We start from the raw sequence: 57,671 nt of genomic DNA on the forward strand, positions 1-57,671 counted from the left end.
CTACAAGCTACAAGCTACAAGCTACAAGCTACAAGCTACAAGCTACAAGCTACAAGCTACAAGCTACAAGCCTGCAATTGGTTTGAGTCTTATAGCTTGCCGCTTTCTTACCTGACTTTAGACGATTTTGTAATCGGGGGACTCTTTAAGCACCCAGATATCACCGTAGACCCTGAGGAAAACCCGGATCTTTGCTGTCTCTCCGGGCTTGAATCTTCCGACGATCTGTTCTTCTGTCACAGTATCAATCGAGGCTTGTCCCGATATGAATGGGATCAGGCTTGCGTTGGTTATGGAGCTATAGTCCAGGGTGGAGAACGTGATGAAAAGTTCATCGAAAGTCTCATCCTTGAAGGCAGGAAGTACCAGAGTGAACCCTCTGTTGGCAATACCTGCATCCAGCTCCAAGGTCTCGCCTGCTTCGCGTATATGAGGCATAGGTACAGCCTCGGATGGCTTGGCGTTACTCAGATTTATTTGCAGAGATATGGTTTCTGTTTTGCTTGCGGTAGTATTCATTTTAATATCATTTTTAATTGATTTTATAAAAAGTTTATGGTGTGTTTGTTTTTAATTGATATCTATGTGGCGGGTTTCCTTATATTTCTAAATCTTCGAGCAAGGTTAAGAGTCTCTGGGTAGGTATGTCTATTTTTGTTTGTGACAGAAAACGACAGTTGAGCTTATATGTGATTAATAGTTTCAGGGTGTTGGTGTTTGTTTTGCGAGAAGTTACAGGTTGCAAGCTGCAAACTGCTGAGGCTTATAGTTTTAAGCTTGTAACTGCCGCCACCTATCCGAGTCTTTGCACCGGCCAGCAGGTGTTGAGCTAGCCTTCAAGCAGGTGCTCGCAGAGGTTCATGCCATGGATTGGCAGTTCGCCAACTTACATCGATACACGCCGACACTCGCGATTGTTGATCCGCGTCGCTTGGTCGTGCGCTCTGTCGCCTGGTACCGCAAGCAAGCCAATGATGCGCCTGTCGTGCGTATCCATCGCTCGATCTTTGATCCTGCCGGTCGGCCGATTGGCAGTCACGATCCCAGGCTCTGGGAAGGTGACGCGCCGGCCAACCTTGTCAATATTCACTCCCTCAGCGCTCAGGTCCTGTTCTGCGAAAGCGTCGATGCCGGTTGGCGGGTTTCATTGCCGGGCGAACATCGTGAATCGGTGCAAACCTGGGACGGGCGAGGCACTGTTCGGCGCCTGGCGCATGATGGTCTGCTCAGACCAACAGGTGTTTTTGAAAATGACCAATGTATCGAGCGCCTGACCTATGGCGAGGTTGATTCGGCTCCCCGCAACCAGTGCGGCCAGTTGATTCGCCACGACGACCCGGCAGGCACGTGTTTGAATAACGAGTTTGCTCTGACCGGCGGAGTGATCGAGCAGACGCAGCACTTCCTCAAGGACCTCACTCAACTCGACTGGCCCGAATCAGAGGTCGAGCGCGACGCCTTGCTGGAGACCGGCAGCGGCTCGACCACGAGCTGGGCCTATAACCCGCTCGGCGAGGTCATCGGACAAACCGATTCGCAGGGTAATGTTCAGCGCTTTGCCCAAACGGTGGCAGGTGAGTTGCAATCCTGCCATTTGCAACTCAATGGGCAGCCGGAGCAGATGCTGGTCAGCGATATTCGCTACGACGCCCAAGGCCGCGTCGAGTCGGAAACGGCAGGGAATGGCGTCATCACCACTGCGCGGTATGGCGGTGAAGATGGTCGGTTGCGTGAGCTGAAAGCGGCCCGCAACGCTGGCGAATCATTGCAGGATTTGATTTACGACTACGATCCGGTGGGCAATGTCATCCGCATCGAAGACCGCGCCCAACCTATCCGGTATTTCGCCAATCAGCGCATCGAGCCGGTATCGGTGTATCAATACGATACGTTATATCAACTGACAGAAGCCACGGGACGAGAGTTGTCGACGGCCAATCACGGGCCAGTCTTCGCAGATTTTCAGAGCCCGCCAGATCCCGCACAACTGGCCAATTACACGCAAACCTACGATTACGACGCGGGTGGCAATCTTCAGCAGTTAACCCATGTCGGGTCGCAAAACCATTCCCGTACGCTGGTGACCGCCAGGCATAGCAATCGAAGCTTGCCAGTAATCAACAACCAACCGCCCAGCGAAGAAGAGATTGCCGCAGCGTTTGACGCCAACGGTAATCTGCTGGCACTGCAAGCCGGGCAAGCCCTGAGTTGGGATTTGCGTAATCAGTTGCAGGAAGTAAGGCCGGTGGTGCGAGAGTCCGGCCTCGACGACAGCGAGCGCTACATCTACGACGCCAGTGGTCATCGCCTGCGCAAAGTGCGCACGACCCATGCCAAAGCCGTCACCCATCTGGCTGAAGTGCGTTACTTGCCTGGGCTGGAGATTCGCACCGATACGGCGACCGACGAAACCTTGCAGGTCATCACGGCACAGGCCGGGCGCAACAATGTCCGGGTGCTGCACTGGCAGGCCGGAAAGCCGCCCGAACTGACCAACGATCAATACCGCTACAGCCTGAACGATCATCTGGGTTCAAGCACCCTGGAACTGGACAAGGATGCTCAGATCATCAGCCAGGAAAGTTATTACCCCTTTGGCGGCACCTCATGGTGGGCAGGCCGCACTGCGATTGAAGCCAACTACAAGGCTGTGCGTTATTCCGGCAAAGAGTGGGATGCAACCGGGCTGTATTACTACGGTTTGCGTTATTACGCCCCCTGGTTGCAGCGCTGGATCAATCCTGACCCGGCAGGAGCTGTGGATGGGTTGAATCTGTTTTGTTTTGTGAGAAATAACCCATGCAGCGGTTTTGATGATGGAGGTCTGGTTTATCAAGGGATTAACGATGCCGTTGAGAAACAGGTAGAGAAAGATAAAAAGATTAGATACCGAGGCGTGGAGGATATGCAAAAGGCAGGTGAGTACCCATTGATATTTACGCTTGATGTTGCAATAGAAGAAAGCCTGTCCGGGATGAAGGGTGAGGTTGAGCGGTTGAAGAAAAATGATGTAGCCGCCCTCTATAAATTTCTGGGCGTTTCTCCCCCAATAAACTCTGAAGTTTCAAATGCTTTTGCGGCTTATGTCGCTGCCGGTTACGAAAAACTGATCAACGCAATGTCTCGTTATCAGGACGGGGGGGATTTACGTGACCAACTCGTTTTTGTTGAAAGTGCGCAGTACGGGACGCAATTGAAAGAGGATGCATTTGTGATCGGCGGAGACCCACAAAAGCGCTTGTTTTTTACCGGTCAGCTCAGGGCGTCTAATATCGTGTCGAGGGTCAGCACGTTGATTCACGAGTTATCGCATCTCGAATTGGAAACCAATGACGATTTTTACTATGAAGGATTTGATATAAAGACGGATCTTTCTCCCGAGATGGCGACCGGGTATTTGAACTTCAGTGTGAAAGAGGCAATTCAGAAGAATATCAATTTGCGGGCAGGTTATAAATCATGGATGCATGGGTTCAAGTCGTTTGAGACGTGGCTGACCAAAGTAGCAGATTTCTGGGGCACCTATATCGTGACGCAGATATCGTCCGAAAAAAGCATGAGCTTGCATGAAATGTCTATTGAACGTTTCAACCCGACAACGGGTACTAGTAGCGGCTTTTCATTCAACCTGCACCGTAGGGGCGGATTGAACCACTAAAACCCCCGGCAACACCCTGCGGATGGGGATACGCAGGATGTTGCCGAGGGCCTGTTGCTCTGTCAGCGACAAGTTGCAAGCTACAAGCCTCAAGTTACTTGAAGCTTGCCGCTATCTTTTACCGTGCAATCGTCTGGGTTTTCACGCCTGCTTCCAGCTGATTGAGCGTCGAAGCAAAAACGTTTCAACTAATCGGTGTCAACAAATGCCAAGCAACGTTACCTGAACCTCGAGTGGGGATAAACAAACGGATTACTCTATGGGTAGTTCGGTCATCGATCCGCGTCGTCTGGTTGTGGGCAGTGGCTTGTTATCGCCTGCACGTCAATGAGGGGCTTGCCAGACCCACCGCTAAGTTCGTCAAGCAGTGAAAATACCCTAAATAGAGAACTGTAACGATCAGGGACGAGTTGTCAGGCATAGCCCATGCCTTTGATATTGCCAGTATGCTTTGACTGGCCATGAAAATACTGGCAAGTATGGAAGTAGAACTACTGAGGCTTGTAGTTCCTGGCTTGCTGCTATCTCCCTCCTGCTGCTAAGCCATATCGAAGTGGATGAAGGCGATTCGGCAGTACCGGTGCCAGGGCATTTTCACTTGGAACACAATAATTATTACCCTATAAAGTTGCTGTGGAATACTTCTGCTCATGGCGTGAGATACAGAGTCTACAGGTGGTTCACTCTGATGGCAGAAGTCACCGGTACTGAATATCAGCCAAATGTCCAAGGCTTTCATCGTTTTCATTTAAAAGCGGTTGATGCTGTGGGTAGGGAATCCAAAAGAACCGGACATGTGTTCTTTTATCCACCCGGTTAGGGAAGAGGTTGAAAGTTAGGAGCTATCAGTGATTTGACGTTTGCAGCTCACAGCTACTCAAACCGGTTATCCGAGGCTTTTGGCTGCCTACAGGTGCTGAGCTAAGCTTCAAACAGTGACTCGTAGAGGCCTATGCCATGGACGGACAGCCCGACAACTTGCATCGATACACGCCGACACTCGCGATTGTTGATCCGCGTCGCTTGGTCGTGCGCTCTGTCGCCTGGTACTGCAAGCAAGCCAGTGACGCGCCTGTCGTGCGTATCAATCGTTCGCTCTTTGATCCGGCTGGTCGGCCGATTGGCAGCTACGATCCCAGGCTATGGGAAGGCGGCGCGCCGGCCAACCTTGTCAATATTCACTCCCTCAGCGCTCAGGTGCTGGCCTGCGAAAGCGTCGATGCCGGTTGGCGGGTTTTGTTGCCGGGCGAGCATCGAGAGTCGCTACAAACCTGGGATGGTCGAGGCACTGCCCGACGTATGGAATACGATGCGTTGCTCAGGCCAACGGGCGTTTTTGAAAATGACCAATGTGTCGAGCGTCTGACCTATGGCGATGTGGATTCGGCTTCCCACAACCAGTGTGGCCAGTTGATTCGTCACGATGATCCGGCGGGCACCCGGTTGAATGCCGAGTTTGGTTTGGCTGGTGCAGTGTTCAAGCAGACGCAGCATTTTCTCAAGGACCTCACCAGCCCCGACTGGCCCGAATCAGAGGCCGAACGCGACGCCCTTCTGGAGACCGGCAGCGGCTCGACCACAAGCTGGGCCTATAACCCGCTCGGTGAAGTCATCGGGCAAACCGATGCGCAGGGTAATGTTCAGACATCGGCGTATTCCGTTGCCGGCCAGTTGCAAGCGTGTCATTTACAACTCCAGGGGCAAGCGGAACAGACGTTGGTCAGCGATATCCGTTACGACGCCCAAGGGCGTGTTGAGTCTGAGACGGCTGGCAATGGAGTTATCACCAGCACCCTGTATGGTGCTGAAGACGGTCGCCTGCTGGAGTTGAAAGCGGCCCGCAACGCTGGCGAATCATTGCAGGATTTGATTTACGACTACGATCCGGTGGGCAATGTCATCCGCATCGAAGACCGCGCACAACCTATCCGGTATTTCGCCAATCAGCGCATCGAGCCGGTATCGGTGTATCAATACGACACGCTGTATCAACTGACAGAAGCCACGGGACGAGAGCTGGCGACGGCCAATCACGGGCCAGTCTTCGCAGATTTCCAGAGCCCGCCAGACCCCACACAACTGGCCAATTACACACAGACCTATGACTACGATGCAGGCGGCAACCTGCAGCAATTAACTCATGTCGGGTCGCAAAATCATTCCAGAACACTGGTGACCGCCTCACATAGCAACCGCAGCCTGCCCGTGGTCAACAACCAGCCGCCTAGTGAAGAAGAGATTGCCGCAGCGTTTGACGCCAACGGTAATCTGCTGGCACTGCAAGCCGGGCAAACCCTGAACTGGGATCTGCGTAATCAGTTACAGGAAGTAAAGCCGGTGGTGCGAGAGTCCGGCCTCGACGACAGCGAGCGTTACATCTACGACGCCAGTGGTCAGCGCCTGCGCAAAGTGCGTACGACCCAGGCCAAAGCCGTCACCCATCTGGCTGAAGTGCGCTACTTGCCTGGGCTGGAAATCCGCACCGATACCGCGACCGGAGAAACCTTGCAGGTCATCACGGCACAGGCCGGGCGCAACGGCGTGCGTGTTCTGCACTGGCAGGCCGGAAAGCCAGCCGAACTGAACAACGATCAATACCGCTACAGCCTGAACGATCATCTGGGTTCAAGCACCCTGGAACTGGATGCTCAAGCGCAAATCATCAGCCAGGAAAGTTATTACCCGTTTGGTGGAACGTCATGGTGGGCAGGTCGCACTGCGATTGAAGCCAACTACAAGACTGTGCGTTATTCAGGCAAGGAGCGGGATGCAACCGGGCTGTATTACTACGGTCAACGGTATTACGCGCCATGGCTGCAACGCTGGATCAATCCTGACCCGGCGGGAGCCGTGGATGGTTTGAATCTGTTTGGTTTTGTCCGGAATAACCCGTGTAGCGGGTTTGATAGTGATGGACGAGGTTATAAGGGTTTTAATGATTTGCATGAAATGGCTCTTAAATATTATTGGGGTCTGAATGTAAAATACCGGGGGATTGAGGATATGCAGAAGGCGGGTGAACACCCTTTGGTATTTACCCTTGATGTTTCCATCAATGAAAGCCTGAGAATGATGACGCGTGAAGTAGAGCGTTTGAAAGCAAATGATGTAGCCAGTCTCTATGAGTTTGTGGGGGCTCCGGTCCCAGATAACACCCATAATGATGACACGTTTGTGAACTATGTGGTCGCCGGTTATGAAGAGCTTATCAAGGGTGTCTCTCGCTATCAGGAGGGGGGAGATTTGCGTGAGCAACTCGTTTTCCTTGAGTATAAACAAGGAGATAAAACATTTTCGGATACCAAAGCGCTGGTTTTTCCATATGATTCAAAGAAACGCATATTTTTCACTCAGAATTTTAGAGAGCAAAATGTCATGGGGCGCATGACTGATTTGATACATGAAGCCTCGCACGCTGTATTGAATACTTATGATGAGTTCTATTACAGCGGGTTCTCTACTCGTGCTGATTATCCTGCCGAATATACGCGCGATGAATTAAGCCGCTATAAGGAAAGGACGATTGAAGAGAATGTCGCTATGCGCGAGGGCTACAGATCCTGGGCTCATGGATTCAAGTCATTTGAAACATGGCTGGCTAATAATGCTGATTTCTGGAGTTTTTATGTCGGTCTTCAGGCGTCATCCGATGAGTACGAGAATTTGCATAGAGTGTCCGTGGACCGTTTTGATACAAGAGCGGGGATACCGAACGACTATTCATTCAATGATCATTTAAGGAGAATGGAAAAAATTTATGGAAGACGGTTTGGCCAGTAATAAAAACCCCCGGCAGCCTCCTGCGGATGGGGATACGCAGGAGGTTGCCGAGGGCTTGTTGCTCTGTCAGCGACAAGTTGCAAGCTACAAGCCTCAAGCTACTTGAAGCTTCCAGCTTGAAGCTTGCCGCTATCTTTTACCGTGCAATCGTCTGTGTCTTCACGCCCGCTTCCAGCGCACCGGAACGGCCATACACATCTTCGTAACGTTCGATATCGTCTTCACCCAGGTAGCTGCCGGATTGGACTTCGATGATTTCCAACGGGATCTTGCCCGGGTTTTTCAGGCGATGGACCGAAGCGATCGGGATGTAGGTGGACTGGTTTTCAGTCAGCAGGAACACGTTCTCGTCGCAGGTAACCTGAGCCGTACCGGATACCACGATCCAGTGTTCAGCGCGGTGGTGGTGCATCTGCAGCGAGAGGCTGGCGCCCGGTTTGACCGAGATGCGCTTGACCTGGAAGCGGCCGCCCATGTCCACCGAGTCGTAGGAGCCCCACGGACGATAGACTTCCAGATGGTTCTGGGTTTCGCTGCGGCCCTGCTCGTTGAGGGTGTTGACCATCTGCTTGACGCCCTGAACCTTGTCCTTGTGGGCAATCATCATGGCGTCCTTGGTTTCGACAACTACGATGTTGTCCAGACCGATCACCGAAACCAGTTTGCCGTTGCCATGGATCATGCAGTTGCGGCTGTCCTGGATGACGACGTCGCCTTTGGTGACGTTGCCGTTGGTGTCTTTTTCATGCACTTCCCACAGCGACGACCAGCAGCCGACATCGCTCCAGCCAGCCGACAATGGCACGACGCAAGCGCGTTGGGTTTTTTCCATGACGGCGTAGTCGATGGAGTTGTCCGGGCAGCAGGCGAAGGTCGCGGCATCGATTTCTACTGCACCGGCGTCTTCCTGGCTGCGCTCGAGGGTCAGCAGGCAGGTGTCGTAGATGTCCGGATCGTGTTTTTTCAGCTCTTCCAGGAAACGGCTGGCGCGGAACAGGAACATGCCGCTGTTCCAGTAGTAACCGCCTGCTTCGACGAATTCGGCAGCGCGTTTTTCGTCTGGCTTCTCAACGAAGTGCGATACGCGGCTCACGCCTTCAGGCAGCAGGGCATCGGCGGTGGACTTGATATAGCCGTAGCCGGTTTCAGGCTTGTTGGCCGGTACGCCGAACAGAACCATTTCGCCACGCTCGGCTGCGACAGTGGCCAGGGCCAGTGCGCGCTGAAGGGCTTTCTGGTCTTCGATCACGTGATCGGCCGGCATGACCAGCATCAGCTCGTCGTTGCCTTCATTGACCAGCATCATCGCAGTCAGTGCCACGGCGGGTGCGGTATTGCGCCCGAACGGCTCCATCAGGATGGCCTGGGTGTTGAGGTCCAGTGCTGCCAACTGCTCGTTTACGATGAAACGATGCTCCTTGTTGCAGACCACGATGGGCTCTTGCATACCCTCGAACACCAGACGCTCCAGCGTTTGCTGGAACAGTGTGTGTTCGCCTGTCAGTGCCAGGAATTGTTTAGGGAATTGTTTACGCGAAAGCGGCCAGAGTCGTGAACCGCTACCGCCTGACAAGATCACTGGAATCATTTTGTTTCTCCAATAGCATTCAATAAGTCAATAAGGGCTGTACGTGGTTTCTGTCGTTTCTGTCTTGTTCTTGTACTGCGCTAGCGGGTCCGTGGCTGACAGAGGCCATGAACCCGCCAACTTGATCTTTAGCGAGTTGCTACTGGTGGCTTGACCCACACTGGCGAGAGGTTGCTGCCGCTGCCGGTGATGTACAGCACGGCGGCTTCGCCACGCTCCAGGGCCACAGGCTTCACGTCAGTGACTTTCTTGTCGCCGTCGTACAGCGCCAGGCTGACTTTGACCGGGTTGATTTCACGCTCGCCGGTGCCTTTGGCTCCTACGGTCTTGACCACTTCGGTCTTGCCGTCGGCAGTCTTCAGAGTCAGCGACTTGTCGCTGAGGTTCTGTACGCGAACCAGAGACTTCTGCTTGTTCTTGAACGGAGCTTCTTCAACCAGTTGCGGCTTGCCGCTGGCGTTGTTGACGATGGTGTAATAGTGATCACCCGCCAGTTTCACCGGCAGGGTCTGGCTGCCCAGCTTGGCGGTGTAGTCGCCCTGTGGCATGAAGCTGAACGCGGTGCTGCCCAGTGGCGCGACTTCGTTCAGGTTGGTGTTGCCGACGCTGGCGCTGATCTCGGCGTTGCTGGCGTTGTAGACGCGCACGAAGGTCGAGCCTTTCGGTGCGGTCGGGCCGTAGAGGGCGGAGTCACCGGCAAAGGCTTGCAGGGACATCAGGCCCAGGGTTGCAGCCAGCGCGCAGGTTTTGAACAGGCTTTTCTTGGCCGAACGATTTGGAGTGTGCTGTAGGGTCATAATTGAGTCCTCTCAGTTTTGCGCCTGGTCAGGCGACTCGGATTGTTTGGTGTTAAGGGCCAGGTTCTCTTGGCTATCACGTGACTTTTTCAACTCGGCGATCCACTTTTGATCGAACTCGCCAAGGTCGTTATGAGCAGGCAGATAACGCTCCGGGAACTCCCAGATAACCACTTGTGGTGGAGTGGTCTTGAACGCATCGGTTTGCAGATACTTGAGCATCGGCAGAATTGGTCCGTGACCGTCTTCTGCATAGTTGACGACGTCGCTGCGTAGTGCCTGCTTCAGTGCGCCGACGAAGTTCCAGTTGGGGTTGGCGCTGTAACTGGTGCCAACCAGGCCAACGGGAATTTCGGTGTCTGCAAACAAGGCATCATCACCGGCAGCAGTTCCTTCGACAGGATTTGTGCTGCGTTGTTGCAAATCATCTGGCTTTGGAAGCAAATTACTGAACAGCGGATCCAGTGGCAGGAAGTTGGTCAGGTCGCCTTTGTAAGGTGTTGCTTCTTTGGCCTGAGTAACGAATTGCTCGGGTTCACCTTCCAACGGAGTCTTGCTGGAAATCGCGACACCCAGTTGCTGCGCGGCCACTTCTGCACCCAGCGGAGTCCAGTGAGTGTCGGTGCGCAGGAACACCTGGCCTTTCTGCTTGGCGGCCTGCAACGGCGCCAGCAGGTCAGGGGCGAAGATGCCGGCTTGCGCGACCTGCGCATGGAATTGCTGGTACAGGTCGGTGTGCAAGGTGGCCGGTTTTTTATCGCCCATGTGCTCGGGATACAGACGGGTCTTGGCTGGAACAATCGCCAGTACCAGTTCCGTACCCTGCTTTTTCAGCTCGTCGCGTACGCCCTGGATAATTGCCAGGTTGTCCGCTTCGTTTTTCTCGCTATTGGCAATGGCATCGAACTCTTCGTCGGTGTAGAGCCACTGGTCCTTGCCGACCACGACGCCTGGACGGCCTTCGTTGAACAGCTTGAAGTCCAGGGCAGCCCAGAGGTTGGTGCCCAGGCGCTTGATCGGGAACTCATCGTCGTAATGAGTTTCCGCCGCCTTGGTCCACTTGCCGTCGAGCACGGTGGTTTCAGCCGAGGTCGAGAAGTTGCTGAAACTGCGCAACGACCAGATACCCAGGATCACCAGCAGTGACATGAACAGCGTGACGTAGAGGATTCGTAATGAACGGGTCATGTCAGGCTCCTCAGAACTGGAAGTAAAGGAACGGCGAGAAGCTCTGCGCCGAAAGTTTGAGAATCGAAGCGATGAACAGCAGCAGGATCAGCGCACGCATGGCGTAGCGAGACCAGTCGGCAGTCCAGTAGGCCGGTTGCACCTGGGCGTTGGTACCGACGGTGTAGCCAGGCAGGTTGATGCTGCCAGGCGCGTCGCCAGGTACTGCCTTGATGGTGCCGGGCTCTGCGGTCGCCGGGCCGTCTGCCTTGGGCTTGTCGCTTTCCGAGCGGCCCTGGTAGAAGTCGCGCAGACCGAAGAACGCCAGAGTTGCGTAGGCCAGGATCAGCGTTGCCACTTGAATGCCGGTCAGGCTTGCACGGTTGAGTTCCGACAGGTTCCAGTCGCCGAAGCTGAACATGGCGCTGTACATGCGGCCTGCAACGTGCAGGTTTTCAGCACGGAAGATGACCCAGCCGATAACTACCAGCAGGAAGGTCAGCGCCCAGCGGATCGGGTTGAAGCTGTAAGGCTTGGTGTTGATGCCTACCGCTTTTTCGATCGCCAGCCACATGCCGTGCCACGCACCCCAGATCACGTAAGTGATGTTCGCGCCGTGCCACAGACCACCGAGCAGCATGGTCAGGAACAGGTTGCGATAGGTTGCGATTTTGCCGCCACGGTTGCCGCCCAGCGTGATGTACAGGTAGTCACGCAGCCAGGTGGAAAGGCTGATGTGCCAGCGACGCCAGAACTCGGTGATCGATTGGCTGATGTAAGGCTGTTTGAAGTTTTCCATGAAGCGGAAACCCATCATCAGACCCAGACCGATTGCCATGTCGCTGTAACCGGAGAAGTCGAAGTACAGCTGTGCGGTGTAGGCCAGTGCACCCAGCCAGGCATCGCCTGTGGTCGGGTTTTCCAGCGCGAAGCAATGGTCGGCGACAATGGCCAGGGTGTCGGCGATGAACACTTTCTTGATGAAGCCCTGCATGAAGCGCGTGCAGCCTTCGGAGAACTTGTCCAGCGTGTGCGTGCGGTTGTTGAACTGGTCCGCCAGGTCACGGAAACGCAGCACGGGGCCGGCGATCAGGTGCGGGAAGATCGCGACGAATGCAGCGAAGTCGATCAGGTTGCGCGTGGCTGGTGTATCACCGCGGTAGACGTCGATGATGTAGCTGATGGACTCGAAGATGTAGAACGAGATACCGATCGGCAACAGCACGTGGGTCAGGATGAAAGGTTCCAGGCCCATCGAGGTCATGGCAGCGTTGATGCTGTCCACACCGAAATTGGCGTACTTGAAGTAGCCCAGGATACACAGGTCTACGCCCACGCCGAGCAGCAGCCAGCGCTGCGCCGGTTTGGTCCTGACTCCGCTGGCCCCGATCTGCAGGCCGATCCAGTAGTTCCAGACAGTGACGGCGATAAACAGTGCCAGGAAGTCTATACGCCACCAGGCGTAGAAGATGTAGCTGGCGATCAGCAACAGCAGGTTGCGGTAGCGTTGCCCGCTTATGTAGTACAAGCCGAAGAAGATCGGCAAGAACAGAAACAGGAACACGTTGGATGAGAAAACCATCCTTATCTCTCCGTTTGTCCAACATTCAAGGGCTCAAAGCCCCCCCAAACCCCCCATGAAATTCGGGGGGTAAAACACTCACGCTACCTATCCTGTAGGAGCGGATTCATCCGCGAAGAGGTCAGTCCCTCCAGCACATCGGCTGCGTCTGAATCCGTCTTCGCGAATGAATTAGCTCCTACGGTTTCAAGTCACGAACCGCCTTTGTCACCTTTTTCATGGGACGGGTCGTAGACTTTGGTCAGGTCGCCGCCCAGACGGAACGTCTTGAACGGTTGCATCTCATGCTTGTGTTCGATCACATCCGGGCTGCAGTTGTAGAGTGAGCAGAACGGTTCGAGCCAGGCGAATTTCGGATCTTTTTTCAGCTCGCTCATGTCCTGCTTCACGCCACCGCGGGAAGAGAAGTTGTCAGGGTCTTTGACGCCGGCGAGTACCAGGTCACCCAGGCGTTTGAGCGCGCCGTTGTTTTCGTTACGCAGATCGATGCCATTGGCCAGGGAGAAGCTTGCGATCATGGCCAGTGGCGGCAGGGCGTAGTTGTGATACGCCAGTGCGCGCTGACGACGCTTGACTTCGTTCGGCAGGAAACCGTCCTTGTCGATCTGGAAGGCAGCGATCTTGTATTCCTTGACGGCCCAGTCGAACAGGTCGCGGCGGTTGGTGGCGACAGCGGTCGCCATCACCGACCAGGCGGCCCAGTACGAGTGGTTGTTGATCTTCTCCATGGGCAGGTTGCTCCAGTCACTTACCACCTGGTCGGCCAGCTTGCTGAACCAGGCTTCGATGACTTGAGTCTGCTGCTGACGGTTGGCCAGCGGGCGCGACTCGGAGAACTTCAGGTGCAGATAGGACGAGGCCATGCTGCCCAGTGCCCATTTGCGCATGGACTTGCCGGTGTGGTTGAACTCACGGGACTCCAGCGCATCGGCCTGGGCCCAGGTGGTGAGCATGTTCAGCGCACAGTCGAGTTGTTCCGGGCGGCCGTCACGCATGTACTGCATGACGACTTTGCTGATACCGCGCTCAAGTGTCGTGATGTCTTTGGTTGCATCGCGAAATGCTTCTTCGGACTCTTCATTGAGCGTGGCCCGAGCCTTGTCGGAGCCCTCGTACTTGCTGCGAAACACCAGCTTGTCGGTGTAAGGCTTTGGTACGGCATCACACTGGAAATCGTGGCTGCCGGTTTTCATTTTCTCGATAGGCGCCAGGTAACCCTGGGGGGGAACCAGCGCTGTGGTGGCGGATGCGCCCGATACCCATGCCATCGATGACAGGATTGCCATCGACAGCAGGGTAGGGCGTATCAGTTTCGGAGTCTGCATAAGTCACCTCATAGTCCGGCTTGAGCGGTGTGTTGCGCGCTGCCTGGGAACGCATTGCGCTTGCATACTTTTGCTTCGACTTTCAGTGGTTCTGTTCCGGCTTCCGGGCCCTGGATTTCAAGAGCGAGCAATTGTTGGTTTGCCCAGTCTTCGTCCTCACGCAATTCAAAGGCGAAACGTCCGTCGGTATCGGCGGTGTCCGGCTTCTCGATTTTCAGGTCCTCGTGACGACCGTTCATGTACCAGAGTCTGGCCTGAAGGGTTTTCACCGAGGTGTCATCGAACCGGATATCGATCTGGTTCTGGCTGTTGCGGATGTCCTTGATGCCATTCTTGCCGTTGACCAACACTTCGTTGTTGCCCGGCTTGAGAGTGGTGCTGGCGCTCATCACCGCAGGCTTGCCTTCGCAGCCGTTATCCAGCAGTGCCATCATCTGGCGGTAGATGGTTTCCTGGTCCAGGCGATACAGCGGCGAGAATTCCCAGATCAGGATCTTCGGTGGACGCTGCTGGAAGTCTTCGCTGCCCAGGTACTGCAGCATTGCGCCTTCCAGACCGCCACCAGGGAACGCCACGTTCAGCACATCGGCACCGATGTATTCCTGGAGGAATCCACCGAAGTTGTAGTTCTTGCCGCTGTGACTGGTACCGACCAGGGTGATTTCCGGGTTACCGGAATCGCCGAACAGATCGCCGTCACCTGCTTCGCCCTTGGGCTCGGTGGTGAACTGATCCATGTACTGAATCGCGTAGCTGGTGCCGCACAATTGACCAGCCATGTTGTGCAGGGTTCCGGTCTTGCCCATGCGTCCGGACTTGTGACTCTCGAATTCACGCTTTGGAATGTCGGCGTAGCCCGGGACTTTCTTCACGGTTTCGGCAACGATTTTCGCAGTGCGTTGTGCGCCGTAAGGTGTCCAGTGCTGGTCGCCGCGGAAGTAGAAATCATGGGCCTGTTGCTCGTTGGTCAACGGCGACAGGTCCGGCACCCAATAGCCCATCTTGCTGAAACGACCGAGCATGGCCTGATAGTTTTTCAGGGCCTTATCGTAGTCGAATTTGTCGCGATCGGCCGGAAACAGTTTGTTGCGATCTACCAGGCCGCGAGTCGGCTGATAGACCATCACCAGTTCCACACCCTTGCTCCTGAACGCTTCGTGCAGTTCTTTCAGGCGACGATAGCCGGCGGGCGTCGTGTCGAATTCGGTACGCAGGTCTTCCTGGGTACGGAACAGCCAGTCGCCCTCGGCCTGGATCAGGGTGGTGAAGTTCTGCTGATAGCGCGTGGTGTAGTTCTTCGCGTCATGGGCAGCAGGGCACAGGCTGCAGCAAGGCTCGGCCGTAAAAGTCGGCGCTTGCGAGTCATCCGCGCGAGCCGCACCAGCAGCGGCCATCAAGGCGGCGGTCAGGCTGGAGAGGCTCAATAGCTTGATCAGTTTGGCGTGCATAAAAATACCTTTCCTCATTCCCGCAGTTCGGTCTGGCTTTCAACGGGGTCGATCAATACGGCTTTCTTCTGACGTATCAGCAGGTCAAGGATCTCGTCCTGACGCTCACCCAGAATGCCATTGAGGCTGATGCCTACTTGCTTGGTCGGGGCGAGCATCGATACGCGATAAAGCTCCACGCTCAGGGGCGAGTCGATGGACAGCGGGCCGGAGCCGTTGCTGGTCAGCTCGCCACCTACCAGGATCAGCGACACTTCGGCGTCGAAGGGGTCCAGGGCGATGTCGCGGTCGGTATTGGTCAGGTCCTTGATGTGTCCGTAGACGCCCATCAGGCCGTTGGCCATGGCAACGTTTTCATAGAGCTTGATATTCACGCTGTTACGCACGCGGATACCGTGGCGGCGGTTGGCGATGACGCGGTTGCCCCACAGCAGGTTGTTGCCGCTTTCGTACAGGGTGATGCCGTCAGTGTGGTTCTGGTAGATCTCGTTGTAGGCAACGATGTTGTTGACGCTGTTACGGTCCAGTACCACGCCCGAGAGTTTGTTGTTGTGGCTCTTGTTGCGGAAGATGAAGCTGTTGTCCACTTCCCGGGAAATGATGATCCCGTGCTTTTTGCGTGTCCCGTAGACTTCGTTCTCGGCAATGATCAGGTTGTGCGAGCGGTCATGGGGGTCAATGCCATAGACGATGTTGTCTTTGTAGGTATTGCCCTTGACCACGAAGTCGCGAGTCTCGTAGCAGTAGAAGCCGTACCACAGGTCAAAGAACTCCGAGTCGACAATCCAGCCGGTCGGCTCGGGGCGCTTGAGGATCTTCGCGGTGTTGGGTGTGTACTGGGAAATACTGATGCCGTAGGACTTGCTCTGGTCATAGCCCATGCTCGACATCTTGGTATTGGCGATCCAGGTTTCGGAGCCACCCCAAGTCAGCAGGAACGGACGGAACTCGTCAGGCTTGCGATACAGCGCCAGGCCGTTGCGTTCTTCACTCCAGGCGTCGACCTTGGTGTGAGTGATCAGCAACTTGCCTTCGCTGACCAGGAACGACCCCTTTTCCTGAGACAGACGCAGCTCTTTGGTTCTCTTGTCGATCTCGAAGATGCCGGTTTCCTTGACCAGAATCGGCAGACGAGCGATGTACACGCCTGGCGATACTTCGTTCAGAAACTGCTTGGGCACTTTCTTGGCCAGGTCCTGCAGGCTTACATAGCCGTCGGAGATCATGATGGCTTGCGGGATGCCGCGCTGGCGGGCAACCCATTCGGCCATCTTGTTATCGCCGCCGATGAACTCCTTCAGGCCCGTTTCTTCCATCATGCGCGCCACGGTGACTTTGCCTGGCTTGCTACGATCGATCTTTTTCAGGGCCGCTTCAGCGGTGTAGCCGCTGATGTCCGGCAGTACAGGCTTTTCCATCGCCAGCGGCTCGATGGGCGCGCTGCTGACGGTGTAGCTCTTGGCCTGTTGCAGTTCCTTGACGATCGCCTGGGAGGCGACCGGCGCAGTGTTGGCCAGCGCAGCAGTGCTGGCCAGCAGCAGCGCGCTGCTCAGCACTGCGCTTTCGAGCAGGGCGTGAGGCCAGGTGCGGTTACGCACATTGCTTGCTTGACTGTTCATCTCATCGCACTCCTTTGGCGGTTCGCATCAGAAGCGCCAGATGACGTCGACAATGGCGCGGTGCATATATTCATCCACGCCGTTGTGGTAAGCGTCGCCGGGCTTGAAGACACCAGCACGCAAGCGCACCAGTGCCGAAGGTTCGTCGATGGACTGGCTTACCGACGCTGGCAGCAGGCCCTGTTTGAAATACTTGGTGACGACCAGATCCATTTCCTGACCCAGATCCTTGCGACCGTCTTCCAGCGGCAGGGAACTGAAGGTGTTGGTCGGTACGCCGTTGGCATCGACGATTTCGCGATTCGGGTTGACGCCCGCGCCGCCGATACCCGAGTTGCCGTCTACGCGACGGAACTTGTGGTAGATCAGGGAAGCATCGTATTCATCGTTCATGCGCCACGAAGCGAACAGCGAGCCGGTTTCCACGTTGGCCATTTCGCCCTGGAAGGCTTCACCGAAGCGATGAATCCGCGAGCGGGTCCCGGTCCAGTTGGAGCGGTTACTTTCCAGACCGTTCTGGACGTAGTCCTTGCTGGCGCGCGAGTAGGCGGCACCGACTTGCCATTGCGGGTCGAGACGCAAACGAATACCCAGATCAGTGGCCCAGCCATTGAGGTCGTTGCTGTTTTTCTGGCCTGCGAGGTACTGGTCGGTGGCCTGGTTGTAGATGGCGCCGATTTCGTCGCGATTACCGGTCATCGCGGTCAGGCTGCCCCAGTAGTTGACGGTGTTGGTATTGCGATGGTTGTAGGCATCGCTGTCAGCCGTCAGACCCAGCCAGGTCAGGTCGCCATTGGAAGTCTTGTCCAGATCGTCCAGGACTTCGTTCTGGTTCTTGAGCTTGCCGTCGTCATGGCTGTGGTGTGCGCGAATACCCACCCATTGGCCAGGTGTCCACTGGTAGCTGGCCGAGCCGAAAAGGTGCAGGCGGTCTTCATCGTCCGGAGCCAGTTCGGTCAGGTCGGTGCGGTATTCGCTGAAGCGCTGTGCGGCGCCCAGTTCGGCACGCAGCAAGGTGGTGTCGAAGGTCCAGTTGATGGCTTCGATGTTGGTGTCGTGCCACTGACCGTCATCGTTGCGCAGACGCTGGCGACCCACCTTGAGGATTTCGCCAGGGTAGGGCGTGAAGCCGCTGTAGCCGATCCAGAACTCACGCAGTGCCGCGTAGCTCTTCTCGACTTCACGGTCGCTGGAGTTGCCACGGGAACGCTGGGTGCCGGTTTCGCCATTGTTGGAAGTGGTGGTCTGTTCCAGCGGGTCAGTCTGGATGGTGTCGGTGGCGGTAACCACCTGGCCCATGGCGTAAGCGCTCCAGTTGCCGCTCTGGCCGTAAACCCATGGACGCAGGTCCAGACCCAGGCCCTGTACGTCACCGCCGGAGCGGGTGCCCAGGTCGCGGTCGTCTTCGGACTGGGCGCTGACCTTTACTTCGATACCGAAATTCTGTTCTTCAGTCAGTGCAGCCAGTGTCGGGCAGGCCCACAGCAGAGTAAAACCTAGGCCCATGCCGGCGGCCATCAGGGGATTCAACTTCATAGCGCTTCCTCACCGTCTTTTTCTTCTGTCAGGGTCTGAACCAGTACGTTCTGTCTGGCTGTTACGCCCCGAACCTTTTGTTCGCGTTGCAGCAACCCTTGGGCGGCGGCGCGTTTTTCAGGCGGTAGTTGAGCATCCAGTACCTGGGCAAGCTCGGTGGCTTGCGGTGTGCCTTGAGCCAGTGCCAACTGGCCGAAGACCCATGCGTTGACCGGATCGGGCTTGGTGCCCTTGCCTTGGGAGAACAGTTGCGCGATGGCGAAATCGGCGCTGTTCTGGCCGCCACGGGCGGCGGTCAACAATTCATCCAGAGCCTTCTGTGGGTAGACTTCACCCAGATAGCCGCGACGGTAGATCTGACCCAGGTAGTAGTGGGCGGAGAGTTCGGTCGCTGCGGCTTTCTGCAGGTGCTCTTCGGCTTTCTTCGCGTCGGCCGGAACCCATTTGCCTTCGTAGTAGAGACGGCCCAGCAGCAGTTCGGCGCGGGGTTGATCCGCAGCGCGACCGTTGTCCAGGTACTCCATCATCTTGTTCACGTCACCCAGTTCAGGGAAGTCGTAAAGCAGCTTGGCCAGGGTGACCCACGAAACTGGATAGCCGGGCGCGATATCTTCCAGCAGTTGCTGGGCAGTCTTCTCGTCCGGAGTACCGATCTGGCTGTCACCCAGCACACGGGCTACGCCGTCCACTCGCTGAGCACCGACGCGACCTGAGGCATGTGCGCTCTTGAGTTGCTCGATCAGTGCTGCCTGCTGCTCGGTCTGGCCGCGTTTCTGGTAAACGGTGGCCAGTTCGACGTAGCAGATATCGGTGCTGTTGAGTGCCTGCTTGCAGATGCTTTCGACTTCATCCAGATGCTGGTCATAAGTGCCCTGGGTGCGGTACAGCAGCACCTGGGCCAGACCGGCTTCCGGATAACCCGTGGCGCGCCACTGGTTGATCTTCTGCTGGGCATTCACATTCGGGAAGCTTTGCGGGTATTGCAGGTAAAGCATGGCCAGCGGCAGCAGGGTGCCCGACTCACCATTGGCGAACGCCTTGGTGAGCAGCGCTTCTGCTTCGTGGTGCTCGGCCACTGTGGCATCGGGCTTCACGGCCAGCAGACGCCCCAGACGCGATTGCGCCCGAGGTGACGTTTGGGCAGCGGCACGATAGGTGGCCTCTGCCTCTTTGAGCTGAGCCGGATCTCCGGTGCTGACCTGGATGTCGGCCAGGCCGACTTGTGCATCGCTGTAGCCCAGGTCCGCCAATTGCCGATAGTTCTGCTGCGCCAGTGCGGTGTCGCCGTTTTTAAGGGCTTCATTGGCGAGGCGTTGATCGGGCAGGCCGGCACAGCCGCTCAGGCCGATCGCGACGGCGAGGCTCAATAGCGTGGGGGTCGACAGGCGTCGTAGTGGGCTGTTCATGATTACAGACCCGCAGCCATGGCTTTATCGATCAGCCAGTTGACGGACGGGCCACGGTCGCTGACGACTTCGACAGGACGGCCAGCCAGGCTGCTGCTCAGGCTTTCGTCAGGCTGGATCTGTACACGGATGTCAGTGGACAGGTCGGTGTTGCTCAGGTTGCTGCTGCTGATGATCTTGCCGGTACGCAGTTTATCTTCGCCAGCGATCTGGAAGCTCACAGGAGTGCCCGGCTTGACGTCGTTGAACTGGCGATAAGTGAAGCGCGCTTCAACAGTGGCAGGTGTGTTACGTGGCACCAGTTGGAAGATCACCTGGCCTTTGGAAGCGAACTGACCATCGGCAACCAGTTGACGAACCACGACGCAATCGCAAGGGCTGGTCATGGTGCCGCTCATTTGCTTGCCATACAGCTCTTCGATCTTGGCCGGTTGCAGGTCTTCACCGGTCAGGCTGCCCTTGAGCATTTCCAGCATGCTGGTGTTGAAGGTTGCCAGCGGTGCGCCTTTGGCGGCTTCGCCATTGGTCTGAACCAGGCTTTGCACAGTACCTTCGCGAGGCATGGTCACGTCCATGCTCGGTACCGATACCAGGCCGGCCGAAGCGTGGCTGACGAAGTACAGGCCGTAGACAGTCTTGAAGATGAAGCCGAAGGCCGCCAGACCGACGATGAAAATACCCAGGCTGAAGGTCACTGCACGCAGACGACCCAAGGCGCTCATGCCCGTGGTTTCTTTCTTGTTCTTGCGAGCCTTGGTGAAGTTGTCACGCTGCAGGGTAGCCAGTACTTCACCCATGCTGACGATGTCGCCGCTCAGGTGGGAAGTGATGATGTGGCGCAGGGTGGCGATGTCTTGTGCTTCAAGGTTCTGGAACTGGCAGCCGATGCGCCCGCTGGAGCTGATGGAGCGCACTTGCATTTCGACGTCCATGGCCAGGCCGAGGTTGTCGATGAGGAACTGCAGGCGACCCTTGATGACTTCGCCTTCGGTGATTTTGACGTTGCTTGGGGCAACGAAGCTGAGACCACCGGCTGACAGGTCTTCGACCCGGACCAGAGGGGCATTCTGCTCACCGTTGAGCAGGCGCAGCTTGGCTGGAACCTTGACCCGTGCGTGTTGGCGCTGGGCTTCGGATTCATGTACGACGTTCGCATTCACGGCTGTATTCATGGCTAATTTTCCTACTTGAGCAATTGATTCATTGGCCCGGTCACACCATCGTCAGCAGTACTGCGACGAAGATGGTGCCAGCTGAAAAAGTCATGGTTCGGGACGACCAGGTGTTGAACCAGCCCTGAAAGCTGGCCATGTCGCGGCTTAGTTTCGTGTCCTGACGGGTCCAGGACTGTCGATCCAGGCGGAAGAAAACGTAGATCTTCATCAGGGCGCCGACGATCTGGTTGTAATAGAGAATGATGGGGTAGGCAGGCCCTATCCTGTGTCCCGAGCAGGACAGCAGCAGTGTCAGGATCAGGCGGGTCATGCCGATCCACAGCAGGTACATCAGGATGAATGCGCCGCCATACTTGAAGCTGGCGATGATGGCGACGGTCAGGCCCAGGATGGATGTCCACATCGACACACGCTGGTCGAACAACACAACGCTGGTGAACAGACCCAGGCGACGAACGCCCAGACCCAGTGCGCGGGAGTTCTGACGCAGGTTGTTGCCGTACCAGCGGTACATCAACTTGCGACTGGCCTTGAGGAAGCTTTTTTCTGGCGGGTGTTCAACGGTGTTGATGGCGGCATCGGGTACGTAAAACGTGTCGTAGCCCAGACGCATCAGGCTGAACCAGCTCGACTTGTCGTCACCGGTCAGGAACTTGAAGGTCCCCAGACGCCAGTGATTGAGCGAGTCGCTCTCCACGTCGGCAATGAACTCCGGGTCGGTTACCACGGTGGCGCGGAATACCGACATGCGACCGGTCATGGTCAGGACGCGCTTGGACAGGGCCATGGAGCACATGTTGATGTGGCGCTGGGCGAAACGCAGCTTGTGCCATTCGCTCATGATGTAACCGCCACGAACTTCACAGAACTCGTTGGTGGTCAGGCCGCCGACGTTATCGAACAGGTGGAACCACGGAACGGTCTTGCTGACGACGCCTTCATTGAGCACGGTGTCGCCGTCGATCACTGCGACCACTGCACGATCATCGGGCAGGTGACGCGAGATGGCGCGGAAGCCATAAGCCAGGCCGTCGCGCTTGCCGGTGCCAGGGATACGCACGAAGTCCAGCTTCACGCGCTCAGGCGGGTTCATCTTGGCCCAGAGACTCTTGACCAGCAGCTCATCCGACATTTCCACCAGCGAGCAAACGATGGTGGTCGGCAGACCGCAGTTGATGGCTTCACGAATGACCGAGCTGTACACCTGGGCGGTGGTCAGGGCTTCGATACGAAAGCTGGTGACCATCAGAAACACATGGGATGGATCTGCAGCCTTGCCCAGCTTTTTCAGCTTGCGGCGCAAGTGTGGGTAGACCACATACAGAAACAGCATCCCCCGCACAAAGTGCGTGATGCCCATGGAGTAGCGCCAGATGCCGACGGCGCCAATCAGGAAAATAAAGTTCCTCGACTGTGAGTCGAAGATGCTTGTAGGCAATGCAGTTGCGATGCCCATTAATAAACTGAGGTAAAACAGCCAGCCCGCGGCCTCTAGTAGGCCGTGCTTTAGCCTGTCCATATCCATGATCTGTATCCCAAAGTCAGTTGCAAGCACCAAGCCCCAGGCTGCAAGCGGTAACGCTTGAGCTTGTGGCTTGGTGCCTGGCGCTTGCGGCTGATTTACCAGCAGATACCTTCAGCGCGACCGTCTTCGCTGGTCGGCTTGGACATGAAGCCCACCAGGTCTACAACGTGCTTGCCGTGTGGAGTCTGGTCGGCCAGGGCGCGGAAGCGCTCGTCACCGTTACCCAGGATGATCACGTCGGAGTTGTTGATGACCTCATCGAAGTCCGAGTTCAGCAGGGACGACACGTGAGGGATCTTCGACTCGATGTAGTCCTTGTTGGCGCCGTGTACGCGAGCGTATTCGACGTTGCTGTCGAAGATGCTCAGGTCGAAACCTTTACCGATCAGCATTTCGGCCAGTTCGACCAGCGGGCTTTCACGCAGGTCGTCGGTGCCGGCCTTGAAGCTCAGACCCAGCAGGGCGACTTTGCGGGTGTCGTGGCTGGCCACGATGTCGAAAGCGTTCTGTACCTGGGAGACGTTGCTGCGCATCAGGGAGTTGAGCAGCGGTGCTTCCACGTCCAGGCTGCCTGCACGGTAGGTCAGGGCACGGACGTCTTTCGGCAGGCAGGAACCGCCGAAGGCGAAGCCTGGGCGCATGTAGTACTGGGACAGGTTCAGTTGCTTGTCCTGGCAGACCACTTCCATCACTTCACGACCGTCGACACCGACTGCCTTGGCGATGTTGCCGATTTCGTTTGCGAAAGTGACCTTGGTGGCGTGCCACACGTTGCAGGTGTACTTGATCATTTCGGCAACGGCGATGTCCTTGCGGATGATCGGTGCGTCGAGCTCTTCGTACAGCGATTGCAGAACGTCACCGGAAGCCTTGTCGAACTCGCCGATAACGGTCATTGGTGGGTGATCGTAGTCTTTGATCGCGGTGCTTTCGCGCAGGAACTCAGGGTTCACTGCAACGCCGAAGTCGACGCCGGCTTTCTTGCCGGAGCAGTCTTCCAGGATCGGGATCACAACGTTTGCGACGGTGCCCGGCAGTACGGTGCTGCGGACCACGATGGTGTGACGGGAAGTCTTGTCACGCAGGACATAACCGATTTCACGGCATACCGACTCGATGTAGTCGAGTTCCAGGTCGCCGTTCTTCTTGCTTGGCGTGCCTACACAGATCATCGACAGGTCGGTGGCGCGAATGGCTTCGGAGAAGTCAGTGGTGCCGCGCAGTTTACCGTTGCGAATACCCTGTGCCAGGAGGTCTTCCAGGCCTGGTTCGACGATAGGCGATTTGCCGCTGTTGATAAGGTCGATCTTGGTGTTGGAAATATCCACACCAACAACATCATGACCACGTGCAGAAAGGCAACCGGCACAGACTGCACCGACATAACCCAAACCAAAGATGCTGATACGCATCGTACTCTCCTCGATTTTTCACGCCATAAAGTTGGCTGGATATTAATTTTGGCCAGCAGATGTCACACGCGAGTCAGGAGGGCTTCTAAAAGCCACTGAACTAACGCAGGCATATTTAATTAATGAGTGCCAAACAAAGGTGGCAAACTCAATGACACTAAGTGCAAGTGGCAGGTCCCCTGATCGGGCCGTGCTCTCTTGTGTGTGGCAAACCACTCCTTGTATAGCGATCCTCGGCAGGTCGATCTGCAAGCCTTGGCTTTGACGATCTGGAGCCCTGCTCTATACACCGTTCACGGTGTTCGCTTGTCTACCTGACTCAATTAGTGATGTGAGTTTAAGTTCAGAGTCTTGAGTAGTGATTCCGCAGAATTACACTGGATCTCTGGCAACTTCCTTTTGCTCTCGCTGCGCTGTAAGTGATCTCTTACAGGGTTGTCGAGAATTGTTACGGGATGTAGGAGCCTATGCATTCGGGATTAGTTCCGGGCCGCTCGTCCTGTTTTTGAGAATTTTTCCGATCTGCTTTTTGCAGTCCATACTTTCAAAATGATGGCACTTTTGTTGGAGGCCTTATCAATAAAGGGGTTCCCGAGTGGCGATATTTTTTTGCCATTACAGAAGAAAGGCGCTGTGCCACTGCTCAAAAAAGTTGTCTTTTTTTCGAGAAAGTTCGTTTTGAAAATGAACGCCGCGTGGAGTGATGTTTATCTGGCGTCACAAAAATGGCGTAAGGGGGTTGAGATAGAGCGGCTGGCTTGCGTAGCGCCCCTGGCACTACGCAACATTGACGCCATCACTGCTCTGGAGTGTCGCGCAGGAAGACCAGTTTGTCCGTGGTCGATTGTTCGGCGCTGTAGCGGTAACCCTGCACATCGAATTCCCTCAGTGCTTCGGGTGTGTTGATCTGCTCGGAGATCACAAAACGGCTCATCATGCCGCGGGCTTTCTTGGCGTAGAAACTGATGATCTTGTACTGGCCGTTTTTCAGATCCTTGAACTCGGTATCGATGATGCGGGCTTTTAATGACGAGCGTTTGACTGCGGAAAAGTATTCGTTGGATGCCAGGTTCAGCAGCAGGTCATCGCCCTGATTGGCCAGGGCCTGGTTCAGCCATTCGCTGATGCGCGTGCCCCAGAAGGCATAAAGATCCTTGCCACGGGCATTGGCCAGCTTCGTCCCCATTTCCAGGCGATAGGGTTGCATCAGGTCCAGAGGGCGCAGCAGTCCATAAAGACCGGACAACATGCGCAGGTGATCCTGGGCGTAGGAAAGCTGGGCATCGGTCAGTGTTTCGGCCTGCAGCCCGGTATACACATCGCCCTTGAATGCCAGCAGCGCCTGTTTGGCGTTGTCGGGCGTGAAGGCCGGCGTCCAGCTGCCGAAGCGCGCCGCGTTCAAGCCCGAGAGTTTGTCGGACAGGTGCATCAGCTCGCCGATCTGTGCGGGTGTCAGCTCGCGAAGCTGAGTGATCAACTCCTGGGAGTGATCCAGATATTGCGGCTGGGTGTAGCGTTCGGTGGTCGGCGGGGTCTCGTAGTCGAGGGTTTTCGCTGGGGAAATCACCATCAGCATGAAGTCGTCTCCTTTAATCGTCGGCCGATTCTATGAGGTGATGGCCGATGACTCCAGCTATGGTGGCGATAGATGTGTTCATAGGCCGTGGCTTTGTAACGCGCCGGACATAAGACAGTGCCCCGGATCAGCTATAGTGCCGCGCGGGTGATGGCGTTGATATTGGATCGAGAGGGCATTGGTTTTGCGTATCGTTTTAGCAGTTTGCGCGTGTCTGTTCTGGTTTGAAGCTCAGGCGGCGGTGCCTGAAGTTGCCACCATTGATCGCAGCGTATGGCCCGAGCGTCTGGAGACGCCGGCTTTGTTCGATGTTGCCTCCCGTGCCGAGATCCTGGCTTTCGCCCATGCCTTGTCTGTCAGTGAAACCCTGGGCGAAGAAGGGCTCAAGCAACGCCTCGGGCTTCGTTATATCAACGTGCCGTCGTTGAACGTGGTTCGCCACCGCCTGTGGCTGCGCCTGCTGGAGAACTATCAGGCGGCTCAGAAGAGCTGTGAGGAAGATGCGAACTTCTGTGTGCTGGTCGAGGACATGGAGCAACTGCGCCAGCGCGCCGAGGAATATCAGGTTTCACCCGATTCCTTCTATACCGCCTGGGCCAGACCCAGTTCGGTCTTCCACGAGCGCTATCTGAACGAATTGCTGTACATGGCCGCCCTGTTTCCGCAGACCAGTAGTGAAATCGAGCGCTACAACTCTGATGAAATGAGCGGCGATGAAATGCCAGATCGCACCTTTGTGCTCAATTTCGACAGCGGACCGAGCCCGGCAGATGGCAATACGGACTGGCTGGCCGACTTCATGCGCCAGCAAAAAATGACGGCGACCTTCTTCGTGCTGGGTAAAAGCCTGCAGGCGCGCCTGGAAAGCAGCTCGGCCGCCAGTCTGCAGGCGCTCTACCGGCAGCAGTGCGTGGGGATTCAAGGCTGGGAGTATCGCTCCCACAGTAACTGGGTCGACTGGCAGGATTCCGTGCAGCGCAGTGCCGCCCTGGTCCAACAGGTTCTTCCAGACAACTTCGTACCGCTGTTCCGGCCGCCTTATGGCCATCGTCGCGCTGACAGCGGCGAATACTTCCGTTCGCAGCACTTGCGGGTGTCGCTGTGGAATATCGACTCCCAGGACGCCATGGGGCGCCTCTCGGCCCAACAGGCGGGTGACCGGGTGCTGACCCTCATGCTGCTCTGGCGCAAGGGCACAGTGGTGTTCCATGACATGGGCAACAAGGCGCAGTCGGCGTTGCCGTTGCTGCTGGCCAATACCGCACAAAGCGAACTGATCTGGGATGACTGCCGGAATTTCTCTGAAACCCAGGAGGAATAAGGGGTTGAGGGTATAAAGCGGAGAGTGTGGGGCAGGTTTTTTCGGCCAATCCGGCCTGAGGTGACTTCCGACTGTAAACGTGCCGACGGCACTCGCCAAGCGCTATTCGTCATACTGTGAAATAAACTTCAAAAAACTGTCAAAGAGCTTTTTTCTGTCATCGGTTTTGCTGTATTACGAGAACAGACCGCCGAAACCTGCAACACAGGTGGCGTCCTCAACGACCCATCTTGAGCAACATTCTTCCCTGCCTCAAGGGAAGGAACCGGCGGCCTTTTCGTGGCGCAGCTTTGTAGTGGTTCTGCGCCACCTGGCTTCTATAAAGGTGAGCGAGTATGGATGATCACGGACGCAACCCTTCCACTAACCAGCCTATCCTTTACGTGCTCGATACCAACGTATTGATCCATGATCCAAACGCACTGCTGAATTTCGAAGAACACCGCGTAGCCATTCCGATGACGGTTCTGGAGGAACTGGACAAGCTCAAGGACGGTAAGCATTCAGTCGCTGCGGAGTGCCGGCAGGCGATCCGCCTGATCGACAAGACTCTGGGGGAAGCCTCCCCGGAAGAAGTCGAAAAAGGTGTACCTATCGACCGTGGCACGGGCGTATTCAAAGGCTTCCTGTCGATTCTGATGAGCCGACGCGAGGAGCCCAACAGCCTTCTTCCCGAGCATCTGAACGACAACATCATCATCAACCAATTGGTCGACCTGCACGCCCGCGACAAGGACTTGCGTCTGGTGCTGGTGACCAAGGACATCAACATGCGCCTCAAGGCGCGAGCCTGTGGCATTGCCGCCGAGGATTACAGCACCGACCAGTTGGTGGATGACGTCTCGCTGCTGTCGCGTGGCTACCACGATATTCCGGGCTCGTTCTGGGACCGGGTCAGCAAGGTCGAAACCCGTCAGGATCATGGCCGCACCTGGCATCGCGTGCAGTTGAGCGAAAGCCTGCCTGCGGTTCACATGAACGAGTTCATCATCGACGAGCAAGGCTTCGTCGGCTGGATCAAGGGCGTGCGCAGCGACGAGCTGCTGATTCTCGACATGCATCAGGAACCCTTGCTGCATCAGGAAGCCTGGGGCCTGAAACCTCGTGATATCTACCAGGGGCTGGCGCTGTTCGCGTTGCTCGACCCGGATATCCATCTGGTCAACCTGTCCGGCGCGGCAGGTTCGGGCAAGACCATCCTGGCGCTGGCCGCTGCCATCGAGCAGACCATGGTCAGCAAACGCTATCGCCGCATCATCGCAACCCGCAGCGTGCAAGGCCTGGATCAGGAAATAGGCTTTCTGCCCGGCACCGAAGCGGAAAAAATGGAGCCATGGCTGGGGGCGATCACCGACAACCTCGAAGCCCTGCACATGGATGACGAAAACACCCATGGCAGCGTTGATTACATCCTCAGCAAAGTGCCGTTGCAGTTCAAATCCCTGAACTACATCCGGGGCCGCAGCTTCCAGCAAAGCCTGATCCTGATCGACGAGTGCCAGAACCTGACGCCGCACCAGATGAAAACCATCATCACCCGTGCCGGTGCCGGTTCCAAAGTGGTCTGCCTGGGTAACCTGGCGCAGATCGATACCCCCTACCTGTCAGCCACCAGCTCGGGGCTGACCTACCTGACGGAGCGCTTCAAGGATTTCCCGAATGGCGTACACATCACCCTGCAAGGGGTGCCACGCTCGGTACTGGCTGAATATGCGGAGAGTCATCTGTAAGCGGTAAGTTGTAAGCTGCAAGCTGCAAGAGAAGCCAGAGTGTGGTTCGCTTGTAGCTTGCAGCTCTTGCCGCTTGTAGCTTGTGCCCTTGGCTAACTACAATCGCCTCTCCTGTTCAGGAGTAAGGCTGTGCTGACTCATCTCGATTCCCAAGGTCGCGCCAATATGGTCGATGTCACTGATAAAGCAGTGACGTCCCGTGAGGCTGTGGCTCAAGCGCTTGTGCGCATGTTGCCTGAAACCCTGCAAATGATTGTCAGCGGTGGTCATCCCAAAGGGGATGTGTTTGCCGTTGCGCGTATTGCCGGTATTCAGGCCGCGAAGAAAACCAGTGATCTGATCCCGCTCTGCCATCCGTTGATGCTCACCAGCGTCAAGGTCGAACTCAGCGCCCAGGGTGACGACGCGGTATTGATCGTTGCGCGCTGCAAGCTGGCCGGGCAGACGGGCGTGGAAATGGAAGCCCTGACCGCTGCCAGTGTGGCTGCGTTGACCATCTATGACATGTGCAAGGCGGTTGATCGCGGCATGACCATCGAGTCAGTCAAGCTGCTGGAAAAACTCGGCGGCAAGAGTGGTCACTTCATCGCTGATGAACCGGGAGCTGCGCAATGAGCGTGCAGGTTCAGTATTTTGCCCGCTACCGTGAAGCGCTGGGGCTGGACGGCGAGCGTGTCGAGGGCACTTTCGCGACCCTGGACGATCTGCGCCAGCACCTGCTGCTTCGTGGTGAGGCCTGGCAAGTGCTGGCCGAGCAGAACCTGATGTGCGCCCGCAATCAGGAGCTGTGCCAGCTGGATGAGCCGTTGGTGGATGGCGACGAAGTGGCGTTCTTCCCTACCGTGACCGGAGGCTGAACATGGTGATTCGCGTGCAAGCGGAGGCGTTCGACCCTGGTGCTGAAGTCAATGCGCTGCATGCGGCCAATGTCGGCATCGGTGCGGTGGTGAGTTTTGTCGGTTACGTGCGCGACTTCAACGAAGGGCGTGAAGTCTCGGGCATGTTTCTGGAGCACTACCCAGGCATGACCGAAAAGGCCCTGGCAAAAATTGTTGCAGAAGCCGAGCAGCGCTGGCCACTGCTCAGGCTGGAAGTGCTGCATCGGGTCGGCGCCCTGGAGCCCGGCGAGCCTATCGTGTTTGTTGGCGTTGCCAGTGCCCATCGTCAGGCCGCGTTCGAGGCCTGCGATTTCGTCATGGACTACCTGAAGACTCGCGCCCCGTTCTGGAAACGCGAAAACACCGCCGAAGGCCCGCGCTGGGTAGAAGGGCGGCATAGCGATCAGGCAGCTGCTGATCGCTGGAAATGAGTGGTGGTGTTCGCGAACAAATTCGCTCCTACAGTGGGAGCGGATTTATCCGCGAAAAGGCCTCAGGCCTTGCGCACCACAGCCCGCAACAACTCGGTCGGTGGCATCTCGCAGCTGATCTTGTGGCCCAGTTTCTCTTCGATGGCCGGGAGCTGATAGGAATCGTCTTCCCCGGCAAAGCTGATCGAAACGCCATCGGCGCCCGCACGGCCTGTACGACCGATCCGGTGTACGTAATCGTCCGGCACTTCCGGCAGGGTGAAGTTGATCACGTGGCTGATGCCATCGATGTGAATACCGCGGCCTGCGACATCGGTCGCCACCAATACCCGGATCTTGCCTTCACGGAAGCCTTCCAGGGTCTTGATCCGTTTGTGCTGAGGTACATCGCCTGACAGTTGCGCGGCGTTTACGCCGTCACGTACCAGACGCTCCTCGATGCGGCGCACTTCGTCCTTGCGGTTGGCAAAGACCATCACCCGTTCCCAGCCGTTGTCGGTGACCAGGTTGTAAAGCAGCTTGTACTTGTCGGCTGAAGCGACCGCGTAGATATGCTGTTCGACGTTGCTGTTGGCGACGTTCTCGGCTTCGATTTCGACGATGGCCGGATCGGTCGTCCATTGCTTGGCAAGGTTCATCACGTCATCGGTGAAGGTTGCGGAGAACAGCAGGGTCTGGCGCTCGCCCTTGTGCGGGGTCTGGCGAATGATCTGGCGGACCTGCGGGATGAAGCCCATGTCCAGCATGCGGTCGGCTTCGTCGAGCACCATCACTTCGACCATGTCCAGATGCACTTCACCGCGCTGGTTGAAGTCCAGCAGGCGTCCCGGTGTCGCAACCAGGATGTCGCAATGGCGTGCTTCGAGCTGCTTGAGCTGCTTGTCGAACTCCATGCCGCCCACGAACGTCATGACGTTGAGGTTGGTGTACTTGGTCAGCGCCGCGGCGTCCTTGGCGATCTGCACCACCAGTTCGCGGGTCGGAGCGATGATCAGGGCGCGAGGTTCGCCCATGTAGCGCTCTTTGGGCGGTGGTGTCTGGGTCAGTTGCGTGATGATCGAGATCAGGAACGCGGCGGTCTTGCCGGTGCCTGTCTGGGCGCGGCCGATGGCATCCTTGCCCTTGAGGGTGTAACCCAATACGCCCGCCTGGATCGGCGTGCAGTACGGGAAGCCCAGGTCATGGATCGCGTGCATCAGTTCGGGGGCCAGGTCGAAGTCATGGAAGCGGCTTTTGCCTTCCTGGGGTTCGACGGCGAAATCTTCTAGCTTCCAGGCGACGACCGGCGGCTTGGGCGCGCGCTCTCGACGTGGACGTTCTGCCTTGGGCTTGTCGCTTCGGGCCTGCGCGGGAGCCGTGGGCTCCTTTGCCAGAGCTGGAGACTGGGCTGCACGATGCTGTGATTCGCCTTCAGTGCTAGTCGGGGATACGGGGCTGGATGCTGCGTGGTTGGGCGCGAGCTGCTCAGCCTCGCTTTTACCGAACATCTTTTTAAGTGCTTTGAGCACGGTCATCTCGTCAATTGATTAAGGAATGTACGCCGAGCAGTGTAATGCAAGAATCGGGCGCGGCGTAGTGTCATCCTTGGTTCGCTACAAAGGTATCCGATCAGGCCGGTTCAAAGCTCTATTAAAGAAGACGTTACCGAAGTTTCTCGGCCAGCCAGATCTGGATGTCGGAAATTTCCTGGGGTAACACTTGATGACCCATTGGGTACTCTTTCCATTGTGCGGTTACACCCAGAGTCTTCAGGTACTCGTAAGCGGTTCGCCCCATGGCGTTGTGGACCACTTCATCGTGAAAACCATGCAGGCACAAGGCCGGAATGCGTTGCTGACTGGCTGACAGCGTCATCTGGTCATTGAAGGTCGGCGCGTAAGTGGAGAGCGCCAGCACGCCGCCCAGCGGACCCTGCCAGCGTTTGTAGGCCGTGTGCAGCACCACGGCGCCGCCCTGAGAGAAACCGGCCAGAAAGATTCTTGCGGGGTCGATGCCGCTGTCGCGTTGTTGTTCGATCAGGCTCAGAACCTGTCGGGCCGAGGCTTCCATCTCATCGTGATCGATGGAGCGGGCTTCGGAGGTCATGCTCTTGATGTCATACCAGCTCGGCATTTCATAGCCACCGTTGACGGTGACAGCGCGTTTCGGGGCCTGGGGCAGTATGAAGCGTGTGGTGCTCAGTGTTTCCTGCAGGGCCTCGGCGACGGGCAGGAAGTCATAGCGGTCGGCTCCAAGGCCGTGCAGCCAGATGACGCAGGCATCGGGTTCGGCGGTGGGTTGCAGGATCAAGGACTCGCTCATGAGTGCTCCAATAGTGTGCATTGGTTGTTTTTCTACGCATTAATTAAGTGCGTACGCAGTTTAAAAATGAAAGAAGATGTCGCAAGGTTACAAGTTTTCGACTTGACCTGTCGCTAATTCGACATCGCCAGCATGATGGTACGGCCTTTGCTATGAAACGTGTGGAGTCAAAGCGCTCACATCGATCGGTAACACTATTAGGCTACTACTTGTGACGATCGAAGGCAGCACGGGAGTCCATGCGTCAGGACTCTTGCCATGATTGATCCTGTACCGCTCTGGTCCGGGGAAAATACGGGGCTTTGGTAGAAGGGCTATAAATGAAGGGTGAATGCGAGTGATGAGAGGTTCTCATACTCGATTCATGTTTAACGCCCAGCGTCGCATGACCCAAAAAAAAGCCAGCACGGGTCATTAATGCCTCACAAGGGTGCGGCGTGACTGAAGACCCACACAATAAAGAGCACACTGGAGGTTTGAATGAAGATGTTGAAATCCACACTGGCGGTCGTGACAGCTGTAGCAGCACTCGGCGTGACCGGTGCAGCTAACGCCGGTGCCACACTTGACGCTGTCCAGAAGAAAGGTTTTGTTCAGTGCGGTGTCAGCGATGGCCTGCCAGGGTTCTCCGTTCCAGATGCTACAGGCAAGATTACCGGTATCGACGCAGACGTGTGCCGTGCCGTAGCTGCTGCCGTTTTCGGTGACGCGACCAAGGTAAAATTCAGCCAGCTGAACGCCAAAGAGCGTTTCACCGCGCTGCAATCGGGCGAAATCGACATTCTGTCGCGTAACACCACCTGGACCAGCTCCCGTGATTCGGGCATGGGCCTGGTATTCGCCGGCGTGACTTACTACGACGGTATCGGCTTCCTGGTAAACAACAAGCTGGGCGTCAAGAGCGCCAAGGAACTGGACGGTGCAACCGTTTGTATCCAGGCTGGTACTACCACTGAGCTGAACGTCTCCGACTACTTCCGCTCCAACGGTCTGAAATACACCCCGATCACTTTCGACACCTCCGACGAAAGCGCCAAGTCGCTGGAAGGCGGCCGTTGCGACGTGCTGACCTCCGACCAGTCGCAGCTCTACGCACAGCGCAGCAAGCTGGCCAAGCCTGACGACTACGTCGTTCTGCCAGAAGTCATCTCCAAGGAACCTCTGGGCCCGGTCGTGCGTAAAGGCGACGAAGAGTGGTTCTCCATCGTTCGCTGGACCCTGTTCGCTCAGTTGAACGCTGAAGAAGCAGGCATCACTTCCAAGAACGTCGAAGCTGAAGCCAAGGCCACCAAGAACCCTGACGTTGCCCGTATGCTCGGCGCCGACGGCGAATACGGCAAAGACCTGAAGCTGCGCAAGGACTGGGTTGTTCAGATCGTCAAGCAAGTAGGTAACTATGGCGAGATGTTCGAGCGCAACCTGGGCGAATCGACCCCGCTGAAAATCAAGCGTGGCCAGAACGCACTGTGGAACAAAGGTGGCATTCAGTACGCTCCACCAATTCGCTGATTGACCCGGCGCCCGACAGGCTTTCAAGCCTGTCGGGCGTTGTTCTGTTCGATTTTTCCTGGGGCATTTCATGGAAAAGCAAATCGTCGCACCAAAGCAAAAGCTCTCTTTGAGCGACCCAAAAGTGCGCGCGTGGTTATTTCAGATCATCACCGTAGTGGCGGTGGTCTCGTTGGGCTGGTTCATGTTCGACAACACCCAGACCAACCTGCAGCATCGTGGTATCACATCGGGTTTCTCGTTTCTTGAGCGCAGTGCCGGTTTCGGTATTGCCCAGCATCTGATCGATTACACCGAAGCGGACAGCTATGCCCGCGTTTTCGTCATCGGCTTGCTCAACACCTTGCTGGTATCGGTCATCGGTATCTTCCTGGCAACCATTCTGGGCTTCATCATCGGTGTCGCTCGTCTGTCCCAGAACTGGATGATCAACAAGCTGGCGACCGTGTATGTCGAAGTCTTCCGCAACATTCCGCCGTTGCTGCAGATCCTGTTCTGGTACACCGCCGTCTTCCTGACCCTGCCCGGACCACGTCAGGCTCACGGCTACCTGGACATGTTCTTTGTCAGCAGCCGCGGGTTGAACATGCCCAAGGCTATTCCTGCCGAAGGCGCATGGGCGTTCCTGATCAGCATTGTCATCGCCATTCTGGCTGTGATCGCCATGGTACGCTGGGCCAACAAGCGCTTTGAACTCACCGGCGAGCCGTTCCACAAGTTCTGGGCTGCTCTGGGTCTGTTGCTGGTCATTCCAGGTCTGAGCATGCTGATCTTCGGCAGCCCGGTACACTGGGAACTGCCTCAGCTCAAAGGCTTCAACTTCACCGGTGGCTGGGTACTGATCCCTGAACTGATCTCCCTGACCCTGGCGTTGACCATCTACACCGCGGCGTTCATCGCCGAAATCGTGCGTTCGGGTATCAAGTCGGTCAGCCATGGCCAGACCGAAGCAGCTCGTTCCCTGGGCCTGCGTCCTGGTCCAACGCTGCGCAAGGTCATCATTCCGCAGGCTCTGCGAGTGATCATCCCGCCGTTGACCAGCCAGTTCCTGAACCTGGCGAAGAACTCTTCGCTGGCCGCAGCCATTGGTTATCCGGAAATGGTTTCGCTGTTCGCCGGTACGGTTCTCAACCAGACCGGTCAGGCCATTGAAGTCATTGCCATCACCATGAGTGTGTACCTGGCGATCAGTATCAGCATCTCCATGCTGATGAACTGGTACAACAAGCGCATTGCGCTGATCGAGCGGTGAGGAAACGCGCATGACGACTCATACTTTCAAACCTGACATGCCACCACCGACCAAAGTATTCGGCCCGGTTGCGTGGATGCGGCAGAACCTGTTCTCCAGCTGGATCAACACGCTGCTGACCTTGTTCTCGTTCTACCTGATCTACCTGATCGTCCCGCCGATGATCAGCTGGTCCCTGCTGGACGCCAACTGGATCGGCACCACCAAGGAAGACTGCACCAAGGCAGGTGCATGCTGGGTATTCGTCCAGCAGCGTTTTGGCCAGTTCATGTATGGCTACTTCCCGACCGAACTGCGCTGGAGGGTCGACCTCACTGCAATCCTGGCGATTGTCGGTGCAGCGCCTCTGTTCATCTCGAAGTTCCCGCGCAAGGCGTTCTACGCCATCGGCTTCCTGGTGCTTTACCCGGTCATCGCGTTCTACCTGCTGCATGGTGGCGCGTTTGGTCTGAGCATTGTGGCAACCAGCCAGTGGGGCGGCCTGATGCTGACCCTGGTGATCGCGACCGTCGGTATCGCCGGTGCATTGCCGTTGGGTATCCTGCTGGCGCTGGGGCGTCGCTCCAACATGCCGGCCGTGCGTGTGGTGTGCGTGACGTTCATCGAGTTCTGGCGCGGCGTGCCGTTGATCACTGTGCTGTTCATGTCCTCGGTCATGCTGCCGCTGTTCATGCCTGAAGGGATGAACTTCGACAAGCTGCTGCGCGCCCTGATCGGCGTCATCCTGTTCCAGTCGGCGTACATCGCCGAAGTGGTGCGCGGTGGCATGCAGGCAATCCCTAAAGGTCAGTACGAAGCGGCCGCGGCCATGGGCCTGGGCTACTGGCGCGCAATGGGTCTGGTGATCCTGCCGCAGGCGTTGAAGATGGTTATCCCCGGCATCGTCAACACCTTCATTGCCCTGTTCAAGGATACAAGCCTGGTGATCATCATCGGTCTGTTTGACTTGCTCAACAGCGTCAAGCAAGCCACCGCCGACCCGTCATGGCTGGGTATGGCCACCGAAGGCTATGTCTTCGCGGCCCTGGTGTTCTGGATCTTCTGTTTCGGTATGTCCCGCTATTCCATGCATTTGGAACGTAAGCTGGACACAGGCCACAAGCGTTAGGAGTTTTGTGATGAGTGAAGTTATCAGTAAGCCTCTGGGCGCTGAAGGCATGATCCGGATGGAAGGCGTACACAAGTGGTACGGCCAGTTCCATGTATTGAAAGACATCAACCTGAACGTGCGTCAGGGCGAACGTATCGTATTGTGCGGCCCGTCGGGCTCGGGCAAGTCGACCACCATTCGTTGCCTGAACCGTCTGGAAGAACACCAGCAGGGTCGCATCATCGTCGATGGCACCGAACTGACTTCTGACCTGAAGCAGATCGAAACCATCCGCCGTGAAGTCGGCATGGTGTTCCAGCACTTCAACCTGTTCCCGCACCTGACCATCCTGCAGAACTGCACGCTGGCTCCGATGTGGGTTCGCAACATGCCGAAGAAAAAGGCCGAAGAAATCGCCATGCACTACCTGGAGCGCGTTCGCATTCCAGAGCAGGCTCACAAGTATCCGGGTCAGCTTTCCGGTGGTCAGCAACAGCGTGTGGCGATTGCCCGTGCCCTGTGCATGAAACCGAAAATCATGCTGTTCGACGAGCCGACCTCGGCACTCGACCCGGAAATGGTCAAGGAAGTACTCGACACCATGGTCACCCTGGCCGAAGAGGGCATGACCATGCTCTGCGTAACCCACGAAATGGGCTTCGCCCGCACCGTGGCCAACCGCGTGATCTTCATGGACAAGGGCGAGATCGTCGAACAAGCCGCACCTAACGACTTCTTCGACAACCCGCAAAGCGACCGTACCAAACTGTTCCTCAGCCAGATCATTCACTGAGTCTCAGATGCTGCATGAAAAACCGGACCTTGTGTCCGGTTTTTTTATGCGCTGCGATTTTCATCGCAGACAAAGGAGGCGCTGACTAGAGGTAACCGCGTTTTCTTCTTTCAGTGTGTAGTCCGTATAAAAATATACCGAACAAGATAATCCAAAGCGTTCCGAAGATGATTTTTCGATAAAAAATATCGACGTCAATAAATTCTATGAGAGCCAGACAAATAAGCCCGGAATAAAATGTCGCACAACAAATGCTCGGTATCAAGAGGCTAAATAAGGGTGATAAGAAGTCTGTGATGGGGCTTTTTAGTGTGTAGCTATAGTGAGGATTAAAAGAAATGGGTAATGAAGCCTTTCTTGAAAACCAGCGTTTAGGCAGGGATTCTCTGGGGAGTGAAATAATGTGTGCCACTGCCATGAAAATAGAGAACCATTGCAGCAAAGGGCTCGCTGGTGTTCCTGAAAAAGGTACCTCAGCCGTTTGTACCAACTGCCAATTGAGAGCTGAAAAAATAAAATTATAGATAAATGCGATCAAGAATCTATCGCCGGAGTAACCATCACCACTCCATCTGGACTTGGCCCATAGAGAGGGAAGGAAGAACAGGATGCAGAGTGAAATGATACTGGATTGATAGGCGAGATCATTCATTTTTAAGTCGTAGGCCATGGGTGTTGTCGTTTTCTGGCTTTGACAAAGGCTGCAAAAAAATCGTTTTGCAAGTGGACGCGTCAAATCCATCGTTTTAAGTTTCTTTCTGAAGGGAGCGCGTACAGGTAGGCAAAAATCATGAAAAAAGAAAGCCACTCAATGGAAGACTCCTCTCGTTGCCCGATAAATGGCAGTTGGCTATTTTTTACAAAGTCGAAATGAATGAACATGAATATATAGTTGTACAGCATTGCTCCCCATAGCTTGTTTCGGGAAAAGTCAGTGCCTGAAAATGAAGCTCTTGCCCATAGTGAGGGGATGTACAGCAAGATACTGGCCACGGTAAATGCTGAGTTGAATATTATGTCATTCATTTTTATTGCCCCATTCCTCTGCCATGCCCTTTATCGTTACCCCATCCGAGACCCTGTCGAAAAGAAAGGCTCGCCTGGATGTAGCCTCATACGCTCGAATATAATCGGCATCGATGTATCTAAATAATCGCCAAGAGTCCTTTTTCACGACCAATCTTACAGTCCCGTAGCCGGACATAAGAAGATCAGCGCCGCCATATGCCATATTGCCCTCAAATTCACTGCCTCCAAAAAACTTGGAAATACCTTGATAGGTCTTTCTGACGTAACCCTGTGTATCTGATCTGCCTTCCCATAAATTACGCCCGTTTTCATAGACATTGTTCGCGCCATGAGTAGCCATCAGGACACCCAATCCGCAGCCCAGCCCGAATGTCCCCCCACACATGGCTGCGCCACCTGTAATCTGTAATCCTCCTGCAACAAGTCCAATGCTTTGTTGTGCAATGGTGAGTGATTGCTTGCTTAAGCTGATTTGCTCTTTCTTGAGCGCTTTCAGTCCTTCATCGACACTTTTGCGGCCTTGGTCAACATCCCTGACAATCTCTCGTGCGTAATAAGCAACCTCCTTGTTGAATTGAATGCGTAGTGTGCCGTCTTTTATGTGTCGAGCACTGATTGTGCAGGCATGGCCAGCCAGGTAAGACGCAGCTTGGCTGACCTTACTGAGTTTATTGCTGCTACTGATTGTTTTATCAACTTGGTCTTGCTTCCTCATATCTTTTCTATCCATGAGGCGTAGCCAATGGTCCCTGCCTTATGGTGTGTCCAGATGATGTCTCGATAACTAATAGCGATGTGTTCCAGCGGGGCGCTATCGTTCAGCTGGATTGAGTGGGGGATATCCACACTCAGATCTGCGACGAAGCCTGCTATTAATTCGACGGTGTAAAATTTTTCCAGTTTGCCGTGAACGGAGTTACGGAAAAAGTCGATTTTGCAGTTGATCTCTTCCCTGTTTGCCAGCGCTTGAGCCAATAGAGGGGAAGATTTATCAATGTTCTTCGTGATGACAACAGGTTGGTGCGTGGCGTGTCGGATGTTTCCGATGTTGCTCATGTTGTGATTGAACGAAAGCACCATGATTTCATCTGCGTGTCCATCCTGACATTTGTTGCCGATGGATTCCTGTGTAGAGCAACCCGCCGAAATGTGACCTTGGGTTTCACCTGTGATTGTCATGTAACCGTGATGTGCCATACATAATTGTCCTGAAGGTAGGCAATCATCTTATTAAGACGGCATCTAACAGGCTGTAGGGCGTTTCTGAAAATAATGCAGTTTATGGGAGGAGGAAGGCGCACATTTCGTTGGTAATCAGAGCGAACTTGTATTCAGCACGGTTCTCCAACAGGATGCACACCCTTTGCGCACTGCGCTGTAACACATCCTGCCCACGAGAGACTCATGACGACCAAGGCGCCTCAGGCGAGCACGACCCCGACTCAAGACACTCCCATCCTCAAACGCCCATGGCTGCTACTGCTTGGCCTGGTGCTGGTTGCCCTGAACCTGCGGCCTGCGCTGTCCAGCGTTGCGCCACTGCTCAATGCGGTGTCCGACAGCCTCGGGCTGTCTGCGGCCAGGGCCGGGCTTCTGACGACGTTGCCGGTGTTGTGTCTGGGCCTGTTCGCACCACTGGCACCGAGACTCGCAAGACGTTTCGGCAGCGAACGGGTGGTGTTGGGGATTCTGTTGGTGCTGGCCACAGGCATCCTGCTTCGCAGCCACTTTGGTGAAGTCGGGCTGTTCGCCGGAAGCCTGCTGGCCGGGGCGAGCATTGGCATCATTGGTGTGTTGCTGCCGGGTATCGTCAAGCGCGACTTCCCGAAGCAGGCCGGAGCCATGACGGGCGTCTATACCATGGCGCTATGTCTTGGGGCAGCAATTGCTGCGGGCCTGACGGTGCCTTTGACCCAGTATTTCGATAATCGCTGGAGTGTCGGCCTGGGGTTCTGGATGATTCCTGCGGTACTGGCCGCGCTCGTCTGGTTGCCTCAGGCTCGCGAGCTGCATGCCCATCATCAGGTGGCCTACCGCGTTCGCGGACTGTTGCGTGATCCGCTGGCCTGGCAGGTCACGCTGTATATGGGCTTGCAATCCTCTCTGGCCTATATCGTTTTTGGCTGGCTGCCGTCAGTGCTCATCGACCGTGGCATGACGCCGACTCAGGCTGGCCTGCTGCTGTCTGGATCGATCATCGTGCAACTGATCAGCGCTTTGAGCGCACCCTGGCTGGCGACGCGGGGCAAGGATCAGCGGCTGGCCATTGTGCTCGTCATGTTGATGACCCTTGGCGGGTTGTTCGGTTGCCTGTATGCGCCGCTGGAAGGGTTGTGGGGCTGGGCCATTCTGCTGGGTCTGGGTCAGGGCGGTACGTTCAGCCTGGCACTGGCGTTGATTGTGCTGCGCTCGCGTGACTCCCATGTTGCCTCCAATCTGTCGGGCATGGCTCAGGGCATCGGCTACACCATTGCTTCCATCGGCCCGCTGGCGGTGGGCGTGGTGCATGATGTGACCGGAAGCTGGGACTCGATTGGCTGGATCTTTGCGGCATTGGGGCTTGGGGCCATTGTTGCCGGCCTGGGTGCCGGGCGAGCGTTGTACGTGAATGTCGTCAGCGAGAAGGTTTGAATCTGTGCTGTGTGGGAGCGAATTCATTCGTGAACAATATTTATCCTGCGAATGATGATGGCAAAGTGTCGATTTGCCGCTTATCGTGCATCATCTTTTGCCTCCAAACGGACCTGCATGCATGAGCAACGAACAAATAAGCCAAGCCAACAGCGCATTGATTACCCGCTTCTACGAGGCCTTTGCCCGCCTGGATGCCGAAGGCATGGCTGCCTGCTACAGCGATGACGTGCTCTTCAGCGACCCGGTATTTGGCGAGTTGCGTGGCAAGCAGGCCGGTGACATGTGGCGCATGCTGACCTCCCGCGCCCAGGATTTCTCGGTGGTTTTCGATAACGTCCGCGCCGATGAGCGCAGCGGCGGCGCCCACTGGAAAGCCACTTACCTGTTCAGCCAGACCGGGCGCACCGTGGTCAACGACATCCAGGCTCGTTTCGTCTTCCACAATGGCAAGATCACCGAGCACCATGACAGCTTCGACCTGTGGCGCTGGTCGCGTCAGGCGCTGGGCACCAAGGGCCTGCTGCTGGGCTGGACACCACTGGTGCAGAACGCGATTCGCGCCCAGGCTCAGAAAGGGCTCAAAGTATTTACAGAAAAACGCCATGCCTGACGTTGTGGATGCCGCTGTCGATGTCGCAGCACCTGTCGGCAAACCCTGGTTTGTCTATCTGGTGCGTGCGGCCAATGGTTCGTTGTATTGCGGCATCAGTGACGATCCTTATCGACGCTTTGCCGATCATCAGAGTGGCAAGGGCGCACGTTTCTTTCATTCCAGCCCGGCAGTCGCGCTGGTCTATGTCGAGGTCTGGGACAGCAAGGGCGAGGCGCTGCGTCAGGAGCGTCTGATCAAGAAGTTGCGCAAGAGCGCCAAGGAAGTACTGGCGGCCAGCTATGCGGGTTCGCCGATCATTCTGCGTGATGCCGTGCCATCAGCCTGAGCCTGTAGGCTGTCCGGGTGCTGGGGGTTAAGCTGTTGCTTTCCCTGCGCCCAAGAGGCCAAAGCATGTCAGAGCTGATTCTTCATCATTACCCTGCATCGCTGTTTGCCGAAAAAGCCCGCCTGATGCTCGGCTTCAAGGGGCTCTCGTGGCGCTCGGTGACGATCCCGCCGATCATGCCAAAACCCGACCTCACGGCCCTGACCGGTGGTTATCGCAAGACGCCGGTTCTGCAGGTCGGTGCGGATATCTATTGCGACACCGCACTGATCGCGCGGCGTCTGGAGCAGGAAAAGACGTCGCCTACCTTTTACCCTGAAGGCCATGAATTCACGGTTGCCGGTCTTGCTGCGTGGGGCGATTCGGTGCTGTTCATGCATGTGGTCAGCCTGGTGTTCCAGCCTGCCTCCCTGGCCGTGCGCTTCGCCAGCGTGCCTCCTGAAGCGGTCAAGGCCTTCGTTGCAGACCGGGCAACCTTGTTCGATGGCGGAAGCGCATCACGCCTGCCGCTGGAACAGGCTCAGCATCAATGGCCAACCCTGATGGCGCGGCTGGAGCAACAGTTGGAGCGCAACGGTGACTTCCTGTTTGGTGAGCCTTCGATTGCTGACTTCTCTGTGGCGCACACTCTGTGGTTCCTCAAACAGAGCCCCGTGACTGCGCCGCTGGTGGATGACTACCCCGCAGTATTGGCCTGGTTCGAGCGTGTGCTGGGCTTCGGGCATGGCGCGCATAACGAGCTCGCTGCTGCCGACGCCATACAGATCGCCGTGGATGCGACCCCGGCAGCACTGCCTGATGAAGTCTTTGTCGACCCCAATGGTTTCAAGGCTGGTGACCGAGTGGCTATTTCAGCTGTGGATTACGGTGTGGATGCGGTGGAAGGGGAGTTGGTGTTCAGCGGTCTTGAAGAGCTGATCCTGCGCCGCGAAGACCCGCGTGCAGGCTTGGTGCATGTGCATTTTCCGCGGTTGGGGTTTCGGCTTGTAAAACGGGCTTAAGCGAATTATTCGCGAGATGCCGTTACATCCCCCCAAAAATGCATCGTCTGAAATGCCGTCTTGCGGATAAATCCGCTTGTACGGCTTTTTCAGGGAAAACTTCATGGCCGCTTAGTTATCACGGTTTATCCAAGGGCCACCATTCGAGACGCATTTGATAGTTTCGTATACATGCTGATTAGCTATTAGCCGTTCGATACATGATTCAATAGGGTATGAAGGGGCTCGGGTTTTATCGTTGAGTTTTCATGTTGCCTGTGCTTGACTGTTGTAATGAAACTAAAAAGTTTTTGCGTGCATCAGGCCAGGGAAAGTGTGCTGCACGCAATTACTCGTGGGTAATACAGACTTGCGAAAGCCGGATAATGGATTCTATCAGGATGTACCAATACAGGAGTTTATCAATGAAATCTCAGGGCTGGAAAATTGTCAAGAACGAGTGGGGCGATTATGTTGAGCTTCACTTGGATGTGCCTCTGCCTGTCAGCAGCAGGTACCCGACTTTACTCATCGATGGGCTGGAGTACGAAGCGATACTTTCGGAAGATCGTAAAGTGCTAAGAACGACTGTCCCTGTTTTTGAAGTTGAACACGTGAAAGAGGTAACGAGTCCAGAGCTGTTTCTTTCGTGCCAGAATAAACATAATAAACCTTTTAAAAAAAGCAAAAGAAAGACTTCCGAATCGGCCAGGCTGGCTGCGCCTGATGCACTCTCCGTGGGGCCGTATGCTGTCATTCGCTATGATTATGATTACGGCGATGAAGCATTGGAGCTCCCGGACGGATGGTCAGGCATTGAGTTTCGAGCCGCGGTGTATATGCCTGACTCACAAGGCGTGTACCCGGTAATTATTCTTTTGCATGGGAGGCACTCCACGTGTGAGTTTCCGAGTGATACCTATTGGCCTTGCAGAGGAGAGGCGCAGCCGATTCCCAGCTTTGAAGGGTATGGTGCCGCAGCAGAAGCACTTGCCAGTCACGGCTATGTAGTTGTCTCGTTATCTGCCAATGGCATCACGGCCTACGAGTCGGTCGGTTTCAGGGGAAATGCAGACCGGGCGCGAGGGCATTTAATTCTGGCGCATCTCGATTTACTGAGTGAGGCAAATAAAGGGAGCCGTCCTGAGCTTTCATTACTGGAAGGCAGGCTGGATCTGGATACTATAGGCCTTATGGGGCATTCGCGTGGCGGATCCGGTGTAGCGTGGGCAGTCACCTTAAACAGGTTACTTAATAAAAATCATGGTATCCAGGCTGCTGTCCTGTTAGGCAGTACGACGTTTGACGATATCGCCATTCCCGGCACGCATACGGCTGCCATCCTGCCATTTCTGGACGGCGACGTAGCCTGGTTAGACGCGCAACGTAACTCCGATATCTCTCGCTTTGCATTTGAAGATGACGTGTTTCGAAGTTCTGTACTGCTGTTAGGGGCCAATCATAACTACTTCAATACAGAATGGTCCCCCGGGAGCCGTTCTGGAGGAGATGATACCGAGGGGTTCTGGGGAGATATTGAAGTCAGTCGCCATCGACCTATAGAGCAGCAGCGTCTCGGTGCATTTTATCTGGCTGGATTTTTTCGCTTGGTCTTAGGGAGGGAACAGGAATTTTTAGTCCTGTTTGACGGTTCTCCAATCACCATCCCGACGCTTCCACGGGCGTCAGTACAAAGTACAGCGTATTTTCCGGCGTCAAGCCGTTATACCGTTCAAAGCTTTGAAAATATGCACTCTCATGACACCTTGTTGATGCCTGGAGAATGGGATTGGACTATAACTGAAGGTGTTGGAGAGGTTGTCGCGGCTCCCTTGCCGAAGTTTGGCGGGCTGCGGTCTACGCATCATCGACGTCACGGTTTTCTAAATCTCAAGAGCCTTGGCTTTCAGTCGCCAGCCGAACTGGAACTGCATGTTCGTGACGTGGGAAGCCCTGTTGATTTGTCACTTTACACGCATTTGAGTTTTCATATCGATTACATGCAAGAGGAGAGCGCTGTAGAGTCCGTTGAGCTGCAGGTTACTCTGGATGGCGTTACAGTGGATCTTACCGCAACGCTACAGGAGAGATGGCCGCTTCCTGAGATAATTAATGGGGTTGAAACGTTTCTTCAGCGACAGATATCTGTGCCGTTAACGGCGTTCTCTTTGAAGGGGCCTGTGAGCGCGTTGACTTTTACCTTGCCCAGCGGCGGAGACATTGGCTTGTCCGATATTGTCTTCGTGAAACCTTCACTCGGAAAAAACGAACCCTTGAGGTTGCCGTTCGTCAGCGCGATGAAAGATATTTTTGTTGTCGCCACTGGCCAGGAACAAACGTTGGAAGTTGAAGTTTTTTTATCAGAGGCCAGTTTGGTTCGGGTGCCGATGTGGGTGAGTTTCAGAATAATACATAGAGTGTTTGGTGAGATGTATTTTGAAGAACCTCTGGTATTTGAACCCGGCGAGCAATCGAAAACGGCCAGGTTTACTATTCTGGCAGGTGGCTTCAGATCGTTCCTGGGTGGGGAGGTTGAGGGGCGTCCTTGTTATATCGTGCCTGTCAAGCTTGAGGCTCTGGCGAATGCATTATTTGCTCGTCCGGCCATGCAGTTCCAGGTACTGCCGTTTCCCTGAAATAATAGCCAAGGGTTTCGCGCGAAGAGACTTTATAAAAAGTCCGCATGAGAAACGATGCTTTCGTCTTGTTAACATCTGAATGCAATCTCTGCAGGCGCTGCCTCCGGCAGCTCCTGCGGGTACTCTTCTGTCACTTCAGCGCTGCCAATATTGCCTCTTCGCTGAAGCCTCTGATAATCGTGCCATTCACATCAATCAACGGGATCCCGCGCCCACCCAGAGCTTCATAGGCTTTGCGGCCCTCTTCTGACTTCTCGATGTCGTATTCCTTGAACGGGATACCTTTGCTGTCGAGAAAGCGTCGGGTCTGTTTGCAGTAGCCGCACCACTCGGTGGCATACATCACCACGCGGGCTTGCGCCTGAGTCTGCGCAGGGATCGCATCCGCCGGGTTGAAGAAGTGCTCGATCTTGCCCCAGTTCTGATAGACCACGACCACCAGCATGATCAGCGCGAACTTCTTGAGGGTACGCAGCAGCATGTCGGTTAGCGCCGTTTCAGCTGGTCGGTGAGCTGGGTTGGCAGGCCCTTGATGATCAGGGTGCCGGCTTGTTCGTCATATTCGATCTTGTCTCCCAGCAGGTGCGCCTCGAAGCTGATCGACAGGCCCTCTGCGCGGCCTGTGAAGCGCCGGAACTGGTTCAGGGTGCGTTTATCCGCAGGGATCTCCGGCGACAGGCCGTAATCCTTGTTGCGGATGTGATCGTAGAACGCGCGCGGGCGGTCTTCGTCGATCAGCTCGGACAACTCTTCCAGGCCCATGGGCTCGCCCAGTTTGCTCTGGCTGCTGGCGTAATCCACCAGGGTCTTGGTTTTCTCGCGAGCGGACTCCTCCGGCAGGTCTTCGCTTTCCACGAAGTCGCTGAACGCCTTGAGCAGGGTGCGGGTTTCGCCGGGGCCGTCCACGCCTTCCTGGCAGCCGATGAAGTCGCGGAAGTACTCCGAGACTTTCTTGCCGTTCTTGCCCTTGATGAAAGAGATGTATTGCTTGGATTGCTTGTTGTTCTGCCATTCCGAAATGTTGATCCGGGCAGCCAGGTGCAACTGGCCCAGATCCAGGTGCCGGGAAGGGGTTACGTCCAGTTCGTCATTCACCGCCACGCCTTCGCTGTGGTGCAGCAGGGCGATGGCCAGGTAATCGGTCATGCCCTGCTGGTAATGCGCAAACAGCACATGACCGCCCACCGACAGGTTGGATTCTTCCATCAGCTTCTGCAGATGCTCCACCGACACGCGGGAGAACGCCGTGAAATCGTTTGCGCCGTCCAGGTATTCCTTCAGCCAGCCGCTGAACGGGTGAGCACCGGATTCGGCGTGGAACAACCCCCAGGCCTTGCCCTGTTTGGCGTTATAGCTCTCGTTGAGGTCCGCCAGCATGTTCTCGATGGCCTGGGACTCGGCGAGTTCGGTATCGCGAGCGTGGAGAACTGCGGGCGTACCATCGGGTTTCTTGTCGATCAGGTGGACGATGCAATGACGGATCGGCATGGATATCTCGGCTGGTAATGAGGAAGAGCGGACAGCTCGTGCAAGGCCGTCAGTGTAACGCAGGCCTGCGAAAAATGGCCTTGCAGAGCCCGGTTTTCCATTCGACAGGATATTTTATGATCAATTTTTGAGCGATTACCGCTTAAACCTGACCAAAAGGATAGGTAAGGGCGGATATTTGCCCGGCTCTGTGCTAGTTTTGCCCGGTCTTGCGCACTCAAGCGCGCCAAGCATGCAGATCGTCTACGTGTGGGCCGAACCAAATCCCGGTTTAAGTATCTACATTTCGCGATTTATCGTGGCTGCCAGCGGAGTCTGGTTCATTGCCCGGCCTTTGGCCGACGTTACGTTCTGCAATCCAAATGAATTTGATAGGGAAGGAACACCACCATGGCTCTTACCAAAGACCAATTGATCGCCGATATCGCTGAAGCTATCGACGCGCCAAAAACCACCGCGCGTAATGCTCTGGAGCAGTTGGGCCAAATCGTTGCCGACCAACTGGAAAACGGTGTTGAAATCACCTTGCCAGGTATCGGCAAGCTGAAAGTTGCTGAGCGTCCAGCTCGCACCGGCCGCAACCCTTCGACTGGCGCTGCCATCGAAATCGCTGCCAAGAAAGTCATCAAGTTCGTACCGGCCAAAGTGCTGAACGACTCGATCAACAAGTAAGCTCACGCTTGCTGTGAAAAAGCCGTGCGCCGGATAACCGGGCACGGCTTTTTTGATTCTGTGGGAATCGGGCGGCGCTCCGCTCATTCGCGAAAGAGATCTTCGCGAATAAATTCGCTCTACATGAAGCTCCAGGCCACAAAGCGGCTTTGCTTCTGGCCCTGGCCCATTTCCACGATCCGGCTTTGCAGCACGCCGGCTCGTGTCAGCGCAGCCTGAATGGCAGGCAGGTTCGAGGCCTTGGACACCAGGGTGCTGAACCAGCGCACCTGTTCAGGCACCTGAGAGCTTTCGTGGATCAACTGTGTCACAAAGCCTATCTCGCCACCTTCGCACCACAATTCCTGGGATTGCCCGCCGAAATTGAGCACCGGTAGCTTGCGCTTGGGGTCGGCCTTGCCCAGTGCCCGCCATTTACGCTGACTGCCGCGCTGAGCCTCTTCCAGCGAGGCGTGGAAGGGCGGGTTGCACAGGCTCACCTCGAAGCGTTCGCTGCTGTCGAGCAGGCCCAGCAGGATGTGCTTGCGATTGGTCTGCTGACGCACGCTGATGGCCTTGCTCAAGCCATTGGCCTTGATGATGGTCGTGGCAGCCGCGATGGCGGTGCTGTCGATATCCGAGCCTACGAAGTGCCAGCCGTAGTCGCTATGGCCCAGCAGCGGATAGATGCAGTTGGCACCCGTGCCGATGTCCAGGGCCTTGATCGAAGCGCCGCGCGGAATCTCGCCATTGTTCTCGCTGGCCAGCAGGTCGGCGAGAAAGTGCAGGTAATCCGCACGGCCCGGAATCGGCGGGCACAGGTAGTCAGCCGGAATATCCCAATGGGCGATGCCATACAGCGCCTTGAGCAACGCCCGGTTGAAGACCCGCACGGCCACAGGGTTGGCGAAGTCGATGCTTTCCTTCCCGTAGGGGTTGAGAATCACGAACTCGGCCAGTTCCGGGCTGCTTTTGATCAGCTTGGGAAAGTCGTAGCGACCCTGATGGCGATTGCGCGGGTGCAGCGTGGCCTTCTCGCGAGGTTCTGCGGGCTTTGCAGGACGCTGGGGCTTCTTGCGGGGTGGTTTGGGTTTGTCTGGCGTGGTCATGAGGAGTCGTTCTGAAGATGCGAATGCTGCGCCCTTTAGGAGCAATCGGGCGGCGTTCCGCTCATTCGCGAGAGGCACATCTGAAGAAATGTATAACCTTCAATGACGTCTCGCGGATAAGCGGAGCGCCGCCCGATCCGCTCCTACCAGCACATAGGGCTACAAGCTGGCGATACGTGCGTGTTGCTCGGCCAGTTTGCTCAGGGCCTGTTCGGCTTCGGTCAGCTTGGCGCGTTCCTTGGCGATGACTTCAGGCGGAGCCTTGTCGACGAACGCCGCGTTGGACAGCTTGCCGCCCACGCGCTGGACTTCGCCTTGCAGGCGCTGGATTTCCTTGTCCAGACGCGCCAGCTCGGCACCCTTGTCGATCAGGCCGGCCATGGGCACCAGCACTTCCATCTCGCCCACCAGACCGGTCGCGGACAGCGGTGCGTCTGCACCTTCAGCCAGTACGGTGATGGATTCGAGCTTGGCCAGTTTCTTGAGCAGGTAGTCGTTCTCGCTCAGGCGACGCTGGTCTTCGGCGTTGACGTTCTTGAGGAACAGTTGCAGCGGTTTGCCCGGGCCGATGTTCATTTCGCCACGGATGTTACGTACCGCCAGCATCAGCCCCTTGAGCCATTCGATGTCGCCTTCGGCAGCCGCATCGATGCGTGCTTCATTGGCCACCGGCCAGGCTTGCAGCATGATGGTCTTGCCGTTGATGCCGGCCAGCGGCGCGAGGCGCTGCCAGATTTCTTCGGTGATGAACGGCATGAACGGATGCGCCAGACGCAATGCGACTTCCAGCACGCGAACCAGTGTGCGGCGAGTGCCGCGCTGACGTTCGATCGGCGCGTTTTCGTCCCAGAGCACAGGCTTGGACAGCTCCAGATACCAATCGCAGTACTGGTTCCAGATGAACTCGTACAAGGCTTGAGCCGCGAGGTCGAAACGGAACTGATCCAGTTGGCGGGTCACTTCGGCTTCGGTGCGTTGCAGTTGCGAGATGATCCAGCGATCAGCCAGCGACAGCTCGACTTCTTCGCCGTTCTGGCCGCAGTCTTCGCCCTTGTCCAGCACGTAGCGTGCTGCGTTCCAGATCTTGTTGCAGAAGTTGCGATAGCCTTCGACGCGGCCCATGTCGAACTTGATGTCGCGACCGGTGGACGCCAGCGAGCAGAAGGTGAAGCGCAGGGCGTCGGTGCCGTAGCTGGCGATGCCGTCGGCGAATTCCTGACGGGTCTGCTTTTCGATCTTCTTGGCCAGTTGAGGCTGCATCAAGCCGCTGGTGCGTTTCTGTACCAGAGTTTCCAGGTCGATACCGTCGACGATATCCAGCGGGTCCAGGACGTTGCCCTTGGACTTGGACATTTTCTGGCCCTGGCCATCACGCACCAGACCATGCACGTAAACGGTCTTGAACGGTACTTGCGGCGTGCCGTCCTCGTTTTTCACCAGGTGCATGGTGAGCATGATCATCCGGGCGACCCAGAAGAAAATGATGTCGAAACCGGTGACCAGCACGTCGGTGGAGTGGAAGGTTTCCAGTGCCTTGGTCTTTTCCGGCCAGCCGAGCGTGGAGAATGTCCACAGGCCCGAGCTGAACCAGGTGTCGAGTACGTCGTTGTCCTGTTGCAGCGCAACGTCCGGCCCCAGGTTGTGCCTGGCGCGTACTTCGGCTTCGTCGCGACCGACATAGACCTTGCCGGACTCGTCGTACCAGGCCGGAATACGGTGGCCCCACCAGAGCTGACGGCTGATGCACCAGTCCTGGATGTCGCGCATCCACGAGAAGTACATGTTTTCGTACTGCTTGGGCACGAAGGCGATGCGGCCGTCTTCCACGGCGGCAATGGCAGGTTCGGCCAATGGCTTGGTGGACACGTACCACTGGTCGGTCAGCCACGGCTCGATGATGGTGCCGGAGCGGTCGCCTTTCGGGACTTTCAGGGCGTGGTCATCGACGCTCACCAGCAGGCCGGCGGCATCGAATGCGGCAACGATTTGCTTGCGGGCCTCGAAACGGTCCAGGCCTGCGTATTCGGCAGGCAGGCGGCCGTCGACGGATTCGTTGAGCGTGCCGTCGAGGTTGAACACTTGTGCGGCAGGCAGCACCGAAGCGTTCTTGTCGAAGATGTTCAGCAGCGGCAGGTTGTGGCGCTTGCCGACTTCATAGTCGTTGAAGTCGTGGGCCGGGGTGATTTTCACGCAGCCGGTGCCGAATTCAGGGTCGCAATAGTCGTCTGCAATGATCGGAATGCGACGGCCAACCAGTGGCAGCTCGACGAACTTGCCGATCAGCGCCTTGTAGCGTTCGTCTTCAGGGTTTACCGCGACAGCGGCATCACCGAGCATGGTTTCAGGACGTGTGGTGGCAACGATCAGGTAATCCAGGCCTTCAGCGGTTTTTGCGCCATCGGCCAGCGGGTAGCGCAGGTTCCACAGGTGACCTTTCTCGTCGTGGTTTTCCACTTCCAGGTCGGAAATCGCGGTGTGCAGCTTGGTGTCCCAGTTGACCAGACGCTTGCCACGGTAGATCAGGCCGTCTTCATGCAGACGGACGAAGGCTTCCTGTACGGCGGCGGACATGCCGTCGTCCATGGTGAAGCGCTCGCGGCTCCAGTCCACGGACGAGCCCAGGCGGCGGATCTGACGGCTGATGTTGCCGCCGGACTCATCCTTCCACTCCCAGATTTTTTCCAGAAACTTCTCGCGGCCCAGATCGTGACGATTCTGGCCCTGAGCCTCGATGCGGCGTTCAACCAGCATTTGCGTGGCGATACCCGCATGGTCGGTACCCGGCTGCCACAGGGTATTGCGGCCCTGCATACGACGGAAACGGATCAGCGCATCCATGATCGCATTGTTGAAACCATGACCCATGTGCAGGCTGCCGGTCACGTTCGGCGGCGGAATCATGATGGTGTAGGAGTCACCCGCGCCCTGCGGAGCGAAATAGTTTTCGGACTCCCAGGTCTGGTACCAGGAAGTTTCGATGGCGTGCGGCTGGTAAGTCTTGTCCATGCGCGGCGGGACCCTGTGGCATTGATTCAGAAAAGCCGACAAGTATAGACCGGGGGGAGGCTGCAAGCTACAAGCGCAAAGCCGCGAGCTTTTTCTTGCAGCTTAAAACTTGCCGCTTGCAGCTGAGGCGATAAGCCTCTCTACCCTTGCCTCAAGCCGGCGCTTTATCTCCGTCTCGATATGCGGGGCAAAGTCGTCGATCACGTCTTGCATGATCAACTGCGCCGCGGCCCGCAGTTCTCTGTCCAGATGCAGCAGGGCATCTGGGTTTGGGAGAGCTTCGGGTTCGGGTTCGGGAGCGGGTTGAGGCTCTGCTGCTTGTTGCACGGGCATGTCGGGCAGCAGCGTCGGAATGTCCGGATTGTCGTAATCCGCTTCCTGTGTTCTGTCGGGTTTGTTGCCGACAACGTCGAACAGCAACGGGATCTGGACTTCGCGGTGGATCGTGTCCGTCAGCAGGGGCGGTTGCAGGTTGTCATCGCCGAGCAGTTGGCGGATCGATTCGAGGTCGTCCAGCAGGAGCGCAGGTTCAGCTTTTTTTGAAGTATCCATCGTGTACTCAAAGACGCTGTAGTCGGTGATCTTGCGGAGGATAACCCTGTTCGCGGTACGAGCGGAAACTCTCTCGTGCCGCCAGACGTATTGCAGGCTCTTCCACGACCACTTCCGCCACCCTGGCGAAACGCTTGAAGAAGGCCGGGATACGGAGGTCAAGATTGACCAGCAGGTCCTGGTGTGGCCCAGGATCGTCCCCAAGGCCCAGTACAACCGGAGCCTCGTGATCGCTTTCGGCTTCGCCATGGGGCAGGAAGACTTCGCCCTTGAAGCGCCACAACCGGGCGTCGAGGTCTTCACGCTGGGCGGCGTCGCTGCAATGCAGGTAGACCTTGTGACCCAGGCGCCAGGCTTTTTCCGTCAGCTTGCAGGCGAAATCCAGGCGTGCCGCAGGATCGGCGCTGGGGAGAATGTAAAAGTCGACTTGAGTCATGTCTGTTCCAGAGCAGGCGGCGTATCGACCGGCAAGGCCGATACGCCGCCAGGCATCTTATGCGCCAGCGCGGTCGAGCAGATATTGGGTCAGCAGCGGAACCGGACGACCGGTTGCACCTTTTTCCTTGCCGCCGCTCAGCCATGCCGTACCGGCGATGTCCAGGTGCGCCCAGTCATACGCCTTGGTGAAGCGCGACAGGAAGCAGGCTGCGGTGATGGTGCCGCCTTTCGGGCCGCCGATGTTGGCGATGTCCGCGAACGGGCTGTCCAGTTGCTCCTGATACTCGTCGAACAACGGCAGTTGCCAGGCGCGGTCGTCGGCCACTTTGCCAGCGTCCAGCAGTTGATTGATCAGCACGTCGTTGTTGCCCAGCAGGCCGGACGTGTGGCCGCCCAGTGCAACCACGCAGGCGCCGGTCAGGGTCGCGATGTCGATGACTGCCTGCGGCTTGAAGCGCTCCGCGTAGGTCAGTGCATCGCACAGCACCAGACGGCCTTCGGCGTCGGTGTTGAGGATTTCGACGGTCTGGCCGCTCATGGTCTTGACGATATCGCCCGGACGGGTCGCGGTGCCGCTTGGCATGTTCTCGGCGCAGGCCAGGATGCAGACCAGGTTGATCGGCAGTTGCAGCTCAAGCACGGAGCGCAGGGTGCCGAACACGCTGGCTGCACCGCACATGTCGAACTTCATTTCGTCCATGCCCGCAGCCGGCTTGATGCTGATGCCGCCGGTGTCGAACGTGATGCCCTTGCCGACCAGCACGAAAGGTTTTTCGCTTTTCTTGCCGCCCTGGTAGTTCATGACGATCAGGCGCGGTGGCTGGGCGCTGCCCTGAGCCACAGCCAGGAACGAGCCCATGCCCAGTTCGGCCAGTTTCTTCTCGTCGTGTACTTCGACTTTGAGATTCTTGTGGGCCTTGCCCAGTGCCTTGGCTTCTTCGCCCAGATAAGTCGGGTGGCAGATGTTTGGCGGCAGGTTACCCAGGTCGCGGGTAAAGGCCATGCCCTTGGCGATGGCCTGGGCGTGGGTGGCTGCGCGCTCTACATCGGCGACGCTGGCCTTGGCGGTCAGCAGGGTGATTTTCTTCAGGGCGCGAGGCTCGGCTTTCTGGCTCTTGAAGCGGTCGAACACGTATTCGCCGTCAGCCAGGGTTTCCACCAGCAGGCGGGCCTTGCCGTAAGTGTCGCGATTTTTTACCGCGACCTGATCCAGAGCGATGGCTGCATCGCTGCCGCCCAGGCCCTTGAGCGTCGAGAGTACGCTGCTGATGACTTTCTTGAATTGACGGTCCGACAGCTCGGTTTCCTTGCCGATACCTACCAGCAGGACGCGCTCGGCCTTGAGGTTGGGCAGGCTGTGCAGCAGCAGACTCTGGCCAACCTTGCCAGCCAGGTCGCCGCGCTTGAGAACGGCGGCAATGGCGCCGCCGCTGAGCGTGTCCACGCTTTGAGCCGCGGTGCCCAGAACGCGATTTTCGCCCACTGCAACCACCAGGGTGGCGGTCTTCAAGGTTTCTGGGCTTACGCTTTTAACAACCAATTCCATGTCGGGTCCCCGAATAGACTGCGAGCTTTCGCAAAATGAATGATGTGAGCGGCAAGTCGAGGCCTTGTGCAGCCGACGCCAGCGTCAAGCCTTGCAGTTTGACCCTGCTTTGCAGCCGCTGACAACCCCGAACAACCGCTCTTACGGTCCGTGTAGGAAGTTGTTGTGAGAACTATCCAGACCGCGCAGTGACAGGAACACTCAATCACAGGATAATGCCGCATATTTTTTGGCGGCTCGCACCTTTGCCGGGTGTGAATGTCTGGTTGCCGTGGCTCATTTTTCCTTGTTCGGCTGCCTGAGCCTGACAACTCTGGAGTGTCTGGTTTGATTGTCTTCCGTTATCTGTCCCGAGAAGTGCTGGTCACCTTGAGCGCGGTAAGCGCTGTATTGCTGGTGATCATCATGAGCGGGCGCTTCATCAAGTATCTGGCCCAGGCTGCTTCGGGTGCGCTCGATCCGGGCGTACTGTTCCTGATCATGGGCTTCCGTCTGCCGGGCTTCCTGCAGTTGATCCTGCCGTTGGGGCTGTTCCTTGGCATTCTGCTGGCGTATGGCCGTCTGTATCTGGAAAGCGAAATGACTGTGCTCGCCGCTACCGGCATGAGCCAGCAGCGTCTGCTTGCTATCACCATGGTACCGGCTGGCGTCGTGGCGTTGCTGGTTGCCTGGCTGAGCTTCAGCCTGGCGCCGCAGGGTGCAACCCAGTTCTCGCTGCTGATCAACAAGCAGGATGCGATGACCGAGTTCGACACGCTGGTGCCGGGGCGTTTTCAGGCGTTGCGCGACGGTTCACGGATTACCTACACCCAGGAACTGTCCGAAGACCGCACCAACCTGAGTGGTGTGTTCATTTCCGAGCGGCGCATTTCCACCGACAAGACCAAAGAGCCGAGCATTACCGTGCTGGTGGCCGACAAGGGTCACCAGGAAGTGCGTGCTGACGGCAGCCGTTTCCTGATCCTTGAAAACGGCTACCGCTACGACGGTAATCCAGGTCAGGCTGATTATCGTGCGATCAAGTACGACACCTATGGTGCGATGCTGCCCAAGCCTGAAATCAGCGAGGACGTCACCGACCGTGAAGCCATTCCCACCAGCGAGCTGATCGGCAACGACACGCCACGCTACCGGGCCGAGCTGCAATGGCGTATCTCGCTGCCGATCCTGGTCTTCATCGTGACCCTGATGGCCGTGCCGCTGGCACGGGTCAATCCTCGTCAAGGGCGCTATCTGAAGCTGCTGCCGGCAATTCTGCTTTACATGTCCTACCTGACCATCCTGATTGCCGTGCGCGGCGCCCTGGAGAAAGGCAAGCTGCCGATCGGCCTTGGCATGTGGTGGGTCCACGGGATTTTCCTGTTGATAGGCATGGCGTTGATTTACTGGGAGCCATTGCGGCTGAAAATGGCGAGTCGCCGTAGCGTAGCGGAGGTGGCTCGTGGTTAAGCTCGATCGATACATTGGTAAAAGCGTATTCCTGGCGATCCTTGCGGTGCTGGGGATCATTCTGGGCTTGGCTTCCCTGTTCGCCTTCATCGACGAGATGGGCGATATCAGTGACAGCTACACCCTGATGGATGCTGGCAGCTTCGTCCTCATGACCGCCCCGCGGCGGGTCTACGACATGCTGCCGATGGCCGCCCTGATCGGTTGCCTGATCGGTCTGGGTACCCTGGCCAGCAGCAGCGAACTGACCATCATGCGGGCCGCCGGTGTGTCCATTGCACGCATTGTCTGGGCAGTCATGAAGCCCATGCTGTTCCTGATGGCTGCCGGTGTGCTGGTGGGTGAGTATGTTGCGCCCTACGCTGAAAACCAGGCCCAGGCCGCTCGTTCGCTGGCTCAGGGTAGCGGCGACTCCCAGAGTGCCAAGCATGGCTTGTGGCACCGTCAGGGCGATGAGTTCATCCACATCAACACGGTTCAACCCAACGGGCTGATGTATGGCGTGACGCGCTATCGTTTCGATGAGCAGCACCACATGCTGACGTCGAGCTTCGCCAGACAGGCCAACTACATGACCGATTACTGGGAGCTCAAAGACGTCAGCACCACGTATTTCCGTGATGGCAGCACCGAAGTCATCAAGACGCCGGTGGAGCGCTGGGAAGTCTCCCTCAGCCCGCAACTGCTGAGCACGGTCATCATGCCGCCCGAGTCGCTGTCGATTTCCGGTCTGTGGAGCTATGCCCACTATCTGGCGGATCAGGGCCTGAGCAATGGCCGTTACTGGCTGGCTTTCTGGACCAAGGTCCTGCAGCCGCTGGTGACGGTGGCGCTGGTGCTGATGGCAATCTCGTTCATCTTCGGCCCGCTGCGTTCCGTGACCCTGGGGCAGCGTGTCTTCACGGGTGTGCTGGTCGGCTTTACCTTCCGCATTATTCAGGACCTGCTGGGCCCGTCGAGTCTGGTGTTCGGCTTCTCGCCGCTGTTCGCGGTACTGGTGCCGGCAGCCGTCTGTGCCCTGGCGGGTGTGCTGTTGCTTCGCCGCGCTGGATGATCATCCAGTGATTTGAAAAAGCCGACCTCGAGTCGGCTTTTTCATGGGCGCTATTTCTGTTTGGGGATCTTTACCAGCAAGGTGCCGGAGTACATGTCATGCCAGGTACGCTGCTGCTTGTCGAACAGGCACCAGACAAAGCCCAGCCCCAGGCACAGCCATGAAGCGATGGAGACGATAAAGCGCAGCAACGCCTGCATCAGGCTGATGGCAGTGCCGTCGGCGTTCTGTACGCGAATGCCCCATACCTGCATGCCCAGCGTCTGGCCGCCATGGGTCCAGAACTTGGCGAAGAAACCGAAGGTGACCAGCAGGAGAATAGAGGAGAGCAGGGGGTCGCCATCCAGCGAGCCGGATTCGGACAGGACGCGTAGTCTGGCCTCGCCGATGAAAGCCATCAGCACCAGCTTGTAGACGAAGGCGGTAACCAGTTGCAGAGCGAAGCAGAGGAAGGCGTCGTAACAGATGGCTGCCAGGCGTCGAGCAAGGCCAGCGGGGGCGAAATCGCCTTGCGGTCGAAGCAGGTGTCTGGACATTGCGAAGCTCTCGATTACGGGCAAGACCGCATCTTACGAAATCGCGTCCATAAAAAAGCCCCTGAGATCAATAAAATCAGGGGCTTTTCGGGCTTTGGTTAATTAACCTTCGGCCTGTACTTCATCAGCCTGCATGCCTTTTTGGCCCTGCACGGCGATGAAGGTCACTTTCTGGCCTTCTTTCAGGCTCTTGAAGCCGTTACCTTGAATTGCGCGGAAATGTACGAACAGATCCGGACCGCTTTCTGGAGTGATAAAACCAAAACCTTTTTCGTCGTTGAACCACTTGACGGTGCCGCTCTGACGTTGGGACATTTTCTTATTTCCTTGACGCTTGAATTGGTGACAGCCTCTTTCACACGAAAGAGTACTGGGGCTGGTTGCAAGAAGTAAGAAACGTAGAACGGGATGTAGCAACGCTTTGAGCTACTGCCCAGGTCCAGATTCAGCGACCTATGCAAACACAGTCAGGAAACTCTACGCCAACTCTCGTTACAAAAACAAGCCCCGCTTTGCCCCTTGTTTTCATGCTCGTCAGAGAGTTGCCGGGATCTTTCAGTCAGGGTGTAAAACTGCCCGTTTATGGACCGTTTATGCACTTTGTCGGGGCATTTTTTCGACGACAAAAACCCTGTTGCGCAGCTCTGTGAAAGAGCCATGCAACAGGGCAATTGTGCCGTGAATAATTGCTGTTTTTTTGACGCTGTTTTCAGCCGCGGAAGT

Annotated in this window: 48 protein-coding genes (1 of these 48 running past the window's edge); 19 read left to right on the top strand and 29 right to left on the bottom strand. The window is 56.5% G+C overall.

All coding sequences use genetic code 11. The features are described 5' to 3' along the window. Positions 1–117 precede the first annotated feature (117 nt). Positions 118–519, bottom strand: a complete 402-nt coding sequence (locus tag K5D32_RS21125) for a hypothetical protein (RefSeq protein ID WP_216704976.1) — start codon at positions 517–519, stop codon at positions 118–120. Between the two features lie 346 nt (positions 520–865). Between K5D32_RS21125 and K5D32_RS21130 the strand changes: the two genes are divergently transcribed. Further along, positions 866–3,658 carry an RHS repeat-associated core domain-containing protein gene (locus K5D32_RS21130; protein ID WP_221601721.1) on the top strand — a complete coding sequence of 931 codons (2,793 nt, stop codon included), beginning with the start codon at positions 866–868 and terminating at the stop codon, positions 3,656–3,658. A 957-nt stretch (positions 3,659–4,615) separates the two neighbouring features. Then, positions 4,616–7,438 (top strand): RHS repeat domain-containing protein, encoded by a 2,823-nt coding sequence (locus K5D32_RS21135; protein ID WP_221601723.1) that lies wholly within the window; start codon positions 4,616–4,618, stop codon positions 7,436–7,438. 136 nt (positions 7,439–7,574) lie between these two features. On the opposite strand, the gene K5D32_RS21140 is transcribed toward K5D32_RS21135, so the two are convergent. From K5D32_RS21140 to yaaA, 13 genes are all read right to left on the bottom strand, one after another. Next, on the bottom strand, positions 7,575–9,026 hold the full coding sequence (locus K5D32_RS21140; protein WP_025258712.1) for a mannose-1-phosphate guanylyltransferase/mannose-6-phosphate isomerase: 1,452 nt from the start codon (positions 9,024–9,026) through the stop codon (positions 7,575–7,577). Between the two features lie 128 nt (positions 9,027–9,154). Next, positions 9,155–9,823: an alginate O-acetyltransferase AlgF gene (locus K5D32_RS21145; RefSeq protein ID WP_200995182.1), complete on the bottom strand. Its 669-nt coding sequence runs from the start codon at positions 9,821–9,823 to the stop codon at positions 9,155–9,157. Positions 9,824–9,835: 12 nt separating this feature from the next. Beyond that, a complete protein-coding gene (locus K5D32_RS21150) occupies positions 9,836–11,011 on the bottom strand; it encodes an alginate O-acetyltransferase (RefSeq protein WP_025258714.1) in 1,176 nt (391 codons plus the stop codon). Between the two features lie 10 nt (positions 11,012–11,021). After that, positions 11,022–12,572: an MBOAT family protein gene (locus K5D32_RS21155; protein ID WP_221601724.1), complete on the bottom strand. Its 1,551-nt coding sequence runs from the start codon at positions 12,570–12,572 to the stop codon at positions 11,022–11,024. A gap of 191 nt (positions 12,573–12,763) precedes the next feature. Next, positions 12,764–13,897 carry a mannuronate-specific alginate lyase gene (locus K5D32_RS21160; RefSeq protein ID WP_221578051.1) on the bottom strand — a complete coding sequence of 378 codons (1,134 nt, stop codon included), beginning with the start codon at positions 13,895–13,897 and terminating at the stop codon, positions 12,764–12,766. A gap of 8 nt (positions 13,898–13,905) precedes the next feature. Beyond that, entirely contained in the window at positions 13,906–15,345 is a 1,440-nt protein-coding gene (locus tag K5D32_RS21165; RefSeq protein WP_221578052.1) for an alginate O-acetyltransferase AlgX-related protein, read from the bottom strand. A gap of 14 nt (positions 15,346–15,359) precedes the next feature. Beyond that, positions 15,360–16,964, bottom strand: coding sequence for a mannuronan 5-epimerase AlgG (algG, locus tag K5D32_RS21170; RefSeq protein ID WP_221593617.1), 1,605 nt, complete (start codon positions 16,962–16,964; stop codon positions 15,360–15,362). A gap of 27 nt (positions 16,965–16,991) precedes the next feature. Then, complete coding sequence (locus K5D32_RS21175) at positions 16,992–18,500, bottom strand: alginate export family protein (protein ID WP_221578054.1); 1,509 nt, start codon at positions 18,498–18,500, stop codon at positions 16,992–16,994. Further along, entirely contained in the window at positions 18,497–19,906 is a 1,410-nt protein-coding gene (gene algK, locus K5D32_RS21180) for an alginate biosynthesis TPR repeat lipoprotein AlgK (RefSeq protein ID WP_221578055.1), read from the bottom strand. The genes K5D32_RS21175 and algK overlap by 4 nt, the downstream gene beginning before the upstream one ends. Before the next feature lie 2 nt (positions 19,907–19,908). Beyond that, entirely contained in the window at positions 19,909–21,078 is a 1,170-nt protein-coding gene (locus tag K5D32_RS21185; RefSeq protein WP_221561691.1) for an alginate biosynthesis protein Alg44, read from the bottom strand. 40 nt (positions 21,079–21,118) lie between these two features. Next, the gene (alg8, locus tag K5D32_RS21190) at positions 21,119–22,600 is read right to left on the bottom strand and encodes a glycosyltransferase family 2 protein (protein ID WP_221578056.1); all 1,482 of its coding nucleotides are present in this window, start codon (positions 22,598–22,600) and stop codon (positions 21,119–21,121) included. A 101-nt stretch (positions 22,601–22,701) separates the two neighbouring features. Beyond that, positions 22,702–24,018, bottom strand: coding sequence for a nucleotide sugar dehydrogenase (locus K5D32_RS21195; RefSeq protein WP_025258723.1), 1,317 nt, complete (start codon positions 24,016–24,018; stop codon positions 22,702–22,704). A 796-nt stretch (positions 24,019–24,814) separates the two neighbouring features. Then, positions 24,815–25,594 (bottom strand): peroxide stress protein YaaA, encoded by a 780-nt coding sequence (gene yaaA, locus K5D32_RS21200; RefSeq protein ID WP_221593618.1) that lies wholly within the window; start codon positions 25,592–25,594, stop codon positions 24,815–24,817. Between the two features lie 184 nt (positions 25,595–25,778). Here yaaA and K5D32_RS21205 point away from each other — a divergent pair, with 184 nt between their 5' ends. From K5D32_RS21205 to moaE, 5 genes are all read left to right on the top strand, one after another. Then, entirely contained in the window at positions 25,779–26,915 is a 1,137-nt protein-coding gene (locus K5D32_RS21205; protein WP_221593619.1) for a polysaccharide deacetylase family protein, read from the top strand. A 335-nt stretch (positions 26,916–27,250) separates the two neighbouring features. Beyond that, positions 27,251–28,645: a PhoH family protein gene (locus tag K5D32_RS21210; protein ID WP_025258726.1), complete on the top strand. Its 1,395-nt coding sequence runs from the start codon at positions 27,251–27,253 to the stop codon at positions 28,643–28,645. A gap of 129 nt (positions 28,646–28,774) precedes the next feature. Continuing rightward, on the top strand, positions 28,775–29,260 hold the full coding sequence (gene moaC, locus K5D32_RS21215; RefSeq protein WP_221578059.1) for a cyclic pyranopterin monophosphate synthase MoaC: 486 nt from the start codon (positions 28,775–28,777) through the stop codon (positions 29,258–29,260). Further along, a complete protein-coding gene (locus K5D32_RS21220; protein WP_221601725.1) occupies positions 29,257–29,502 on the top strand; it encodes a MoaD/ThiS family protein in 246 nt (81 codons plus the stop codon). The genes moaC and K5D32_RS21220 overlap by 4 nt, the downstream gene beginning before the upstream one ends. A gap of 2 nt (positions 29,503–29,504) precedes the next feature. Beyond that, the gene (gene moaE / locus K5D32_RS21225; protein WP_025258729.1) at positions 29,505–29,954 is read left to right on the top strand and encodes a molybdopterin synthase catalytic subunit MoaE; all 450 of its coding nucleotides are present in this window, start codon (positions 29,505–29,507) and stop codon (positions 29,952–29,954) included. A 62-nt stretch (positions 29,955–30,016) separates the two neighbouring features. Here moaE and rhlB read toward each other — a convergent pair whose 3' ends face one another. Both rhlB and K5D32_RS21235 read right to left on the bottom strand, forming a co-directional pair. Beyond that, on the bottom strand, positions 30,017–31,468 hold the full coding sequence (rhlB, locus tag K5D32_RS21230; RefSeq protein WP_221601726.1) for an ATP-dependent RNA helicase RhlB: 1,452 nt from the start codon (positions 31,466–31,468) through the stop codon (positions 30,017–30,019). Positions 31,469–31,595: 127 nt separating this feature from the next. Beyond that, complete coding sequence (locus K5D32_RS21235; RefSeq protein ID WP_221578062.1) at positions 31,596–32,255, bottom strand: alpha/beta hydrolase; 660 nt, start codon at positions 32,253–32,255, stop codon at positions 31,596–31,598. A gap of 480 nt (positions 32,256–32,735) precedes the next feature. Between K5D32_RS21235 and K5D32_RS21240 the strand changes: the two genes are divergently transcribed. The 4 genes from K5D32_RS21240 to K5D32_RS21255 all read left to right on the top strand — a co-directional run bounded on the left by K5D32_RS21240 (position 32,736) and on the right by K5D32_RS21255 (position 36,899). Next, positions 32,736–33,764, top strand: coding sequence for an amino acid ABC transporter substrate-binding protein (locus K5D32_RS21240; protein WP_200995171.1), 1,029 nt, complete (start codon positions 32,736–32,738; stop codon positions 33,762–33,764). A gap of 70 nt (positions 33,765–33,834) precedes the next feature. Next, positions 33,835–35,016: an amino acid ABC transporter permease gene (locus K5D32_RS21245; RefSeq protein ID WP_221537272.1), complete on the top strand. Its 1,182-nt coding sequence runs from the start codon at positions 33,835–33,837 to the stop codon at positions 35,014–35,016. A gap of 10 nt (positions 35,017–35,026) precedes the next feature. After that, positions 35,027–36,124: an amino acid ABC transporter permease gene (locus tag K5D32_RS21250; protein WP_221537271.1), complete on the top strand. Its 1,098-nt coding sequence runs from the start codon at positions 35,027–35,029 to the stop codon at positions 36,122–36,124. A 10-nt stretch (positions 36,125–36,134) separates the two neighbouring features. Then, the gene (locus K5D32_RS21255; RefSeq protein WP_025258735.1) at positions 36,135–36,899 is read left to right on the top strand and encodes an amino acid ABC transporter ATP-binding protein; all 765 of its coding nucleotides are present in this window, start codon (positions 36,135–36,137) and stop codon (positions 36,897–36,899) included. An 85-nt stretch (positions 36,900–36,984) separates the two neighbouring features. Here K5D32_RS21255 and K5D32_RS21260 read toward each other — a convergent pair whose 3' ends face one another. The 3 genes from K5D32_RS21260 to K5D32_RS21270 form a co-directional block, all read right to left on the bottom strand. Then, entirely contained in the window at positions 36,985–37,641 is a 657-nt protein-coding gene (locus K5D32_RS21260; RefSeq protein WP_221601727.1) for a hypothetical protein, read from the bottom strand. 276 nt (positions 37,642–37,917) lie between these two features. Beyond that, a complete protein-coding gene (locus tag K5D32_RS21265) occupies positions 37,918–38,658 on the bottom strand; it encodes a DUF4225 domain-containing protein (RefSeq protein ID WP_260407490.1) in 741 nt (246 codons plus the stop codon). Beyond that, complete coding sequence (locus tag K5D32_RS21270; RefSeq protein WP_221578065.1) at positions 38,640–39,125, bottom strand: Hcp family type VI secretion system effector; 486 nt, start codon at positions 39,123–39,125, stop codon at positions 38,640–38,642. Before K5D32_RS21270 ends, K5D32_RS21265 begins: the two co-directional genes overlap by 19 nt. A gap of 207 nt (positions 39,126–39,332) precedes the next feature. On the opposite strand from K5D32_RS21270, the gene K5D32_RS21275 reads away from it, so the two are divergent. The 5 genes from K5D32_RS21275 (at position 39,333) to K5D32_RS21295 (ending at position 45,116) form a co-directional block, all read left to right on the top strand. Further along, positions 39,333–40,559 (top strand): CynX/NimT family MFS transporter, encoded by a 1,227-nt coding sequence (locus K5D32_RS21275; RefSeq protein WP_221601728.1) that lies wholly within the window; start codon positions 39,333–39,335, stop codon positions 40,557–40,559. Positions 40,560–40,680: 121 nt separating this feature from the next. Continuing rightward, complete coding sequence (locus K5D32_RS21280) at positions 40,681–41,172, top strand: nuclear transport factor 2 family protein (protein WP_221593622.1); 492 nt, start codon at positions 40,681–40,683, stop codon at positions 41,170–41,172. Beyond that, positions 41,165–41,500: a GIY-YIG nuclease family protein gene (locus tag K5D32_RS21285; RefSeq protein ID WP_221601729.1), complete on the top strand. Its 336-nt coding sequence runs from the start codon at positions 41,165–41,167 to the stop codon at positions 41,498–41,500. Before K5D32_RS21280 ends, K5D32_RS21285 begins: the two co-directional genes overlap by 8 nt. A 65-nt stretch (positions 41,501–41,565) precedes the next feature. After that, positions 41,566–42,501, top strand: coding sequence for a glutathione S-transferase family protein (locus tag K5D32_RS21290; RefSeq protein WP_221601730.1), 936 nt, complete (start codon positions 41,566–41,568; stop codon positions 42,499–42,501). Between the two features lie 404 nt (positions 42,502–42,905). Further along, a complete protein-coding gene (locus tag K5D32_RS21295; RefSeq protein ID WP_221601731.1) occupies positions 42,906–45,116 on the top strand; it encodes a hypothetical protein in 2,211 nt (736 codons plus the stop codon). A 133-nt stretch (positions 45,117–45,249) separates the two neighbouring features. On the opposite strand, the gene K5D32_RS21300 is transcribed toward K5D32_RS21295, so the two are convergent. Continuing rightward, positions 45,250–45,600 carry a glutaredoxin family protein gene (locus tag K5D32_RS21300; RefSeq protein WP_221578072.1) on the bottom strand — a complete coding sequence of 117 codons (351 nt, stop codon included), beginning with the start codon at positions 45,598–45,600 and terminating at the stop codon, positions 45,250–45,252. Between the two features lie 5 nt (positions 45,601–45,605). Beyond that, positions 45,606–46,607 (bottom strand): nucleoid-associated protein YejK, encoded by a 1,002-nt coding sequence (gene yejK, locus K5D32_RS21305; RefSeq protein WP_201006026.1) that lies wholly within the window; start codon positions 46,605–46,607, stop codon positions 45,606–45,608. A 390-nt stretch (positions 46,608–46,997) separates the two neighbouring features. On the opposite strand from yejK, the gene K5D32_RS21310 reads away from it, so the two are divergent. Continuing rightward, on the top strand, positions 46,998–47,279 hold the full coding sequence (locus K5D32_RS21310; RefSeq protein ID WP_020304671.1) for an HU family DNA-binding protein: 282 nt from the start codon (positions 46,998–47,000) through the stop codon (positions 47,277–47,279). Positions 47,280–47,398: 119 nt separating this feature from the next. Here K5D32_RS21310 and rlmF read toward each other — a convergent pair whose 3' ends face one another. From rlmF to K5D32_RS21335, 5 genes are all read right to left on the bottom strand, one after another. Further along, on the bottom strand, positions 47,399–48,367 hold the full coding sequence (gene rlmF / locus K5D32_RS21315; protein ID WP_221601732.1) for a 23S rRNA (adenine(1618)-N(6))-methyltransferase RlmF: 969 nt from the start codon (positions 48,365–48,367) through the stop codon (positions 47,399–47,401). Positions 48,368–48,526: 159 nt separating this feature from the next. Next, positions 48,527–51,373, bottom strand: coding sequence for a valine--tRNA ligase (locus tag K5D32_RS21320; RefSeq protein WP_221601733.1), 2,847 nt, complete (start codon positions 51,371–51,373; stop codon positions 48,527–48,529). A gap of 102 nt (positions 51,374–51,475) precedes the next feature. Further along, positions 51,476–51,925: a DNA polymerase III subunit chi gene (locus tag K5D32_RS21325; RefSeq protein WP_221601734.1), complete on the bottom strand. Its 450-nt coding sequence runs from the start codon at positions 51,923–51,925 to the stop codon at positions 51,476–51,478. Between the two features lie 7 nt (positions 51,926–51,932). Beyond that, positions 51,933–52,361 (bottom strand): DNA polymerase III subunit chi, encoded by a 429-nt coding sequence (locus K5D32_RS21330; protein WP_221578076.1) that lies wholly within the window; start codon positions 52,359–52,361, stop codon positions 51,933–51,935. A gap of 57 nt (positions 52,362–52,418) precedes the next feature. Next, the gene (locus K5D32_RS21335) at positions 52,419–53,909 is read right to left on the bottom strand and encodes a leucyl aminopeptidase (protein ID WP_221578077.1); all 1,491 of its coding nucleotides are present in this window, start codon (positions 53,907–53,909) and stop codon (positions 52,419–52,421) included. Between the two features lie 327 nt (positions 53,910–54,236). On the opposite strand from K5D32_RS21335, the gene lptF reads away from it, so the two are divergent. Further along, the gene (lptF, locus tag K5D32_RS21340; protein ID WP_221578078.1) at positions 54,237–55,358 is read left to right on the top strand and encodes an LPS export ABC transporter permease LptF; all 1,122 of its coding nucleotides are present in this window, start codon (positions 54,237–54,239) and stop codon (positions 55,356–55,358) included. Further along, positions 55,351–56,412 carry an LPS export ABC transporter permease LptG gene (lptG, locus tag K5D32_RS21345; protein ID WP_221578079.1) on the top strand — a complete coding sequence of 354 codons (1,062 nt, stop codon included), beginning with the start codon at positions 55,351–55,353 and terminating at the stop codon, positions 56,410–56,412. The genes lptF and lptG overlap by 8 nt, the downstream gene beginning before the upstream one ends. Before the next feature lie 50 nt (positions 56,413–56,462). Here the strand turns inward: lptG and K5D32_RS21350 are convergent, their stop codons facing one another. The 3 genes from K5D32_RS21350 to gcvT form a co-directional block, all read right to left on the bottom strand. Continuing rightward, positions 56,463–56,948: an RDD family protein gene (locus K5D32_RS21350; RefSeq protein WP_221601735.1), complete on the bottom strand. Its 486-nt coding sequence runs from the start codon at positions 56,946–56,948 to the stop codon at positions 56,463–56,465. A 102-nt stretch (positions 56,949–57,050) separates the two neighbouring features. Next, positions 57,051–57,263, bottom strand: a complete 213-nt coding sequence (locus tag K5D32_RS21355) for a cold-shock protein (RefSeq protein WP_007931076.1) — start codon at positions 57,261–57,263, stop codon at positions 57,051–57,053. A 394-nt stretch (positions 57,264–57,657) separates the two neighbouring features. Beyond that, positions 57,658–57,671: the 3' end of a glycine cleavage system aminomethyltransferase GcvT gene (gene gcvT, locus K5D32_RS21360; protein WP_221601736.1), read on the bottom strand. 1,111 nt of this gene lie beyond the right edge of the window; only the last 14 of its 1,125 coding nucleotides appear in the window; its start codon lies beyond the right edge, outside the window — the gene reads right to left on this strand; the stop codon is at positions 57,658–57,660.

Origin of the sequence: Pseudomonas cichorii (genome assembly GCF_019719005.1) — a bacterium.
Lineage (GTDB): Bacteria > Pseudomonadota > Gammaproteobacteria > Pseudomonadales > Pseudomonadaceae > Aquipseudomonas > Aquipseudomonas cichorii_E.

Coding starts and splice junctions, on each gene's coding strand:
- yaaA (WP_221593618.1), bottom strand. CDS start 25,594: ATGCTGATGGTGATTTCCCCAGCGAAAACCCTCGACTACGAGACCCCG.
- rhlB (WP_221601726.1), bottom strand. CDS start 31,468: ATGACCGTGCTCAAAGCACTTAAAAAGATGTTCGGTAAAAGCGAGGCT.
- K5D32_RS21240 (WP_200995171.1), top strand. CDS start 32,736: ATGAAGATGTTGAAATCCACACTGGCGGTCGTGACAGCTGTAGCAGCA.
- K5D32_RS21250 (WP_221537271.1), top strand. CDS start 35,027: ATGACGACTCATACTTTCAAACCTGACATGCCACCACCGACCAAAGTA.
- K5D32_RS21270 (WP_221578065.1), bottom strand. CDS start 39,125: ATGGCACATCACGGTTACATGACAATCACAGGTGAAACCCAAGGTCAC.
- K5D32_RS21210 (WP_025258726.1), top strand. CDS start 27,251: ATGGATGATCACGGACGCAACCCTTCCACTAACCAGCCTATCCTTTAC.
- K5D32_RS21135 (WP_221601723.1), top strand. CDS start 4,616: ATGGACGGACAGCCCGACAACTTGCATCGATACACGCCGACACTCGCG.
- K5D32_RS21220 (WP_221601725.1), top strand. CDS start 29,257: ATGAGCGTGCAGGTTCAGTATTTTGCCCGCTACCGTGAAGCGCTGGGG.
- K5D32_RS21295 (WP_221601731.1), top strand. CDS start 42,906: ATGAAATCTCAGGGCTGGAAAATTGTCAAGAACGAGTGGGGCGATTAT.
- K5D32_RS21125 (WP_216704976.1), bottom strand. CDS start 519: ATGAATACTACCGCAAGCAAAACAGAAACCATATCTCTGCAAATAAAT.
- K5D32_RS21280 (WP_221593622.1), top strand. CDS start 40,681: ATGAGCAACGAACAAATAAGCCAAGCCAACAGCGCATTGATTACCCGC.
- K5D32_RS21300 (WP_221578072.1), bottom strand. CDS start 45,600: ATGCTGCTGCGTACCCTCAAGAAGTTCGCGCTGATCATGCTGGTGGTC.
- yejK (WP_201006026.1), bottom strand. CDS start 46,607: ATGCCGATCCGTCATTGCATCGTCCACCTGATCGACAAGAAACCCGAT.
- K5D32_RS21355 (WP_007931076.1), bottom strand. CDS start 57,263: ATGTCCCAACGTCAGAGCGGCACCGTCAAGTGGTTCAACGACGAAAAA.
- algK (WP_221578055.1), bottom strand. CDS start 19,906: ATGAACAGCCCACTACGACGCCTGTCGACCCCCACGCTATTGAGCCTC.
- K5D32_RS21290 (WP_221601730.1), top strand. CDS start 41,566: ATGTCAGAGCTGATTCTTCATCATTACCCTGCATCGCTGTTTGCCGAA.
- K5D32_RS21330 (WP_221578076.1), bottom strand. CDS start 52,361: ATGACTCAAGTCGACTTTTACATTCTCCCCAGCGCCGATCCTGCGGCA.
- K5D32_RS21130 (WP_221601721.1), top strand. CDS start 866: ATGGATTGGCAGTTCGCCAACTTACATCGATACACGCCGACACTCGCG.
- alg8 (WP_221578056.1), bottom strand. CDS start 22,600: ATGGACAGGCTAAAGCACGGCCTACTAGAGGCCGCGGGCTGGCTGTTT.
- K5D32_RS21185 (WP_221561691.1), bottom strand. CDS start 21,078: ATGAATACAGCCGTGAATGCGAACGTCGTACATGAATCCGAAGCCCAG.
- K5D32_RS21175 (WP_221578054.1), bottom strand. CDS start 18,500: ATGAAGTTGAATCCCCTGATGGCCGCCGGCATGGGCCTAGGTTTTACT.
- K5D32_RS21265 (WP_260407490.1), bottom strand. CDS start 38,658: ATGGATAGAAAAGATATGAGGAAGCAAGACCAAGTTGATAAAACAATC.
- moaE (WP_025258729.1), top strand. CDS start 29,505: ATGGTGATTCGCGTGCAAGCGGAGGCGTTCGACCCTGGTGCTGAAGTC.
- rlmF (WP_221601732.1), bottom strand. CDS start 48,367: ATGACCACGCCAGACAAACCCAAACCACCCCGCAAGAAGCCCCAGCGT.
- K5D32_RS21140 (WP_025258712.1), bottom strand. CDS start 9,026: ATGATTCCAGTGATCTTGTCAGGCGGTAGCGGTTCACGACTCTGGCCG.
- K5D32_RS21160 (WP_221578051.1), bottom strand. CDS start 13,897: ATGCAGACTCCGAAACTGATACGCCCTACCCTGCTGTCGATGGCAATC.
- K5D32_RS21245 (WP_221537272.1), top strand. CDS start 33,835: ATGGAAAAGCAAATCGTCGCACCAAAGCAAAAGCTCTCTTTGAGCGAC.
- K5D32_RS21195 (WP_025258723.1), bottom strand. CDS start 24,018: ATGCGTATCAGCATCTTTGGTTTGGGTTATGTCGGTGCAGTCTGTGCC.
- K5D32_RS21165 (WP_221578052.1), bottom strand. CDS start 15,345: ATGCACGCCAAACTGATCAAGCTATTGAGCCTCTCCAGCCTGACCGCC.
- K5D32_RS21310 (WP_020304671.1), top strand. CDS start 46,998: ATGGCTCTTACCAAAGACCAATTGATCGCCGATATCGCTGAAGCTATC.
- K5D32_RS21155 (WP_221601724.1), bottom strand. CDS start 12,572: ATGGTTTTCTCATCCAACGTGTTCCTGTTTCTGTTCTTGCCGATCTTC.
- K5D32_RS21150 (WP_025258714.1), bottom strand. CDS start 11,011: ATGACCCGTTCATTACGAATCCTCTACGTCACGCTGTTCATGTCACTG.
- K5D32_RS21285 (WP_221601729.1), top strand. CDS start 41,165: ATGCCTGACGTTGTGGATGCCGCTGTCGATGTCGCAGCACCTGTCGGC.
- K5D32_RS21145 (WP_200995182.1), bottom strand. CDS start 9,823: ATGACCCTACAGCACACTCCAAATCGTTCGGCCAAGAAAAGCCTGTTC.
- K5D32_RS21335 (WP_221578077.1), bottom strand. CDS start 53,909: ATGGAATTGGTTGTTAAAAGCGTAAGCCCAGAAACCTTGAAGACCGCC.
- K5D32_RS21255 (WP_025258735.1), top strand. CDS start 36,135: ATGAGTGAAGTTATCAGTAAGCCTCTGGGCGCTGAAGGCATGATCCGG.
- K5D32_RS21325 (WP_221601734.1), bottom strand. CDS start 51,925: ATGGATACTTCAAAAAAAGCTGAACCTGCGCTCCTGCTGGACGACCTC.
- algG (WP_221593617.1), bottom strand. CDS start 16,964: ATGAACAGTCAAGCAAGCAATGTGCGTAACCGCACCTGGCCTCACGCC.
- K5D32_RS21275 (WP_221601728.1), top strand. CDS start 39,333: ATGACGACCAAGGCGCCTCAGGCGAGCACGACCCCGACTCAAGACACT.
- K5D32_RS21260 (WP_221601727.1), bottom strand. CDS start 37,641: ATGGATTTGACGCGTCCACTTGCAAAACGATTTTTTTGCAGCCTTTGT.
- K5D32_RS21350 (WP_221601735.1), bottom strand. CDS start 56,948: ATGTCCAGACACCTGCTTCGACCGCAAGGCGATTTCGCCCCCGCTGGC.
- K5D32_RS21320 (WP_221601733.1), bottom strand. CDS start 51,373: ATGGACAAGACTTACCAGCCGCACGCCATCGAAACTTCCTGGTACCAG.
- K5D32_RS21235 (WP_221578062.1), bottom strand. CDS start 32,255: ATGAGCGAGTCCTTGATCCTGCAACCCACCGCCGAACCCGATGCCTGC.